This is a genomic window from Pararhizobium sp. LjRoot238 (assembly GCF_964252955.1).
GTDB lineage: Bacteria > Pseudomonadota > Alphaproteobacteria > Rhizobiales > Rhizobiaceae > Pararhizobium.
Genome location: NZ_CAXUPP020000004.1, coordinates 1 through 55839 on the forward strand (window position 1 = coordinate 1; position 55839 = coordinate 55839).

The 55839-nt window shown below is 60.1% G+C and carries 54 protein-coding genes and 7 pseudogenes (1 of these 61 only partly in view); 23 read left to right on the forward strand and 38 right to left on the reverse strand.

All coding sequences use genetic code 11. From position 1 onward, the window contains the following. The first annotated feature begins 143 nt into the window (after positions 1-143). A complete protein-coding gene (locus ACSQ3F_RS26245) occupies positions 144-506 on the forward strand; it encodes a hypothetical protein (RefSeq protein ID WP_436103130.1) in 363 nt (120 codons plus the stop codon). Between the two features lie 74 nt (positions 507-580). Continuing rightward, positions 581-1076 (forward strand): annotated as a pseudogene (locus tag ACSQ3F_RS26250) (winged helix-turn-helix transcriptional regulator). A 352-nt stretch (positions 1077-1428) separates the two neighbouring features. On the opposite strand, the gene ACSQ3F_RS26255 reads toward ACSQ3F_RS26250, so the two are convergent. Beyond that, positions 1429-2319, reverse strand: a complete 891-nt coding sequence (locus ACSQ3F_RS26255; RefSeq protein ID WP_436103131.1) for a type 1 glutamine amidotransferase domain-containing protein — start codon at positions 2317-2319, stop codon at positions 1429-1431. 230 nt (positions 2320-2549) lie between these two features. Between ACSQ3F_RS26255 and ACSQ3F_RS26260 the strand changes: the two genes are divergently transcribed. Beyond that, positions 2550-3029 carry a MarR family winged helix-turn-helix transcriptional regulator gene (locus tag ACSQ3F_RS26260; protein ID WP_436103132.1) on the forward strand — a complete coding sequence of 160 codons (480 nt, stop codon included), beginning with the start codon at positions 2550-2552 and terminating at the stop codon, positions 3027-3029. Positions 3030-3224: 195 nt separating this feature from the next. Here the strand turns inward: ACSQ3F_RS26260 and ACSQ3F_RS26265 are convergent, their stop codons facing one another. After that, positions 3225-3764: a MarR family winged helix-turn-helix transcriptional regulator gene (locus ACSQ3F_RS26265; RefSeq protein WP_436103133.1), complete on the reverse strand. Its 540-nt coding sequence runs from the start codon at positions 3762-3764 to the stop codon at positions 3225-3227. Between the two features lie 89 nt (positions 3765-3853). On the opposite strand from ACSQ3F_RS26265, the gene ACSQ3F_RS26270 reads away from it, so the two are divergent. From ACSQ3F_RS26270 to ACSQ3F_RS26285, 4 genes and pseudogenes are all read left to right on the forward strand, one after another. After that, entirely contained in the window at positions 3854-4654 is an 801-nt protein-coding gene (locus tag ACSQ3F_RS26270) for an SDR family NAD(P)-dependent oxidoreductase (RefSeq protein WP_436103134.1), read from the forward strand. A gap of 108 nt (positions 4655-4762) precedes the next feature. Beyond that, entirely contained in the window at positions 4763-5860 is a 1098-nt protein-coding gene (locus tag ACSQ3F_RS26275; protein WP_436103135.1) for an NADH:flavin oxidoreductase/NADH oxidase, read from the forward strand. A gap of 248 nt (positions 5861-6108) precedes the next feature. Continuing rightward, positions 6109-6963 (forward strand): annotated as a pseudogene (locus tag ACSQ3F_RS26280) (AMP-binding enzyme); the annotation flags it as partial. Positions 6964-7027: 64 nt separating this feature from the next. Then, positions 7028-7417: a c-type cytochrome gene (locus ACSQ3F_RS26285; protein ID WP_436103363.1), complete on the forward strand. Its 390-nt coding sequence runs from the start codon at positions 7028-7030 to the stop codon at positions 7415-7417. A gap of 90 nt (positions 7418-7507) precedes the next feature. Here ACSQ3F_RS26285 and ACSQ3F_RS26290 read toward each other — a convergent pair whose 3' ends face one another. From ACSQ3F_RS26290 to ACSQ3F_RS26330, 9 genes are all read right to left on the reverse strand, one after another. Continuing rightward, positions 7508-8410, reverse strand: a complete 903-nt coding sequence (locus ACSQ3F_RS26290) for an alpha/beta fold hydrolase (protein ID WP_436103136.1) — start codon at positions 8408-8410, stop codon at positions 7508-7510. Between the two features lie 24 nt (positions 8411-8434). Continuing rightward, positions 8435-9619: a thiolase family protein gene (locus tag ACSQ3F_RS26295; RefSeq protein WP_436103137.1), complete on the reverse strand. Its 1185-nt coding sequence runs from the start codon at positions 9617-9619 to the stop codon at positions 8435-8437. Between the two features lie 43 nt (positions 9620-9662). Beyond that, positions 9663-10718 carry an aldo/keto reductase gene (locus ACSQ3F_RS26300; RefSeq protein ID WP_436103138.1) on the reverse strand — a complete coding sequence of 352 codons (1056 nt, stop codon included), beginning with the start codon at positions 10716-10718 and terminating at the stop codon, positions 9663-9665. Beyond that, entirely contained in the window at positions 10715-12028 is a 1314-nt protein-coding gene (locus ACSQ3F_RS26305) for an MFS transporter (protein WP_436103139.1), read from the reverse strand. Before ACSQ3F_RS26305 ends, ACSQ3F_RS26300 begins: the two co-directional genes overlap by 4 nt. Positions 12029-12072: 44 nt before the next feature. Then, a complete protein-coding gene (locus ACSQ3F_RS26310; protein ID WP_436103140.1) occupies positions 12073-12471 on the reverse strand; it encodes a MarR family winged helix-turn-helix transcriptional regulator in 399 nt (132 codons plus the stop codon). Positions 12472-12647: 176 nt separating this feature from the next. After that, positions 12648-12842, reverse strand: coding sequence for a hypothetical protein (locus tag ACSQ3F_RS26315; RefSeq protein ID WP_436103141.1), 195 nt, complete (start codon positions 12840-12842; stop codon positions 12648-12650). An 81-nt stretch (positions 12843-12923) separates the two neighbouring features. Beyond that, positions 12924-13040, reverse strand: coding sequence for an alpha/beta fold hydrolase (locus ACSQ3F_RS26320; RefSeq protein ID WP_436103142.1), 117 nt, complete (start codon positions 13038-13040; stop codon positions 12924-12926). Between the two features lie 3 nt (positions 13041-13043). After that, positions 13044-13187, reverse strand: coding sequence for a hypothetical protein (locus tag ACSQ3F_RS26325; protein WP_436103143.1), 144 nt, complete (start codon positions 13185-13187; stop codon positions 13044-13046). Next, positions 13187-13768: an alpha/beta fold hydrolase gene (locus ACSQ3F_RS26330; RefSeq protein WP_436103144.1), complete on the reverse strand. Its 582-nt coding sequence runs from the start codon at positions 13766-13768 to the stop codon at positions 13187-13189. Before ACSQ3F_RS26330 ends, ACSQ3F_RS26325 begins: the two co-directional genes overlap by 1 nt. Before the next feature lie 111 nt (positions 13769-13879). Here ACSQ3F_RS26330 and ACSQ3F_RS26335 point away from each other — a divergent pair, with 111 nt between their 5' ends. Further along, on the forward strand, positions 13880-14461 hold the full coding sequence (locus ACSQ3F_RS26335) for a TetR/AcrR family transcriptional regulator (protein ID WP_436103145.1): 582 nt from the start codon (positions 13880-13882) through the stop codon (positions 14459-14461). Positions 14462-14494: 33 nt separating this feature from the next. Here ACSQ3F_RS26335 and ACSQ3F_RS26340 read toward each other — a convergent pair whose 3' ends face one another. From ACSQ3F_RS26340 to ACSQ3F_RS26370, 7 genes are all read right to left on the reverse strand, one after another. Next, positions 14495-15583, reverse strand: coding sequence for an alkene reductase (locus tag ACSQ3F_RS26340; RefSeq protein WP_436103146.1), 1089 nt, complete (start codon positions 15581-15583; stop codon positions 14495-14497). A 26-nt stretch (positions 15584-15609) separates the two neighbouring features. Continuing rightward, positions 15610-16110: a DUF2147 domain-containing protein gene (locus tag ACSQ3F_RS26345; protein ID WP_436103147.1), complete on the reverse strand. Its 501-nt coding sequence runs from the start codon at positions 16108-16110 to the stop codon at positions 15610-15612. Between the two features lie 34 nt (positions 16111-16144). After that, a complete protein-coding gene (gene acuI, locus ACSQ3F_RS26350; RefSeq protein ID WP_436103148.1) occupies positions 16145-17131 on the reverse strand; it encodes an acrylyl-CoA reductase (NADPH) in 987 nt (328 codons plus the stop codon). 44 nt (positions 17132-17175) lie between these two features. Next, the gene (locus tag ACSQ3F_RS26355) at positions 17176-17964 is read right to left on the reverse strand and encodes an SDR family NAD(P)-dependent oxidoreductase (protein ID WP_436103149.1); all 789 of its coding nucleotides are present in this window, start codon (positions 17962-17964) and stop codon (positions 17176-17178) included. A gap of 210 nt (positions 17965-18174) precedes the next feature. Then, entirely contained in the window at positions 18175-19188 is a 1014-nt protein-coding gene (locus tag ACSQ3F_RS26360) for an NADP-dependent oxidoreductase (protein ID WP_436103150.1), read from the reverse strand. A 33-nt stretch (positions 19189-19221) separates the two neighbouring features. Beyond that, positions 19222-20085: an alpha/beta fold hydrolase gene (locus ACSQ3F_RS26365; RefSeq protein ID WP_436103151.1), complete on the reverse strand. Its 864-nt coding sequence runs from the start codon at positions 20083-20085 to the stop codon at positions 19222-19224. Between the two features lie 103 nt (positions 20086-20188). Then, complete coding sequence (locus ACSQ3F_RS26370) at positions 20189-21016, reverse strand: oxidoreductase (RefSeq protein WP_436103364.1); 828 nt, start codon at positions 21014-21016, stop codon at positions 20189-20191. A 205-nt stretch (positions 21017-21221) separates the two neighbouring features. On the opposite strand from ACSQ3F_RS26370, the gene ACSQ3F_RS26375 reads away from it, so the two are divergent. Then, the gene (locus ACSQ3F_RS26375) at positions 21222-21584 is read left to right on the forward strand and encodes a TetR/AcrR family transcriptional regulator (protein ID WP_436103152.1); all 363 of its coding nucleotides are present in this window, start codon (positions 21222-21224) and stop codon (positions 21582-21584) included. A gap of 143 nt (positions 21585-21727) precedes the next feature. On the opposite strand, the pseudogene ACSQ3F_RS26380 reads toward ACSQ3F_RS26375, so the two are convergent. Both ACSQ3F_RS26380 and ACSQ3F_RS26385 read right to left on the reverse strand, forming a co-directional pair. Beyond that, a pseudogene (locus ACSQ3F_RS26380) lies at positions 21728-22915 on the reverse strand (ISNCY family transposase); the annotation flags it as partial. A 138-nt stretch (positions 22916-23053) separates the two neighbouring features. After that, positions 23054-23419 carry a winged helix-turn-helix transcriptional regulator gene (locus ACSQ3F_RS26385; RefSeq protein ID WP_436103153.1) on the reverse strand — a complete coding sequence of 122 codons (366 nt, stop codon included), beginning with the start codon at positions 23417-23419 and terminating at the stop codon, positions 23054-23056. Positions 23420-23598: 179 nt separating this feature from the next. Here ACSQ3F_RS26385 and ACSQ3F_RS26390 point away from each other — a divergent pair. Next, positions 23599-24103, forward strand: a pseudogene (locus ACSQ3F_RS26390) (quinone oxidoreductase family protein). 192 nt (positions 24104-24295) lie between these two features. Here the strand turns inward: ACSQ3F_RS26390 and ACSQ3F_RS26395 are convergent. From ACSQ3F_RS26395 to ACSQ3F_RS26445, 11 genes are all read right to left on the reverse strand, one after another. Then, positions 24296-26647 carry a glycoside hydrolase family 3 C-terminal domain-containing protein gene (locus ACSQ3F_RS26395; protein WP_436103154.1) on the reverse strand — a complete coding sequence of 784 codons (2352 nt, stop codon included), beginning with the start codon at positions 26645-26647 and terminating at the stop codon, positions 24296-24298. 62 nt (positions 26648-26709) lie between these two features. Then, a complete protein-coding gene (locus ACSQ3F_RS26400) occupies positions 26710-27168 on the reverse strand; it encodes a MarR family winged helix-turn-helix transcriptional regulator (RefSeq protein ID WP_436103155.1) in 459 nt (152 codons plus the stop codon). A 148-nt stretch (positions 27169-27316) separates the two neighbouring features. Continuing rightward, positions 27317-27913 carry a cysteine hydrolase family protein gene (locus ACSQ3F_RS26405; protein WP_436103156.1) on the reverse strand — a complete coding sequence of 199 codons (597 nt, stop codon included), beginning with the start codon at positions 27911-27913 and terminating at the stop codon, positions 27317-27319. A 4-nt stretch (positions 27914-27917) separates the two neighbouring features. Then, complete coding sequence (locus tag ACSQ3F_RS26410) at positions 27918-28967, reverse strand: ABC transporter ATP-binding protein (RefSeq protein ID WP_436103157.1); 1050 nt, start codon at positions 28965-28967, stop codon at positions 27918-27920. Beyond that, entirely contained in the window at positions 28954-29733 is a 780-nt protein-coding gene (locus ACSQ3F_RS26415; protein ID WP_436103158.1) for an ABC transporter permease, read from the reverse strand. Before ACSQ3F_RS26415 ends, ACSQ3F_RS26410 begins: the two co-directional genes overlap by 14 nt. A gap of 11 nt (positions 29734-29744) precedes the next feature. Then, a complete protein-coding gene (locus ACSQ3F_RS26420) occupies positions 29745-30659 on the reverse strand; it encodes an ABC transporter permease (protein WP_436103159.1) in 915 nt (304 codons plus the stop codon). Further along, positions 30649-31725, reverse strand: a complete 1077-nt coding sequence (locus ACSQ3F_RS26425) for an ABC transporter substrate-binding protein (RefSeq protein WP_436103160.1) — start codon at positions 31723-31725, stop codon at positions 30649-30651. Before ACSQ3F_RS26425 ends, ACSQ3F_RS26420 begins: the two co-directional genes overlap by 11 nt. A gap of 384 nt (positions 31726-32109) precedes the next feature. Continuing rightward, complete coding sequence (locus tag ACSQ3F_RS26430; RefSeq protein ID WP_436103161.1) at positions 32110-34380, reverse strand: MGH1-like glycoside hydrolase domain-containing protein; 2271 nt, start codon at positions 34378-34380, stop codon at positions 32110-32112. 14 nt (positions 34381-34394) lie between these two features. Next, a complete protein-coding gene (locus ACSQ3F_RS26435; RefSeq protein ID WP_436103162.1) occupies positions 34395-37067 on the reverse strand; it encodes a carbohydrate-binding protein in 2673 nt (890 codons plus the stop codon). Between the two features lie 29 nt (positions 37068-37096). Beyond that, entirely contained in the window at positions 37097-40636 is a 3540-nt protein-coding gene (locus ACSQ3F_RS26440; protein ID WP_436103163.1) for a molybdopterin cofactor-binding domain-containing protein, read from the reverse strand. Further along, positions 40633-41163 carry a (2Fe-2S)-binding protein gene (locus tag ACSQ3F_RS26445; RefSeq protein WP_436103164.1) on the reverse strand — a complete coding sequence of 177 codons (531 nt, stop codon included), beginning with the start codon at positions 41161-41163 and terminating at the stop codon, positions 40633-40635. Before ACSQ3F_RS26445 ends, ACSQ3F_RS26440 begins: the two co-directional genes overlap by 4 nt. Before the next feature lie 354 nt (positions 41164-41517). On the opposite strand from ACSQ3F_RS26445, the gene ACSQ3F_RS26450 reads away from it, so the two are divergent. The 10 genes and pseudogenes from ACSQ3F_RS26450 to ACSQ3F_RS26495 form a co-directional block, all read left to right on the forward strand. Further along, on the forward strand, positions 41518-42654 hold the full coding sequence (locus ACSQ3F_RS26450; RefSeq protein ID WP_436103165.1) for an FAD-dependent monooxygenase: 1137 nt from the start codon (positions 41518-41520) through the stop codon (positions 42652-42654). Continuing rightward, positions 42651-43448: an alpha/beta fold hydrolase gene (locus tag ACSQ3F_RS26455; RefSeq protein ID WP_436103166.1), complete on the forward strand. Its 798-nt coding sequence runs from the start codon at positions 42651-42653 to the stop codon at positions 43446-43448. The genes ACSQ3F_RS26450 and ACSQ3F_RS26455 overlap by 4 nt, the downstream gene beginning before the upstream one ends. Positions 43449-43538: 90 nt before the next feature. After that, the gene (locus tag ACSQ3F_RS26460; RefSeq protein ID WP_436103167.1) at positions 43539-44291 is read left to right on the forward strand and encodes a maleate cis-trans isomerase family protein; all 753 of its coding nucleotides are present in this window, start codon (positions 43539-43541) and stop codon (positions 44289-44291) included. A 10-nt stretch (positions 44292-44301) separates the two neighbouring features. Further along, on the forward strand, positions 44302-44943 hold the full coding sequence (locus tag ACSQ3F_RS26465) for an N-carbamoylsarcosine amidohydrolase (RefSeq protein ID WP_436103168.1): 642 nt from the start codon (positions 44302-44304) through the stop codon (positions 44941-44943). A 44-nt stretch (positions 44944-44987) separates the two neighbouring features. Then, on the forward strand, positions 44988-46019 hold the full coding sequence (locus ACSQ3F_RS26470) for a leucyl aminopeptidase (protein WP_436103169.1): 1032 nt from the start codon (positions 44988-44990) through the stop codon (positions 46017-46019). A gap of 201 nt (positions 46020-46220) precedes the next feature. After that, positions 46221-46682, forward strand: coding sequence for a MarR family winged helix-turn-helix transcriptional regulator (locus tag ACSQ3F_RS26475; protein WP_436103170.1), 462 nt, complete (start codon positions 46221-46223; stop codon positions 46680-46682). 234 nt (positions 46683-46916) lie between these two features. Then, positions 46917-47246, forward strand: coding sequence for an XdhC family protein (locus ACSQ3F_RS26480; protein WP_436103171.1), 330 nt, complete (start codon positions 46917-46919; stop codon positions 47244-47246). Then, positions 47246-47941: an XdhC family protein gene (locus ACSQ3F_RS26485; RefSeq protein WP_436103172.1), complete on the forward strand. Its 696-nt coding sequence runs from the start codon at positions 47246-47248 to the stop codon at positions 47939-47941. Before ACSQ3F_RS26480 ends, ACSQ3F_RS26485 begins: the two co-directional genes overlap by 1 nt. Positions 47942-48085: 144 nt before the next feature. Next, on the forward strand, positions 48086-48745 hold the full coding sequence (locus ACSQ3F_RS26490) for a nucleotidyltransferase family protein (protein ID WP_436103173.1): 660 nt from the start codon (positions 48086-48088) through the stop codon (positions 48743-48745). 387 nt (positions 48746-49132) lie between these two features. Then, a pseudogene (locus ACSQ3F_RS26495) lies at positions 49133-49312 on the forward strand (transposase); the annotation flags it as partial. Between the two features lie 427 nt (positions 49313-49739). Here the strand turns inward: ACSQ3F_RS26495 and ACSQ3F_RS26500 are convergent. Further along, a pseudogene (locus ACSQ3F_RS26500) lies at positions 49740-49973 on the reverse strand (catalase HPII); the annotation flags it as partial. A gap of 77 nt (positions 49974-50050) precedes the next feature. On the opposite strand from ACSQ3F_RS26500, the gene ACSQ3F_RS26505 reads away from it, so the two are divergent. Together ACSQ3F_RS26505 and ACSQ3F_RS26510 are read left to right on the forward strand one after the other, a co-directional pair. Then, positions 50051-51189 (forward strand): IS3 family transposase gene (locus ACSQ3F_RS26505; protein ID WP_436101749.1). Its coding sequence is split into 2 segments (ribosomal slippage): positions 50051-50309 and positions 50309-51189, totalling 1140 coding nucleotides; the frame shifts between segments, so codons are not numbered across the junction. Positions 51190-51272: 83 nt separating this feature from the next. Next, positions 51273-51625, forward strand: a pseudogene (locus tag ACSQ3F_RS26510) (DUF6766 family protein); the annotation flags it as partial. A 74-nt stretch (positions 51626-51699) separates the two neighbouring features. Here the strand turns inward: ACSQ3F_RS26510 and ACSQ3F_RS26515 are convergent. The 6 genes from ACSQ3F_RS26515 to ACSQ3F_RS26540 form a co-directional block, all read right to left on the reverse strand. Continuing rightward, positions 51700-52200: a ferritin-like domain-containing protein gene (locus tag ACSQ3F_RS26515; RefSeq protein ID WP_436103174.1), complete on the reverse strand. Its 501-nt coding sequence runs from the start codon at positions 52198-52200 to the stop codon at positions 51700-51702. A gap of 542 nt (positions 52201-52742) precedes the next feature. Next, positions 52743-53189 (reverse strand): hypothetical protein, encoded by a 447-nt coding sequence (locus tag ACSQ3F_RS26520; RefSeq protein ID WP_436103175.1) that lies wholly within the window; start codon positions 53187-53189, stop codon positions 52743-52745. A 37-nt stretch (positions 53190-53226) separates the two neighbouring features. Beyond that, positions 53227-53445 carry a hypothetical protein gene (locus tag ACSQ3F_RS26525; protein ID WP_436103176.1) on the reverse strand — a complete coding sequence of 73 codons (219 nt, stop codon included), beginning with the start codon at positions 53443-53445 and terminating at the stop codon, positions 53227-53229. Next, positions 53442-53717, reverse strand: coding sequence for a hypothetical protein (locus ACSQ3F_RS26530; protein WP_436103177.1), 276 nt, complete (start codon positions 53715-53717; stop codon positions 53442-53444). Before ACSQ3F_RS26530 ends, ACSQ3F_RS26525 begins: the two co-directional genes overlap by 4 nt. Before the next feature lie 24 nt (positions 53718-53741). Then, a complete protein-coding gene (locus ACSQ3F_RS26535; RefSeq protein ID WP_436103178.1) occupies positions 53742-54137 on the reverse strand; it encodes a hypothetical protein in 396 nt (131 codons plus the stop codon). A gap of 214 nt (positions 54138-54351) precedes the next feature. Then, complete coding sequence (locus ACSQ3F_RS26540) at positions 54352-55443, reverse strand: extracellular catalytic domain type 1 short-chain-length polyhydroxyalkanoate depolymerase (RefSeq protein WP_436103179.1); 1092 nt, start codon at positions 55441-55443, stop codon at positions 54352-54354. Between the two features lie 229 nt (positions 55444-55672). Between ACSQ3F_RS26540 and ACSQ3F_RS26545 the strand changes: the two genes are divergently transcribed. Next, positions 55673-55839: the 5' portion of a PepSY domain-containing protein gene (locus ACSQ3F_RS26545; RefSeq protein WP_436103180.1), read on the forward strand. The gene runs 154 nt beyond the window's last position; 167 of the gene's 321 nt are visible here — the first part of the coding sequence; its start codon is at positions 55673-55675; its stop codon lies off the right edge, out of view.

The following is a 55839-nucleotide window of genomic DNA, read 5'->3' on the forward strand; positions in this document are numbered from 1 at the left end:
CGCTACAGACATTCTTGAAAAGGTCGCTCGGGGGCGACAGGCGTTAGAGTCACAACACTAGATGTCGATGGCTCACGACACCTCCCTGGGGGAAGTAAACTTGGAATCTCGTTCAATTCGACAGGCCCGGATTCGGCGGCATCGTGCACGAACGTCTTGGTTTCAGTCCCGATCTCGAAGGGCGCAACGGGCACCCAGCCATTCACCTGCCCGACCAAGGTTCCCCTTACGCTCGCTCCGGCATCGTTCACAAGCACCCCAACCCGACGGTCGTCACGCAGCCGGGTTCCGACCGCGGCACCCGGATTGGCGAGATCAGCCAACAGGATGCCGACAGCCACACCCGTCTGGTCGCGCGCCTTGTCACGAGCGACCGGCACGAGATTATGTCCGCAGCGGGCGAGCCACTCTGCATGGGCCGCGCCGATGCCCGAGGCGGCCCTCGGGATGAGGCCAGCTGGATTTTCAGCCATGATCTTGTTCTCTCTCGTGGATTCGTTTATTGATGATAGACGTCATTATTGACACTTAACATGACGTTCGTCATTAAAAAGTCAACAGTCCCAACGGAGAATTTGAAATGAAAATCAGACGGGGACAGAGGGCCGAGACCGCCAGCTTCGCCGCTCCAGGAAATAACGTAGACAACAGCGATAGCCCTGCCTCTCAATGTTCAATTGCACGCAGCCTCGACCTCGTCGGTGACGCGTGGAGCATCTTGATCCTGCGGGACGCACACGTGGGTCTTACACGTTTTGAAGAGTTTCGGAAGAATCTGCGCATCGCACCTACTATGCTGACACGGCGGTTGGCTGCTCTGCACGAAGATGGGTTGCTCGAAAAACGCCTCTACTCGGAACGGCCTCCGCGCGAAGAGTATGTACTCACGGCCGCGGGGCGCGATTTCCTGCCGGTACTAGTGATGCTGGGCACATAGGAATTTCGGCACCAATCTGGCGCGCTACGTCGATGCTGACACGGGTTTGGAAATCCAACCTATTGCCGTGGACGCGGTTACGGGCGCAACCGCCCGGGAGCGGCCATTTCGTATGACTACTGGCCATGGCGATGCCTAAATCGTCTCGTGTCATGCCGCATCAGCACGGGGCTGTAAGATTTGGCGTAAATCCGCGTTTTTTTAAAGATCGCGAACGTCCGAACCAGGTCGAACCAACTTACCTCATGTTCAAATAATTTAGCCTTAGCCCAGCGCGCCGAACAACCTTTGAGCGCGTGTTGCAACCTTGGCGGAAATCGCTCCGTTTGCTGGATTCACAACTGATGCTATTGGACAAGCTAAGCAAAGTGCATCATCGCCGTTGTGGAGGGTAGAGGATCATGGCCCGTCCTGCAAAAATGGGCGGCAAGGACCTCGCTGGGCGGGCGACCGGACGCGTTGGCCACCGGATCGGGTCGTCCGCCGCGCTGTTACTTCTTGGTGGGCTGTGTGTTCAGAGCCTGAACAAACGCTGTGCCGAACGCCGCGTCGGACATCGGTTGTTGACCCGTGATCAGTTCACGATCGACCACAACATTACTGGTCCAGGGTGCCGACGCATTCTGCAAAATGGCTCCCGCCGAGGCTAGCGCCTCGTCAGCGTAGAACACGACATTGCCGCCCAGTTGCACATCGCCTTCGACCTGCTTTTCCTCGGCGGCAGAGAACGCTGTCAGGCGATAGCCAGCATAAGGCCAGCCCTGGCTGAGCGATTGCAGCTGGGTGCCGTCGTTCGCGCTGAGTGCGAGACGATAAGCCTGCGGGTCAGGTAGCGTGGAAAGCAGCGCCACCGGACCATGGCAGATAATGCCCGTCGGCCGGCCGCCGTCATGGAACGCCCGCAGTATCTGTCCCAGCGATCGATCCTGGACCAGGTCCTGCATCGGCGCATGCCCACCGGGAATAAAGACACCGACGAATTCGCCAACGCCTGCAGATTGAACCGCCGAGAGGCGAAGCGGTTGCTTCAGGCTGTCGAGTCCATTGATGTAAGCTTCCGCTTCGGCACGCTTGGCGTCGTCGCCCCCGAAATAGTTCTTGTGATTTGAATTCGAGTCCATTTGCGGCGTATCGCCGTTCGGATTAGCAAACACAGGTGTGTAACCAGCATCAACAATCTGCTTCAGTGGAACGGCGAGTTCGTTCAGGAAGTAGCCGGTCTTGTAGGTCTTGCCGTCTCGAAGTTCGAGCTGGTGGGCGCTCGACATCACCACCAGCACCTTGCCCTTGCTCTGCGCGGAGGCAGCCGTCGGCGCCACCATCGCCAGTCCCATCGCCAGTCCTATCGCGAGGACAGCGCTACCCATACTTCCAATACTCATCTGCTTTTCCTTTGTGTTGATCGGCTTATTCGAGCTCTCTCGCAGCCGATCCGTGCGCTTTAGCGTCCGAGGCAATCCCTTCAACGTTTTGGGAAGCTCCTTGCCATTTACCGGCATATGCCGATAATTTATCTATGGCATATGCCGCTATCTTGTCAAGACGACGGAATAGGGCTAGTGAAAATGAGGAAATAATCGCCTGTGTCCGAGGCTCAAAGGAGGTCTGTCGATTGAAGAAGAAGGCCAGTGTCGACCCGAATTATTGCAACAACACCGTTTTACGGCAGGCGACACGGAGGATGGGACAGCTCTATGACAGCATTATCGCGCCGAGCGGTCTGAGGGCTAGTCAGTTGGGACTGCTAACCCATGTGGTCTCACTGGGCGAGCCTACGATGCGGGAACTCGCCGAGGACATGGTCATGGACCAGTCTGCGCTTGGCCATACGTTGAAGCCGCTTGAGCGCAGCGGCTACCTTGAGCTGATCGTCGATCCTCAAGATCGCCGCGCCCGTCGGATTCGTCTTACCCTAGCGGGGACACGCAAGTTCGAAGACACATTGGTCCTGTGGAAAGCGGCCCAGGATAGCTTTGAGGCCGCCTTTGGGGCAGAGAAGGCGGCCGAATTGAGAGCGGTCCTGGCGTTCCTGGCATCGGACGATTTTGAGCAGGCGTTTAAAGCGCCCACACCCAGCGAGTCCGGCGATTAAGCCGAAACATCGCTTGTCGGTTATTCGGAACCAGGGTCGAGGCGTGGCTGCGACGACCATAGTTGCGCATTCGATAAAAGGTCTATCGTAAACACAGAAGACAAACAGCCGGCATTTCGCTTCAGTCGGATTGAGAACAAGCCACTACACTACTTGTCCCGAGCGAAAGGCCTTCACCAGCTTAGGACAAGGCGGTCAGTCTTTCAGACTGCGACGCGCCTCATAAGCTTCTAGGAATTCCGGAGAGGCGACGTCATCCGCCAGCGTGCGGAGCGCAGCCGCGGAAGGACCTAGTACGACCTCAACGCGTTGGTTGGCGTCAGCCCAATGGACCAACGCCTCGTGCATGCGGTGCTCGCCAGATCTCGTCAGCATCGCGTGCTTCGTTCGGCCGTCATGTTCGTCCGGCACGAGCTCGACGAGCCCGTCCCGGACTAGCGGGCGAAGTGCGTGGGTCAAAGCGGAAATGCTGACGGCAAGGCGCTCGGCGAGTGATTGCAAGGTGGGCCATAGATGGCCGCCCTCCCGCAACGCGGCAATCTGGGTCAGAAGCCCGACTTGAGTGGCCTTTAGCCCGGTTGGCGCTACCGCATCATCGTAAAGCTGGCTTAGCCGCCGTGACGCGCGCCGAAGAGCAGTGTTGGTGCACACGAGTTCGGACAGGAGCTTCGGCGGGCTCAGCCTACCCGTGCGCAGTTCCTCTGCTGCATCGTCAATCGAAAGTTTCTTACCCATCACGCCAAAATAGTTGAGCACTCAGCCATTGACAAGGGCGAGGTGCGGTCATACTTAAACTTGAGCACTCAACAAAATAGGAACTTCACATGTCTGCATCATCGCTCAAGCCCGTTGCTGTCGTTACGGGCGCCTCTGCCGGCATCGGCGCCGTCTATGCCGAACGCCTCGCTGAAAGGGGGTATGACCTTATCCTTGTAGCTCGGCGCGCTGAACGCCTGAAGGCGCTCTCGGACAAGCTGGGTGCTGCCCACGGCACGAAAGTTGAGGTGGTGGAAGCCGACCTCACGAAAGATGCCGACGTCACGCGCGTCGAAAAGGTGCTGAAGGCCAATTCGGCGATCACGCTCCTCGTGAACAATGCCGGTAACGCGACACTCGCTCCCATCGCCAAGACCTCTGAGGAAGACGCGGCCTCAATGATCGCACTCAACGTCATCGCGCTCACACGCCTCACGCACGCCGTTCTGCCGGAATTCCTCGGCCGCGACGAGGGTGCAATTATCAACGTTGCTTCGGTCCTGTCCTTTCACGCACTGCCGATCAGTGCGATCTACAGCGGCACCAAGGGCTATGTGATGAACTTCAGCCGCGGCCTGCAGCAGGAATTGGCTGGGACCAATGTCCGCCTGCAACTCGTCATGCCGGCATCTACGGCAACCGAACTCTGGGATTTGTCGGGAATCCCGTTGGCATCCCTCAACCAGGCCGCGGTGATGACGTCCGAAAACCTGGTGGATGCTGCTCTGGCCGGGTTCGACAGCGGCGAAGACATCACGCTGCCATCCGTTGCCGACGCCAGTCTCTGGGACACGTTCGACGAAGCTCGGTCCAAGCTGTTCGCCGCGACGCAGACCGGTGAACCTGCACCCCGCTACCGCGCTGCCTAAGCCAGCGGCGTAAAACCCAATCGATCGACTGCAAGGGGTAATGCGTGCGCCAGCCGGCGTGAGCAGGTCCATGCAGAAAATCTGCTTTCCTTACTGAGGAGAAACCAAATGCCCAATTTATTCGACCAATTCACGCTGAAAGGCGTGACACTCCGAAACCGGATTGCGGTTTCCCCCATGTGCCAGTATTCCGCGATCGATGGTGTCCCCAACGACTGGCACAACGTCCATCTCGCCAGCCTGGCGCGTGGTGGCGCTGGCCTCGTCAACGTCGAAGCAACAGCGGTCTCTCCCGAGGGCCGGATCACACAGGGCTGCACCGGTCTTTGGAACGATGACCAGGCCGAGGCCTTTGCGCCGATCGTCGCCAGCATCGAAAAGGCCGGTGCGGTCGCAGGGATCCAGATCGGCCATGCCGGCCGCAAGGCCAGCGCTAACCGCCCTTGGGAAGGCGACGATCATATCGCCGAGGGCGACCCGCGCGGCTGGGAGACCATCGCACCCTCCGCCATTGCATTCGGCGGCGGCCTGCGGAAGGTACCACGTGCGATGACGAAAGCGGACATCGATCGCGTTCGTGGCGATTTTGTCTCTGCGGCGATCCGCGCGCGCGATGTTGGATTCCGCTGGCTCGTGCTGCATTTTGCCCATGGGTATCTCGGCCAGAGCTTCTTTTCGTCGCATTCGAACCAACGCGACGACGAATATGGCGGCAGTGCCGAAAACCGCGGACGCTTCCTCCTCGAAACACTGGCGGCCGTTCGTGAAGTCTGGCCCGAGGACCGTCCGCTTACGGCTCGCTTCGGCGTCATCGAGTTTGATGGCCGTGACGAAGAAACCTTGCAGGACGCGATCGATCTTGTGGGGAAATTCAAGGCAGCCGGCCTCGATTTCCTTGATGCCAGCCTCGGTTTTTCGACCCCGACGGCCAATATTCCGTGGGGTCCTGGGTTTGTTGCGCCTTACGCCGACCGAGTCCGGAAGGCCACTGGCCTCCCCGGCTCGGCGAGTTGGAATATCACTCAGCCGGAGCAAGCGGACGAACTCATCCGCAGTGGACAGCTCGACCTGGTCATGATCGGCAAGGCGATGCTCGCCGATCCGCATTGGCCGTACTCAGCCGCGCGCAAGCTCGGTGTCGAGCGTCCGTCCTGGACATTGCCCGCCCCCTACGCACATTGGCTCGCATCCTACCGCGCGGCCTGAATGATCGGGCGCCTTCAACATTCTTCGAAGGCGCCCGTTTTCTGGATGTCGATACACGCAAACAGGACGACGCGCCTCATCTCAACCCTGTTCGCATTCTACTCTGGGGAGTTTCTCATGTTCAATAATTCGGAGTTGGTTCCCAGATGGGCCGGAACAAACTTCGAAAGTATGTTGGAAACTTTGGTCGAAGTCGCTCCTTTTGAGGGGTACACGACTGATGCCATGGAAGGCTCCTCAGCGAAGCATACGATCTTTCGAAGCTCCGGACGCTATTCCTGGCGGGCGAACGTGCCGACCCCGACACGATGAAATGGGCAGAGGACCAGATCGAGGTGCCCGTGATCGACCATTGGTGGCAAACCGAGACCGGCAGTCCGATCAGCCACAACCCGGTCGGGCTGGGATTGCTGCCGGTGAGACACGGTTCCTCGGGCGTACCGATGCCAGGCTATGACGTGCGCATCCTCGACGACGCCGGCCACGAGGTGGAAGCGGGAACCCTGGGCAATGTGGTTGTCAAATTGCCGTTGCCGCCTGGCTGCCTGCCGACGCTCTGGAATGCAGATGAGCGCTTCAGCGAAGCCTACCTCGCCGAGTATCCCGGTTACTACAAGACAGCCGACGCCGGCTATGTCGACGCAAGCGGCTTGCTGTTCATCATGGCGCGCGCCGACGACATCATCAATGTCGCGGGCCACCGGCTTTCCACGGGTGGTATGGAGGAGGTGATCGCCGAACATCGCGATGTCGCGGAATGCGCCGTGATCGGCATAGCCGACGAGATGAAAGGACAGGTGCCCTGTGGTTTTGTCGTGCTGAATGCCGGAGTGGCGCGCACTCCAGCCGAAATCGAGGCTGAGATCGTCGCGCTTGTACGGAAGAAGATCGGTCCCGTTGCTTCCTTCAAGATCGTCGTCACGGTGAAGCGGTTGCCCAAGACCCGTTCGGGCAAGATCCTGCGCAGCACCATGCAGTCTATCGCCGACAAAAAGGCATGGAAATTGCCGCCTACGATCGACGATCCGGCTATTCTCGACGAAATTGCGGCCGCTCTGAGCCAGCATGGGATCGGAGCATGGGGGCCGTCGGATGGAGTCTGAAGATCACTCGGGAACGGGCGGCGGATGGCGCAAGCGCTGGGCAACCTCGAAAATGACGATTGTCATGGGCGAGGGTACCGTTCTGCTAACCGGCATGTGCCCTGTCGCTCTTTGTGCGTTCAATGCCCGAGCCCAGGAGGGCGATGCGACGGCGGGCGCCGCTGTTTTCAAGAGATTCGCCATCTGCCATGTCGTTGATTCCGATAGGAACAAGGTCGGTCCGTCGCTGCGCGGGCTGTTCGGCAAGAACGCTGGAGCGCATCCGGGTTTCGCCTATTCGGCTGCAATGAAAGCAGCCGGCGGAGACGGTCTCGTCTGGGGCGAGACGACGTTGCGCGGTTATCTGCACAACCCGAAAACGAACCTGGTCGGCACGAAAATGGCCTTCCCCGGTCTCAAGGACGATCAGGCGATAACCGATCTCATCTCTTATTTGAAGCAACACTCGGAGTAAAAGGTTGCGTACCAACCGGGCGGCACATCCGTTAACGGCCTCAACCGACCGCGTTTTCTACGTGTGAGATATGAAGGACGCTATCGGACTTTACCCTGACACGTCGGAAAGAGGATGACCTCTCAGAAATGCCGCCGCGTGTTTCGCAACATCCCCCGGCGCGGAGTCCGGGAAAAAATGGCCGCCCTTGATTGCGTGGGCCTCCATGGTAGTGCAGCGATCCACCCAGGTCGCGGGCAAGTCGTAGAGTTTGGCCACGGCGCCCGACGCTCCGTAGAGGATCAGCGCGGGAGCGGATATACGTTTTCCATGATCCGCAAGATCGTGGGCGAGATCGACCGCCAGTGCGGCGCGATAATCGTTGCAGCCGCCGGCAATCGCCTCGGGATCGCGCCATGAAGCGCGGTAGGCGGCAAGCTGTTCGGCATCGAAATCCCCTGGACCCGCCGCGCCCCAACCGAAGAGGCAGGTTTCATAAAAGAGGTCCGGATTGGCCTCGATCATGCGCTCCGGGAAAGGTCCGGGCTGAGCAAGGAAGAACCAGTGCCAGTAGCTTTGAGCAACCTCCTTGCGAAGGTCGATCAGCAGGACGGCAGTGGGAACAATGTCCATCAGAGTAGCACTGGCCACCGCGGCCGGGTGGTCCAGGGCCAGCCGATGCGCGACCCGGGCACCGCGGTCGTGTCCCACAAGGTGAAACCGCACATGCCCGAGCGCACGCATCAATCCGGCTTGGTCGGCCGCCATGGCGCGGAAGCTGTAGTTGGCGAGATCGGGTTGGGCCGGCGGCTTGCCGGAGGCGCCGTAGCCGCGCAGGTCGGCGCAGATCGCGCGATAACCCCGTGCGACCAGTTCCGGTGCGATCCGTGCCCAGAGCGCCTTGGTCTGCGGAAAGCCGTGCAGCAGCAGCACCGGCTCTCCCGCACCCGCCGCGACGTAGGCGATCTCCACGCCATCGACCGCAATCCGGCCGCTTTCGAAATCCTCGAACATCCTCGCCTCCCCCTTGCAATGCGACTACAGCGCTTCAAGCGCCAGAGCGATACCCTGCCCGCCGCCGATGCACAGCGTGACGATGCCTCTCGACAGCCCATCGCGTTTCATGGAATGGAGAAGCCGCGTGGTGAGGATCGCCCCCGTCGCGCCGATCGCGTGACCATGCGCGACGGCGCCGCCTTCGACATTGACGATATCCTCCGGCAGGCCAAGCTCACGCATGACTGCGATCGGCACGGCGGCGAAGGCCTCGTTGATCTCGATGCGTTCGATGTCGCCGAGCGTCCAGCCGGCCTTTTCCAGTGCCCGACGAATGGCCGGAACAGGCCCAAGACCGAACAGGCCGGGCTCGACGGCGGCAACGCCATAGCCCGCAAGGCGAGCCATGGGCTTGAGGCCTTTGGCATCGGCAAAGCCGCGGTCGGCAACGATCATTGCTGCGCCAGCGCTGTTCAGCCCCGGCGCATTGCCGGCGGTAATCGTGCCGCCCGGACGGAAGGCCGGCTTCAACCGGGAGAGCGACTCGATGGTCGTATCCGGGCGCGGCGCCTCATCGACTGCGAAACACTCAGGCCCCTTGCGGCCTTTGATCTCCACCGCGACGATTTCATCCGCGAACCGGCCGGCATCCCGCGCAGCGACGAAACGCTGCTGGGACCGCGCGGAAAACGCGTCCTGCTCCTCACGGGCGATCTGGAACTTGGTGACGAGGTCTTCCGTGTGCCAGCCGGAATGCTCGCCGGAGAAGGCGTCGTTCAGCCCGTCCGTCAGCATGCTGTCGAGGATCTGGGCCGGTCCCATGCGGTAGCCCCAGCGCCCGCCGTCCATCAGATAGGGCGCGCGATCCATGTTCTCCATGCCGCCGGCGATAGCGGCACTACAGTCGCCGGCGGCAATTTCCAGCGCCGCGCTCAGGATCGCTTGGGCACCCGACCCGCAGACGCGATTGACGGTCAGGGCCGGTACGGAAACCGGAAGCCCGCCGCCGATGGCCGCCTGCCTTGCCGGATTCATCCGGTTTCCGGCCTGGATGACGTTGCCCAGCACGACCGTGCCGATGTCGTCGCCCGAAAGCCCGGAGCGTCGCAAAGACTCTTGCACAACGATTGAGCCAAGCTCGGTGGCGGGCACGCCCTTCAGCGTGCCGTTATAGGCGCCGATCGCGGTGCGAACCGGATGGGCGAGGATGATGTCACGCGTGCTCATGGTTTTTCTCCCTGGCTGGGTGGTGGCGTTGCTGTAGCGGCGTTCAGGCGACTTTCTTCGCTCTTGCATCGGACGCCCATGGCACCGGCGTTCTGGCCGGTGCGGACGGATCGCTGCTGCTGGCGCTATCGAGTCTGTCGAGCTGTTCGGGCGAGAGCTCGACAGCAAGCGCGCCGAGGTTGCTCGCCAGCTGCGTCAGCGAGCGTGGACCGATCATCGGGACGGCGCCATGGCTGCCCGCCCAGGCAATGGCCACCTGATCGGCGCTGACACCTCGTTCACCGGCGATCGTGAGCACTGTGTCGAGGATCTTCGTGCGCTGCGCCGAATTCTCCGCCTGGAACACATTGCCGCCCAGGCCTTCGGCGCGGCCTTTCTCCCCTTGCCGGTACTTGCCCGTCAGCATGCCGCCGCCGAGGGGCGACCATGTCACGACACCAAGCCCAAATGCCTCGGACGCCGGAAACAGATCCGCTTCCGGTTCGCGGTGCACCAGACTGTGCTCGAACTGTGCGGCGGCGATCGGAACGGCATGGGTCAGTTCCGCCAGCGTGACCGCGCGCGAAAGCCGCCAGGCCGGAAAGTTTGACAGACCTGCATAGAGAATCTTGCCAGCGCGAGCGAGATCTTCAAACCCCCGGACAATCTCTTCGGAAGGCGTCACCCCATCGGGATGATGCGCCCAGTAGATGTCGATGCGGTCCGTCTTAAGCCGTCTGAGGCTACCCTCCACGGAGGCGACCAGTGCCTTGCGGCTATTTCCGGTGACGAGTCGATTGGCATTGGGCACGGCCCCGTTGGTGAACTTGGTGGCGAGCACGAAATTCTCGCGGCGGCCCTGCAACAGCGAGCCCAGAAGCTCTTCCGACTGCCCGAACTGATAGATGTCGGCTGTGTCGATAAAATTGCCGCCGGCGTCGGCATAGGCATCGAAGACCGCCTTGCTCGTGTCGGGGTCGGCGCCATGCCCCCAGCCTGTGCCGAAGTTTCCGGTGCCAAGCGCAATTTGCGAGACCCGGAGACCGGTTTTCCCGAATGGCATGTATTTCACGACCTGTTCCTTCTTTTGAATTGCGACAAAGGCGTAGCCAGCGCTCATGCGTTGCTTGTTGATAGGGGAGCACGATGCTCGCGGACCAGGACGATCGAGAGCGCTGCGACGACGCAGAGAAGGCCAGCGACAAAGAACGCCGGCAGATATGTTTCATAAAAGGTGCGGGTGAAGCCGGCGCCATAAGCTGCAGATGCCGCGCCAAGCTGGTGGCCGGCGAACACCCATCCGAAAACGAGGTTGGCCCGGTCGCCGAACCGGTCGGCCACCAGCTTCACCGTGGGAGGCACAGTGGCAACCCAATCGAGACCATAGAAGATCGCGAAGATCGTCAGCTCGTAGAAGCTGAAGCTGCTGAAAGGCAGATAGAGCAGCGACAGCCCACGAAGGCTGTAGTACCAGAACAGCAGCCAGCGACTGTCATAGCGGTCAGAAAGCCAGCCCGACCCCACCGTGCCGACAAAATCGAATATGCCGATCATCGCCAGCATGCCCGCCGCCATCACGGGCACGATGCCAAAGTCGCCGCACAAGGCGACGAAATGGGTTTGCACCAGACCGTTCGTGCTCGCTCCGCAGACGAAGAATGTGCCGAACAGTACCCAGAAGGTAGCCGAGCGCGATGCTTCCCGCAGCGCAAGGATGGGAGACGCCATCATAGCCTTGAAGGTCGCGGGCTGGACCGGTGCAGGCGTCGGCTGTGTCGCGCCATAGGGCAACTGGCCAACGTCGGCCGGCCGATCGCGCATCAATGTCAGAACCGCGACTGCTGCGACCAGCAAAATGGCGAGAACGAAGGACAGCGCGTAGCGCCAGCCGAACTGTTCGGTCAGGATCGCGAGAAGAGGCAGGAATACGAGTTGGCCGGTGGCCGTGCTTGCAGTGAGAAGACCCAGCACAAGTCCGCGGCGCGTGGAGAACCAGCGCATCGCGACAGTCGCGCCAAGGACCATCGCCGTCAGGCCGGTTCCCAGTCCGACGACCACTCCCCAAAGCAACAAAAGATGCCAGAGCTTCGTCATCGCAAAAGAGCCGAGGATGCCGGCTCCGACCAGCGTCAGCGCGACGGCCGCAACCCGCCGCACACCGAAGTGATTCATGAAAGCCGCCGCGAAGGGTCCCATCAGGCCGAACAGAAGGAGCCGTACCGCAAAGCCGGCGGAGATGTCGGCGGTATCCCAACCGAACTCGGCCTTCAGTGGACCGATCAGCACCCCCGGCGCACCGACGGCGCCCGCGGTCACGAGCATGGTGAGAAACGTGACCGCCGCTACCACCCACCCATAGTGGATACCGCGACGGGCCAGTTGTGCCGCAAGAGGAGAACGGCTGGACGAATGCGAAGATGGAGCGGTCATGAAACTCCCATTTTGCGGGTATATGCCCGCGTTGAATTCGAAAATCAGATTGCACCTAGGATCGCTCGCAGGGCTTTCACGTTCTCAGAACCGAGTCGGGTCTCGACCTCACGTTGGCATTCATCCCAGAGCGGTGCGGCTTCTTCGAGCACTTGGTGGCCATGATCAGCCAATCTGACAACTGCTTCCCTCTGATCGTCTTCACCACGCCCCGTTTCGACCAGGCCCATGCGCTCAAGCACACGGACATTGCGTCCGACGGTCGAGCGATCGAGTTCGGCGACGCGGCCGAGTTCGGTGAAGCTCACCGGCTGTCGGCGCTCGATCAGCCTGAGCAGCGAATACTGCGCGATGTTTATCCCTAAAGGTGCCAGCGCATCGTCGTAGACGGAGCCAACCTTCCGGGTCGCAGTGCGCAGCAGTGAACAGTAACAACGAGACATATTGCGTGTATATACCCCTTTCTTACCCGAGTCGATCTGTGCAGTCGTCCGTCTTGCCTCACGTAGGGGCAGACGATGCTCAGCCGCTGACAAGCTTGGTCGACCGAAGAGGTCGAGTTCCCTGCCTCCTCCCGCTCCGGACGTCCCTCTTGCAAAAGAAGTGCCCACAGCATCCGTCATTGCCCTCCACCGACCCCTACTCCGGATTTGTCCAGCAGTGACCGAAGCGTCTTCACCTCGGCCTCGAGATGATGAACGCGCGCCTCAAGCCTGAACAGGTCGTCACCTTGAGGATCGTCAAGCACAACATCGAGGAATATCCACGAATTCTCAAAAAATTTGGAAGTTGATCTTCGTATCGTCGTGAACATGGGTCTTTCCTCCTGACCAACTTCAGGGCACCTGCCGCGCCCGCAAGTGACGGCGCCCTCCGACAGGCGGGCGCGGTGCGTTCACTCGTCGAGGAACTGGATGGCGTACTTCAGGAACCTCTCGGGATACTGGAACTGCGCGCCGTGCCCGGCATCTGGATAAACGATCAACTGGGCGTTCGGGAGGTTCTGAACCATGTGCTAGGAATTGATTGTGGCGATCATGACATCGTTGACACCGTTGACGACCAGGGTCGGCTGGGTGATTTCACTCAGATGAGCGAATGGCTTTTCCAGGTCGAGCGGCGCGACAAAGGCCATGTTCGCCGCGATCTGCGCCTGCATCAACTCAGGCGAGATCGGCGGACATGATCCTGTCGCTGGTGGCGGCGCTCCCAGAAGTCTCGGCCTGCCTGCTTGGCCGCCTCGGACGGGCCGAAGAACAGGAACAGGAAGTCATCGACGGTCGGCACCGGTCGGGGCGCGGCCTCAAAAATCTTCGGATCCGGATCGGGATTGCCGCCGCGCGGCTGGGTGCCGAGCAGCATGAGCTTACGGACGAGATCGGGATGACGCAGGGTCAGATCCTGCGCTACCATTCCCCCGAGCGAGAACCCCACGACATCGACCCTGGAAAGACCGAGCGCGCGGATCACCGTCGCCGCGTCATCCGCCATGTCCTCGATGAGGGTGCGCGGCACACCCGTGGACGATGCGCAGCCCCGGTAATCGTACAGGATCACCTCACGGCCCGCTGCCAGTCCATCGGTCATGATCGGGTCCCAATGATCCGTGCCGCCGCGAAAATGCTGAAGGAAGAAGAGCGGAGGCTGTCCGGAACCGGCGTTTCCCCAACGGCGATAGGCGAAGCGGTTGGCCTCCACCTCGACAAAACGGGTCGGTGCTGTGAGGTGCGTGTCTGCCATGATGTGCTCCTTGCGTTGGTGGCTATTATTAATTATGTTTGTCATCAAAATAGTCAAATTATAATGATGGGTAACATCATAAGTCGGGTAATCCGTCGAAAGGGCTGCGAAGTGCGCGTCACGAAGGAAAAAAAGCAGGAAAACCACGAGCGGATTGTCGCTATCGCGTCAGAGTTGTTTCGCGAGCACGGGTTCGATGGCGTGGCGGTGGCGGAATTGATGGAGCGGGCGGGGCTCACCCATGGCGGCTTCTACAACCACTTCCGCTCAAAGGAGGACCTGATCGCTAAGTCGACCGAGAAGGGTTTGGGCGAGACCCTGGAGCGCTATGCGGGCTACGATGCCGTCGCTGTCATGGAACTCTATATCTCGCGCGAGCACCGGGATGCCCGCGGCCATGGGTGCACGGCAGCCGCGCTGAGTTGCGAGGCTGCCCGACAGCCGGATACGACGAGGGAGGTTTTTGCGACCGGAATCGACAACCTCGTGCGCGCGCTTGAGGATGGCATTGCACGAAATCACGCTGCCGGCGTCGGCGCACGCGCGCAGGCCATCAGCGTTCTCGCTCAAGCCGTCGGAGCCATCATACTTTCGAGGGCCTGTCCCGACAATTCCTCTCTGGCGGACGAAATACTTGACGCCTGCCGGGCCGATTGCCGGGATGCCATCGAAAATCGCGCGCACGGGCAATAGGGCCGCGCATGGGCGACCCTATTGCTGTTACGGTTAGGCCGACGCGGCGGTAGCCGGGTAGTCGGTATAACCCGCCGCACCGCCGCCAAAGAGCGTCGACGGATCGAAGCTGGCCAGCGGCGCACCGGTCTTCAGGCGCTCGATAAGGTCCGGGTTGGCGATGAACGGCTTGCCGAAGGCAAACAGATCCGCCAGCCCTTGCTCGTGCCTCGTCGCTGCGAGATCGAGGTCGTAGCCGTTGTTGGCGATGTATGTGTTCTTGAACTTGCGTCGAAGTCCCTCGAAGTCGAAGGGTGCAACATCGCGGGGGCCGCCGGTCGCACCTTCGACGACATGGAGGTAGGCAATGCCCATCTCGTCGAGCTTCTTGACGATGTAGTCGAACTGACCTTGAGGATCGCTGCTCGAAACGCCGTTGGCAGGTGAGACTGGCGAAATCCGGATGCCCGTGCGTTCCGCGCCGACTTCCTCCACAACCGCAGCCGTCACCTCAAGCATCAGGCGGGCGCGGTTTTCGATTGAACCGCCATAGGGGTCCGTTCGCGTATTGGCTCCGTCCTTGGCGAACTGGTCAAGCAGGTAGCCGTTGGCACCGTGAACTTCGACGCCGTCGAAACCGGCGTCGATCGCATTGGCAGCGGCGCGGCGGAAATCCTCGATGATGCCGGGGATTTCGTCAAGCTCGAGCGCCCGGGGTTCCGACACATCGACGAAGCCGTTGTTCACGAATGTTTTGGTTTCGGCCCGGATAGCGGACGGTGCCACCGGCGCTTTTCCGTCCGGCTGCAGGTCGATATGCGACACGCGGCCGACGTGCCAGAGCTGCAGGAAGATATGTCCGCCCTTGGCGTGCACAGCGTCGGTCACCTTGCGCCAACCGTCGATCTGTTGCTGGGAGTAGATGCCCGGTGTGTCCTGATAGCCCTGCCCCTGCTGCGAAATCTGGGTCGCTTCCGAGATGATCAGGCCCGCCGAGGCGCGCTGCGCATAGTATTCCGCGGTGAGTTCACCCGGTACAAAGCCGGCTCCGGCTCTGTTTCGCGTCAGGGGAGCCATGACGATGCGGTTGGAGAGTGTGAGCGGGCCGAGGGCATAGGGCTCGAAGAGTGTTTTACTGGTCATTTTACTTTCACCAAGGGTTAGAGAATTTAGTCCTGACGTTCCCAAATCTGCGAACGACCCAGCAATGACACGCCAATATAGCCGCGCACGTTGAGCTTCTTGCCGCCGTTGGTCAGGTGGATTTTGCTGCTGTAGACCTTGCCATTGTCCGGATCGAGGATTTCGCCGCCTGTATATTCGGCGCCGTCCTTCTTGAGGCCACGCAGGATGACCAGGCCGACGACTGGAGCATCCTTCAAAGCGCCTTCGCATTCTTTACAGGTCGGACTTTCGTTCGGAGCGAGGAAGACTTTCTCGACCTTGCCCTGCAGAGTTCCATTCGATTCCGTAATCCTGATGATCGCTCTCGGCTTGCCTGTGGTGTCATCGACATTTCTCCACACGCCGACTGGAGAAGCATTGTCGGCCCACGCTGTCGACGACATGAGCGCCGCGGCCATGGTAAGCGCGACAACGGCAGATTGTTTCAAAGCACGCATTCCAATGATCTCCAACAAAGGGGCTGCGTTAAGCAGCGTGATTTTCATCCACGTGCCATCTGACAACGCGGCCTCAAGAGTGTTATGCATTGACATCGACGACCGTGCGGCCCTGAACCTGTCCCTCAAGGAGGCGTCGCGCGATGTCGGGCACCTCGGCCAGCCCGACAACTTTCGTCGTGCGAGCAAGCTTCTGGAGATCGAGATCGCGCGCCAGACGCGACCATGCTTCGATCCGAACCGCTTGCGGCGCATTGACGGAATCGATCCCGGCAAGCGTGATGTTGCGCAGGATGAAGGGCAGGACTGTTGCGGGAAGATCGAGGCCCTGGGCGAGGCCGCAGGCCGTCACCACGCCGCGATACTGGGTCTGGGCCAGCACGTTCACCAGCGTATGGCTGCCGACGGAGTCCACCGCACCGGCCCAGCGTTCGCTGGCGATAGGCTTGCCCGGCTCCGAAAGGGTTCGGCGATCGATGACATCGGCTGCGCCAAGTTCACGCAGAAAGTCGGCCTCTTCGAGACGGCCGGTTGATGCGACCACGCGATAACCGAGGTCGGAGAGAAGCGCGATCGCGATCGACCCGACGCCGCCATTGGCGCCCGTGACAAGGATGTCGCCCCGGTCGGGCGTGATGCCGCCATGTTCGAGAGCCAGTACGCACAGCATCGCTGTGTAGCCCGCCGTACCAAGAGCCATGGCGTCCTTCGTCTTGAAGGGTTCGGGGATCTTGACGAGCCAGTCGCCGCTCAACCGCGCTTTTTGCGCGTAGCCGCCGTGATGGGTCTGGCTCAGTTCCCAGCCGTTGGCGACGACGCGGTCACCGACTTCGATGCCTGGATAAGAGGACGCCTCGACCGTTCCTGCAAGATCGATACCTGCGACGAGCGGGAATGTCTGGATGACCGGAGCACGGCCCGTAAGCGCCATGCCGTCCTTGTAGTTTACGGTCGAGTAATCGACGGCGATTGTGACATCGCCCGGCATGAGGTCTTTTTCTTCCAGTTCGACCAGATCCGTCGATATCGCATCGCCGTTTTTGCTGGCCAGAAGTGCCTTGAACGTCATTTATCTAATCCTCTGATTGGCGTCGCCGGTTGCTTCCACGAATATCAACCCGCCGTCCGATAGCGCTCGGCGGGATGCTCCTGCCTGGTGTTCGGAAGTATCGCGAGACGCGCCGCCTGATAGGTATCCCACTGTCCGGCATCGGGAAGCGGCGGGATGGTGACGGCTTCGCGGCGATCGAAGCCGACGAGCGCTGCATCCACCAGGTCGCCGGCTTCCATCACACCGCTAAGCGTGTTGACGTCAACGCCGGAATGCTCCCAGATTTCGGTGCGCGTGGCCGCGGGAAGCACGGCTTGCACATAGACGCCCTTGGGGCCGAGGTCCAGGCTGAGCCCCTGTGAGAGGAACGTCACGAACGCCTTCGTCGCGCCGTAGACCGTCATGGCGAATTCCGGTGCCAGTCCGACGACCGATGAAATGTTGATGATCGCACCCTCGCCAGCTTCGGCAAAACGCGGTGCGACAGCGCTGGCGAGGCGGACGACGGCGGTCGTGTTCAAGGCGACAAGTTTGGCAACGGCATCGGTTTCCTGCGTAAGAAAGCCGCCAGCAAGGTTGCCGCCCGCATTGTTGACAAGGATGCCAATCCGATCGTCATCGCGCAGGCGCTCTTCCACTTTGGCGAGTTCATCGAGATTGGTGAGATCGGCCTGCAGGATGTCGATCGTCACACCCGTCTCATCTCGCAGACGCGCTGCGACATCCTCCAGCCGGGTTATGTTGCGGGCGACCAGCACGAGATCATGTCCGCGACGAGCGAAACGATCCGCATAGATTGCTCCGATGCCGGTTGACGCTCCGGTGATAAGAACCGTGGGATTTTTTGGCATGATCTTGTTCTCTCTTTGGGCACTGTTTATTAATGATGATTATCATTATTTATACTTTAAAATGATGATAATCATTAAAGAGTCAACGGCATTGATCAAGTATTTTTGAGACGTGCAACGCGTGAGTTTCACCAGGCGCCTGACTCGCTTGCTGCAAAGCCTTTGCAAGCTGAGGTGCCGCAATGCGGCATCGCAGATCCGGTCAAACCGCTACGGATTTTTGTCTGCGACCGTGATGACGACCTTGCCCTTCGCGCGCCCGGTCTCAACGTATTCCAGCGCATCTCCGGTCTTTTCGAACGGGAACACCTTGTCGACGACCGGGCGGATCACGCCCGATTCGATCAGCGCGGTGATTTGGCCCAATTGCTGCCCTTCGGCACGCATGAACAGGAACGAGTAGCGGATGCCAAGGCTCTTGGCTTTTTTCCTGACCCCTCGGCTCAGCAGGCGAATTACTAGTTTCAGGACCAGGTTCAGACCGAGTTCCTTGGCGAAAGCAGGATCGGGTGGACCAGAAATAGAAATGAGCTGGCCGCCCGGCTTGAGCACGCCGAACGATTTGTCGAGGGTCTTCGCATCCTGACTGTTCAGCACGAGGTCGTAGCCCGACAGGACCTTCTCGAAATCCTGCGTCTTGTAGTCGATGACCACATCCGCCCCGAGACTTTTGACCAGCTCAACATTCTTTGTGCTCGTCGTCGTCGCGACGGTCGCACCGAGATGCTTGGCGAGCTGGATGGCAAAAGTCCCAACGCCGCCGGAACCGGCCTGGATGAAGACCTTCTGGCCGGGCTTCACCTTGCCAACCTCGACAAGCGCCTGCCACGCCGTCAGCCCCACCAGCGGTATGGAGGCGGCTTCCTCCATGCTTAGGTTCTTTGGCTTTAGTGCCACATCGGCGTAATTGACGGCAATGAACTCGGCGAATGTACCGACCCGATGATCGCGTGGCCGCGCATAGACCTCGTCGCCCACCTTGAACCTCCTGACCTTCGCTCCAGTCCGAACAACCGTTCCGGCGACGTCGTGCCCCAGGACAAAGGGGGGACGATAGGGAAGAAAGAGCTTGAACTCGCCATCCCGGACCTTGGCATCCAGGAGGTTCACAGCGGTGGCTTGGATCCGTACCAGGACATCATTGTCCTGCAATTCCGGTTGTGGCACGTTGTCCAGGCGCAGAGCGCCCTTCTTTTTGTACCTGTCAACGGTGAATGCCTTCATGGTTTTTCTCCAATTTGAATTCTTGTGGGTGCGTCAGGCGTCCAGGAAAGACAGAGCCTTAGGTACGAAATCAGCATGGTTCTGGAAAATCCCGCCATGTCCGGCGTCTTCGTAGATCACCAGTTGCGCCCCTGGGATCCGTCGGGCCATGTCGGTGCTGTTCACGGTCGGGACCATGATGTCGTTGTCACCATTCGCGATCAGGACCGGGATCCGAATGCTTCCGAGATCTTGAGGCGCCTGCCGGCCCCAAGCGGCGATCGCCTTCAGTTGCCGCAAAAAAGCACGGGGCGTGGGACCGGTGTCTCTATTCGCCTTACGTTCCTTCAGCCGGCTCAGAAAGGCTTTCGCGGCCCGGCGACCATTGGCCGTGGATGTGAAGAATAGATAGGTTTTCGGGTCTCGGAGCGTCAACAAGCCTTTGATGATAAGCGGCCAGGACACCGGCCCCACTTTGTCGATGCCTTTACCACCAGCAGGACCCGTGCCCGTGAGAATGAGTTTTCGCACAAGATCCGGCGCTTTAAGTGTAACATCCTGAGCCACGAATCCGCCGAGGGAAAAGCCGAGCAGATCGACCTTCTCGAAGCCAAGCGCACGGATCATGGCAATCGCGTCGTCCGCCATTTCGCCAACGGTCACAGGCGCTGTTCCGCCCGATGCACCAATGCCCCGGTAATTGGTCGCAATCACGCGGTGCTTGCTGGCAAGGCCATCGACAATCCGCGGATCGAAATTATCCAGAACCGCGCCCCAATGGTTGAGAAGAATGAGCGGTACGCCACCCAAGGGGCCGAGGTCGCGATAGGCAAAAGTAGTCCCCCCAATGTCGATCGGGAGATTCGGCGCATCTGCGTAGCGCGCACGCGATCCGTGGTACCTCACAGAACTGGTCATTGTTTACTCCATTTTCCGGCTCGGGCGGGAAATCTAAGATGGGTGGGGCATTGGGTCGGATGGCACGGCTCCCTCCTTGCGCGCCTCGATAAACTTCGGCCGACTACGCCAGACCGAATTGGGAACGCAGTATCTTGTCAAAGAGAGACCGAGGGAGAAAACGCCGGGCGAATGCTACTTGCCGCGCGGCCTTGCCGGACGGGTAGCGCAGGCGCGGTGTTTTTTCTTGCGCCGCCCTTACGATGGTTTCGGCCGCACTTTCAGCCGTGTCCGCCGCGGCCATCGCACGCTCATACGCCACGAGATACTTCGCGCGGCTCGCTTCATAGGCAGCGAGCGGCGTATCGGAGGGCACCGTGCTGGTTTCAGACGACGTCCGTGTGGCGGCCGGTTCGATGACGGCAACGCGCACACCGAATTCACGCACCTCATGATCGAGGGATTCGGAATACCCCTCAAGCGCATGCTTGGTCGCCGAGTAATAGGCACTGAAGGGCGCCGGAATGAACCCCAGCCCGGAACCAACATTGAGGATGCGCCCCCTACTCTGCGCTCGCATGATCGGCAGGACAGCGTTGGTCACCCGGACGACGCCGTGAAAATTGGTCTCGAACAGCGAACGGACTTGCGAGATAGAGCTTTCTTCGGCCGCGCCGGTGACCCTGAAGCCGGCGTTATTGACGAGCAAATCGATATGGCCGAGCTCACTAAGCGCCAGGGCGACCGCCGTCGCGACCGACTCATCGGACGTGACATCGCACGCAATCATCCGAACGCCGGCGCGCACCTCGCCAGGTCCCGCGTTACGGCTCGTGCCGATCACGCGGTAGCCGGCGCTCGCCAGCGCGGATGCTGCCGCCTTGCCGATGCCGCTCGACGCGCCGGTGAGAAACGCCGTTTTCTGGTACACCTTCGCGCCAATCGTCGTCATGGTGCCTACCTCTTCCGTATGACCGTCGACCGTCGCGGCGAAAGCGCCTGCGTCGGTCACTCACATTTTTTTGATGACGTTCATCATTATAGATGATAAATGATACTCGTCATCAAAATTGTCAAGCGGATTTTTTGAGAGCCAGGCGATGTCTTCCCACCGCAAGACGCAGAACCCGGATCGTTTCTGGTGCGAGTAAGCGACCATGAGAGTGTCGAGAGAAAAGGCGCAGGAGAACCGCGAGTTGGTCATCGAAACAGCCGCGCGTCTTCTGCGTGAACGCGGATTTGAAGGGATCGGTATTGCCGACATAATGGAAGCAGCCGGGCTTACCCACGGCGGCTTCTATCGCAACTTCGCGTCGAAGGATGATCTAGCGACGCTGGCTAGCGCACGGGCTGCGGAAACGATGAAGGCGACAATGATTGCCCGTCTTGGGCAATCACCTGGCGAGCCGTTTCGCGCGCTGGTCGAGCATTATATATCCCGGGCACACCACGATGATCGAGGCTCAGGGTGCATCTTGCCGGCCCATTTGCAGATGCCGCGCGGCAGCCGGAAATTGTAGCGATCGCGCAGTGAGATCATTACCGAGTAATAGAGGATCGGAGAGGCTGGATCTCGGGAACAACCAGTGAGGCAATCGAGAACATCCGAGTGAGGCAACGGCATTGTTCTTTGGGAACACTCTTGGGTGAGGCAATACGCGCAGGCGCGGAAGTTGCGCAGCTTGCGATAGACCCAGCGGCTTGTGACCATGTCTTCGATGCGGAGGCCGCACTTCTTGTGGAAGGCCATGTCACGGACGCCGCAGGCTTTGGCTCCGCGCAGATTGGCGCGGCTGGCATAGCCGCCGTCGGCCGCGGCCTGACGCGGCGGCTGGCCATAGAAGGCGATGTGGCGTTCCAGCATCGGCAAGAATCGCTCGCTGTCGGCCGGGTTGCCGGCTTCGACGACGAGGTCGAGGATCAGTCCACTTCTGCCGGTGGTCAGATTGAGTTTGTGGCCGTAGTCGACGTCGCGGCTGCCCTTGACGATGATGTCGGCATGCGGCTCGAACAGGCTCACCAGCTTCTCGCCGGCCGGGACCGGCTGCCCGGCCAGGACCCGCCGTTCGGTCTGGGCGATGATCCGCGCGATCAGCGGCCGGTAGTGGCGGAGCTGGGCCTGCCACAGGTCGCCGGCCGGGCCCGCCGTCAGGGGCAACTGTTCACTCGCCTGCTGCAGATAACTCAAGGTCGTGCGCGTGATCTTGAGCAGTGCGCTGTAGTGCCTCACCCGTTTGGGGCGACCGCGGGTATATTGGATCGCCCGAGCCCGCTTCTTTGCCGCGCGGCGGTGGTCGTGCCATGGGGTGGCGCTACCCAGTGCATCGGCCTGCTGCAACAGCCGCACCATCACCCGGACAGCGTCCCATAACAGGCTGCTGTTGCTCGGCTCATGGATCAGTGCGGCGGTGACGGTGCTGTCCACACGCACGACCTTGCCACTTTCCAGCTTCTCCTGTCGGGCGCTCGCCAGCAGCACCCGGTTGATCTCTTCAAAGGTTTGCGCCCGGATCGCGCTGATCGTCTTGTGCAAGACCGACTTCTTCGGGCTCCAGCCCCTCGGCAGCCGGGCAAAAGCCCGGAACGAGGCGGAGTCTTCGAGATGGAAGGCCAGCTCCTGATAGCTCAACTGGCGATATTGCTTGAGTAGCGCGCAGCGCAGCACCGCCTCCGTCGGCAGGCCCTCGCGCCCGGTTTCCTTGATGCCGTGTCGGCGCAGATCCTGCGTCACCTGGCTCAGCAACTCGCGATGCTCATCCAGCAACTGCGACATCGCCTTCAGTTCACGGCCAATCTCGTGTTCGGCGAAAAGATCGAATATGCTGGCCTGGACGGTGCGTTCTTGGCGCATTGTCGGCTCCGGCGGTTACGGGTTTCCCTTTAGAATCAGTCGCTTGATCTAAAGTGTACCTGAAACCGCCGGGCTTTGCCCGCGGAAACATCGCGATTCATCCAATAATTTCAGCAGTTTACCGTTTGTGGACAGGCACTAGTCTAGAGTTTCGCCGAGCGGCGTGACGCTATACTCGACAGCAACCGGAGACACCGGAATCACACGTCGGGCGATATTACCTGAACGCTCGAGCCGCCGCAGAACCTGCGTTAGCGATTTCTGCGTGATGCCGACCACCTCACGTCGAAGCGTGTTGAAGCGCATGGGACCGCGGCAGAGCGCCGCCATAATCAAAATCGACCATTTGTCCGCGATTTGATCAAGGATCAGGTGGACGAGTTGTTCAGCGCTACCTAGGCGCAGAAGTGGCCGGGCACAGTCGCCGCACTGGGTGAAGGCGTCACGTCGCTCGCAATTGGAACTCCGGTTCTGGCGACGCCAGGCGCCGGTGGATACGCACAATACATTTGCGTTCCCGCAGCGATGGCCCTCCCCTTAGCCCAAGGATTTGACGCCGTGCATGCCGCTGCATTGGTGGCACACGGGATGACCGCATCGATCGCACTTCGCAAGTCCGGCCGACTGGTCGAAGGCGAAACCGTTCTTATCGAGGGCGCAGCCGGCGGCTGGGATCGTTTTTCGTGCAGCTCGCCAAGCTCTACGGCGCGGGCAAGGTTATTGCTGCCGCAAGCACACCCGAAAAGCGGGCAATGGCCGAAAAAATCGGTGCCGATGCAACCGTGGACTACACGGCACCCGACTGGGCCGAAAGAACTGACCGGCGGCCGGGGGGCGGACCTGATCATGGAAACGGCGGGTGGCGACAACGTCAACCGCGCGCTGAACGCCTTGGCTCCCTTCGGTCGTATGGTTTTCCTCGGTCAATCCAGCGGCAAATCTGCCCAGATCGACCCTTGGCGGCTTACCACCTTCAACCACACCGTGACCGGTATCTACATTTCTGCCTATGCGGCGTTCCCGGACCTGATGGCTGAAACGATGAACGAGCTGATCGGGTTTCTCATGGCTGGAAAGCTCTCGATCAACATAGGCAAGGTCATGCGGCTGTCGCAGGCGGCAGAGGCGCATCGTCTTTTTGGAGAACCGGTTAACAACCGGAAAGGTCGTACTGAAGCCTTGGGATGATGTCTAAATCAATTCCTCGGCGATGCTATGGCACGCCGATGGTATTCCAGCCTGCAAGCGCATGCCCATGCAACCGCAGCGAAGACGACGGGATTATCAACACACACCCCTTACGGCTTCTGCTCACTGGAGATCGCAATCCTCTCGGAAAGCTTGCTTCCCGGAACCACTTCGCCGAAGCGGGCCAAGCCGCTAACTTGCTGAATTTATGTCGTTAAAAAGCGATTCGATCTCGTTCTGGCCAATGCTGTCTCCGATGAACCAACTGAGCGTATTGTAAAAGCCAAGGAAGGATGGACGGGTGCCGTCCAGAATTGCCTGAGCTTCATCGGAACTGACGTTCAACCTTTTCCGGAGGAAATCTCTCAGTGCGTCCTCGGCGTGCGGATGGCTGAAGACCACCGCGGGAGTCAAGGTGGTGGCGAGCTCGGGGACAGGAAGCTCCTCGGAACGGCATGGCACGGTCCGCGACAGCCTTACATCGCGCGAAGAGGCCGCGACCTCGATTGCGAACGCCGCCGCGCGCAGGGTCCATCGCCCGGTGGCAGTGTCGTAATACTGGAAGTCACGCGGCGAAAGCGCGATATCCAGCACCTTTGCCTCGCCGGGAGAAAGCTCCACCTTCACGAACGCCTTCAATTCCCTGACAGGCCGCCTCAGTCCAGGTTCGATGGCGCGCACGTAAATCTGGACGATCTCCTTGCCGCTGACCTCACCGGTGTTGCGAACGGTACACCGGACCGTCACAGCCCTGCCGGTGGCAATCTCCTCGGCGTCGAGCGACAGGTCCTCATAGTCAAACGATGTGTAGCTCAGCCCGTGACCGAAGGCGAAGAGCGGCGTGACATCTCGGACATCGTAATAACGGTAGCCGGCAAAGATGCCTTCGCTGTAACGGTGATGGCCGTTTTCGCCGGGGTAGGTGTGAAAGCCTGGAATATCCTCGATCCGCATTGGCAGGGTCGACGAGAGCTTTCCACAGGGGTTTTGATGTCCGAACAGGATGCGCGCCATCGCCTCTCCGCCGCCCTGCCCGGGATAGAAGCAGGCGAGCACGGCATCGACTTCATCGATCCACGGCATGGTGACTGCATCGGGCATCGTCAGGACGACGACCGTACGGCGCCCAAGGCGAGAAACGGCGTCGATCAGAGCATCCTGGCCGGGTGCCAGGCAAAGATCGTCGCGATCGGAACCCTCGCCTTCCGTTCCTGACCTGTGGTTGGCGAAGACGATGATCGTGTCAGCATTGCCTGCGGCTTCGACCGCGCCGGCAATCTGCGCGTCCGTCTCGGCTCCGCCGTCCTTGCCGAACGGCAGGAAACTGATGGTTGTCTTCTCCCCCGCAAGCGCGCGGACTTCATCCAACGGAACATCGACACGAAAGGGATTGGTCGTCGCGGAGCCGGAGCCCTGGATCGTCGGCTTGATTGCGCCATTGCCGATAACGAGGATACGGGTTGCTGCCCCGGGTTTCAGCGGCAGCGCCGCATTCTCGTTCTTAAGCAGGACGATCGATTCCGCGGCCATGCGGCGGGCAAGGCTGTGATGAGCGTCAAGATCGACCGTCCGAGCAGCTCCGGCATTGACGGCCGCCCGGCGAATGAGCGCGAGAACCCGCCTGCAGGAACGGTCCAGGGCCTCCCTGTCGATGTTGCCGGCATCAAGTGCCGCAAGCAGACTTTTCTTGCGGGGCTCGCTTTCCGGCATGTCCAGGTCCGAGCCGGCATGCAGCGAGGCTGGCCGATCCTTGATGGCGTGCCAGTCGGATATCACCAGACCGTCAAAACCCCATTCCTCACGCAGCACTTTGGTGAGCAGCCAGTGGTGCTCAGCCGATTGGATCCCATTCAACGGGTTGTAGGCGCTCATCACGGTCCACGGATCGCTCTTTGCGATCGCCCGTTCGAAACCGGCGAGATAGATTTCGCGCAGGGCACGCTCGTCCACGTCGGAACTCATATTGGTGCGGTCGATTTCCGAGTTGTTGCAGGCGAAATGCTTGAGGGACGCCCCGACACCTGAATCCTGCAGGCCGCGAATGAGGCCGGCTGCAAGCTCACCGCTAATCACCGGATCTTCGGAATAATATTCGTAGGCGCGTCCGGCGAGCGGCGTTCGGCGGATGTTGATGCCGGGACCGAGCAGCAGTTTGACATCAAGGGCCCGGCATTCGGCTGCGAGCGCTTGCCCGAGGTCGTAAGCGAGATCGACATCCCAGGAGCAGCCGAGCAGATTTCCATTCGGAAAGCAGGTGGCCGGATGGGTGGTCCCGAACATTCCCTCAGGACTGTCATCGTCGGCGCGGCGGTTCACCACGGCCAGGAAATCGCGCAGCGCGACGGCAGCGTCCTCGCCGGAATCGATCTGCGTGGTGGAATAGCGCACACCATAGGTTCCATCCGTCATAATGATGGCGGGGATCGCCAGCCTGTCGATGGACCTGGTCTTCCAGAGCCCGTGACCGTTGAGTAGGTCGACCTTCTCAAGGTCGCTCATCGAAGCAACGATGTCCGCGACTGCGCTATCGTGATCATCGACCATGTCTCGCCTCGTATCTGTGATGTTGGTGATTGTTCCGCCGGAAGCCGATTGTCGCTTTGCCCTCAGCAGATCTTCTGAAGCAGTTCCATCAGCATCATGCGTTCGCCTGGGGTGAGCGGCTTGAGCGTCTGCGTCGAGACGTCCAGCGCCGCGGAACGGTTCCTGTCAATCGTTTCCTCACCGGCTTTCGTCAGCGTCAGGACAAGGCGGCGCGCATCCTCGGTATCGGGTTTGGTGTTGATCAGCCCGCGCTTCACCAGGCGGTCCACGACCCCTTTGATAGTCGCCATGTCCATGGCCGTCTCGCGGCCGAGATTCCCTTGCGAGCAGGGCTGCAGTTCCCGAAGCTTGGCAAGTGCAGCCCATTGCGTCGTCGTCAGTTTTTCATTCATCAGTTCGGCAAAGATCGCAACGTGGCGCTGGTTGGCTTGACGCAGATAAAAACCCACCTGCTCGCCGAGGGTATATTGCGCGCCGTCACGCTGTGCGGGCAGATTCTCTTCAAAATCTGTTCCGTTCAACGTTGATGGCTCTCCAAAAGCGCCGCTCATCATCTCTCTCACATTCCGCCTGGAACTAATGGGTTGAACCTACCGCATGTTGCGCTCAAGTGAAAACGCCGTGCGTCCGGATTTGAAAAGTGGAACGGTTGGGCAAATCAGTACAGCGTCAATGATCCCAGGCGTCCAGGATCGCCTGTGTCGTTGCCAGTTCCAGTTGCTCGGAAAGCCGGGGGGCCAGAATGTTCATCGTGGCCTCATGTGCGACCACGTCGCCGCTGCCAACCGCATCGGACGCGATGACAACGCGAAATCCATGATCGATCGCATCCAGCACGCTGGCATAGACGCAGACGTCGGTTTCAACGCCGCTGAAAACAAGCGTATCAATGCCCTCCGCGCGAAGTCGCTCCGTAAAACCCGGGGCCCCAAAGACCGAATAGGTGTATTTTTCGACCGTCGACCCCTCGTCTGCGAGTGCCGCCAGGGGCGCAACAAGATCCAGCAACCCGGAACCCGGAGCCCGGTTCATGATCGCCGACCAGCGTCGATAGTAGGTCTTCCACCGCCCCGGCGCTTCATCCATCATGCGCGGCACCATAAACTTTGCGAAAACCGTTCGGTTCCTGCTTCCTTCGCAGAGGCGAAGCACGTTGGGCAGGATGTCCGCGATCACTAGCGTGTGCCAGTCGGTTTCTTCGGCAAACAGGCGTTGCATATCGATGACGAGATGCAACGTGTTGGGGGAAAGTTGCTCAAGCGCCATCGTTTCAGCTCGCAACGGCGATGGTGTGTTCGGGCGACCAATCGAGCGAGATCGTGTCGCCCTGCTTCAACACGACGCCGTCCTTGTTCTGTGCGAATAGCTTGACGGCCATCCCATCCGGCGTTTCGAGGAGATAGGACAGGACAGGGCCGGCATAGATGACGGTGGTGATGCGGGCTTCGAGCCGGTTCGCGTCGCTTCCACCGGCGGAAATCGTCATTTTTTCGGGCCGCACCGCCAGGGTGACATCGGTGCCATTGGCCGGCAGCGTGCTGATGGTCCGCACGGCTGTGCCATTGGGAAGACGCACCGCGCCATTGTCGACCTTGCCCTCGAGGAAGTTCGAGTCGCCCAGGAATTCGGCGGCAAACCGCGTCGTCGGCTTTTCGTAGACGGTGGCCGGCTTGCCGGTCTGGACGATCCTGCCCTTGTCGAGGATCGCCACCGTGTCGGACAGCGTCAGGGCCTCTTCCTGGTCATGGGTCACGAAGATCGTCGTCAGGCCGCTCTCGCGCTGGATGCGCAACAGTTCGACCTGCATTTCCTGGCGCAGGCGGCGATCAAGCGCCGAAAGTGGTTCGTCCAGCAAAAGAACGCTCGGCTTGATGACCATGGCGCGCGCCAGTGCGACGCGCTGCTGCTGGCCGCCGGAAAGCTGTTTCGGCATCCGGTCGGCAAACCCGGGAAGGCGCACCATCTCCAGAGCGCGATCAACTTCCTTGCGTGCCGCAGCACCTTTTATCCCACGCCGCTCCAAGCCGAAAGCAACGTTCTGCGCGATCGTCATGTGCGGAAACAAGGCATAGGACTGGAACATCATGCCGATGTTGCGGCCCCAAACGGGAATATTGGTCACGTCGTTGTTGCCGATCATGACGACACCCTCGTCGGGCTTTATGAAGCCGGCTACGATGCGCAGGAGGGTGGTCTTGCCGGAACCGGAGGGGCCAAGGAGGCTGGTGAAGGAGCCTTCCACGAATTCCGTGGAAATGTCCGTCAGAACCTTGGTCGAACCATAGGTCTTTGCGACCCCGCTAACTTTAACGTTTGTCACTGGTGTCTCCGGGTTTGGCGAAGCGCGCGAAAATGAGGATGACGGTCATCGAGCCGAGCAGGAGCAGGGTCGATATCGCGTTGATTTCAGGCGTGAAGCCCTTGCGGATCGCGGAGTAGATCTGGACCGGCAATGTCGAATAGCCGGGCGTTGCGAGGAAATAGGAAATCACGAACTGATCGAGCGAAACGGCGAAGGCAAACAGTGCAGCACCGAGAATGCTTGGAAACAGCAGCGGCAATGTAATCGAGAAAAATGCATGGATCGGCGTGGAGCCGAGGCTCATGGCAGCCTCCTCCAGATCGGCGCGGATCGTCTTGAACCCGGTGCCGACAACCAGCACGACATAGGGAATGGCAAGAGCGACGTGGCCGATGAGGAGCGCATGCATGCCACGTCCGATGCCGGACCAGTAGAAGAAGACGAGCATCGCCGTACCGGTGATCAGCCACGGAATGGCGATCGGCGGCAGCAGCAGAAGCTGCAGCAGGCTCTTACCGCGAAACGTCTGGCGGGCAAGCGCCGTTGCTGCCAGCGTGCCGAGGCTAGTGGCAAGAACCGATGTGATCACGGCGATGATGATGCTGTTCATGCCGGCGGTCAGCAGTTGCTTGTTACCGAGCAGCGCCTCGTACCACCGGAAGGAGAAGGTGAAGGGCAGTTCGTAAAGCTGGGATTCATTGAACCCCATCGCCATCATCACGATGATCGGCGTGTACAGGAAGAACAGAACCACCAGAAGATAGATGCGACCGATTTGCTTCATTATTTCGGTTCCTATGCAGCAGCGCCGCGACGCAGTACGCCGGAAAATGTCGCAAAGATCGCCAGGACGACGGCAAGCAGCGTGAACGAAAGTGCTGCACCCAATGGCCAGTTGAATGCTTGGGTGAACTGGTCCTCGATCACGGTGCCCATGGTCACGCCGACTTTTCCGCCGAGAATACGCGGCTCCATGAAGGAACCGATGACCGGCACGAAGGTCAGAACCGCCCCGGAAATAAGGCCCGGCGCCGCCATCGGAATGAGAATGCGGAACAGGATCGTCCACCACCGCGCGCCAAGACTGGCCGCCGCCTCGATAATCGCATCATCGATGGTCACGAGCGCGATGTAGCAGGTGAGGATCATATAGGGCAGATAGCCGTGAACGAGCCCCAGAACGATAGCATAGCGCGTATAGAGGAACGAGATCGAGCCGGCATCGGCAAAAACCATATGCAGCACGTTGTCCAGAAAGCCGTTTTCCCGCAGCACCATCGTCCAGGAGAAGACGCGGACGAGCCCGTTCGTCCAGAAGGGAAGAAGAATGAGGATCAACAGCGTTTCGCGCATACGACCGACCGTCGCCCGGGCAAGCGCAACGGCCGCGAGGAAGCCGAAGATTGCACAGAGCAGCGTCGTCCAGAAGCCGATCACAAGCGATGTCCAGCCGATATTGACCAGGTAGGGCTGATCGACGAAGGCCCGGTAGTGCTTGAGGGTGAACGTGATCGGCGCCTTGCCCATGGGCGTTGCCGACATGAAGCTGAACACCAACATGGTGAGAAGCGGCAGTAGGACCGCGAGCGTCAGCCACGCATAGGTCGGCAGCAGCAGTGCCGTGGTCGCGACCCAAGAGGGAAGCATGCGGTGTTTGCGCGGACCCGAAGGTCCGCGCACCGCTTCGTTGAGAAGAGCGTCACTCCGCATAGAACGCCTTGACCTCCTGCCAGAGGTTGTTGAAAGCCTCGCGCCGGTCGTCCGGCAGCGCCGACATGATGCTCATGGTTTCCACATATTCGGGCTTGTGAATAACGCGGCTCAGGTCGTCGGCCGGCAGCGCGTCCATGGCAGCGGTGTTGGAGGAGGCCGGCGCACCGGCCTTTGTGGCCCATTCGACGTAGAAAGCCGGATCGATCAACCAGTTGGCAAAAGCAAGCGCGCCTTCCATGTTTGGCGCGGTGGCCGGGATGCCGAGGCCATCGACCCAGCCGATGCCGCCTTCCTTCGGGACGACGAAATCGACCGGAAGCTTGCTCACGCGCTTCGAGCGGACGGAGCCACCCGACCAGAACAGTGAAACGTCGAATTCCTTTGCCGCGAAGGACTTGTTCCATTGATCCTCGGTAGACCAGAGCAGCTTGACGTTCGATTTCCAGGACTTGAGCTTTTCGCCGATGACGGCGAGATCCGTCGGATTGTTCATGTCCTGCCCGGTGAGGAGTGCACCTGTCGCGATAGAGATCACAGCGTCATCCATGAGAGCCACGCGGTTCTTGTAGGCAGGATCGCCGAGAACGGCATAGCTATCAGCGGCAGGAAGACCTTCGCGCAGAGCAAGCGACGTCAGACCCCACACCCACGGGACCGCGTAGCCTTTTCCCTCCTTGTTGAAGTTCTCGTTCGACTTGAGGTTGGCGGCAACGGAAGAGATATTCGGAACCTTGGCAAAATCGATCGGGGCCAGAAGGTCCTCGGCCATCGCCTGCGCGCAGCGCGCGGCATTGAGCACAACAAGGTCATAGGACCCGGGATTGGTGCGCAGCTTGGTCAGCATTTCCGCTTCCGAACTGTAGTAATCATGAACGACCTCGATACCGGTCTTCTCCTGGAAGGCCTTGATCGACCAAGCCTCGTCTGTGCCGTAGCCCTGCCAATTGAGCACCGTAATGCTGCCCGCAGCGGCCGCTTTTCGCGGAAGCATCGAATAGCTGGCGCCGGCGATCAAACCTGCGGATATCAATTGAAGTGTGTTGCGCCTGGTAATGTTGTTCATTGTTAGCCCCTCTGGCTTTGGTTGACACATACAGTCACGATCCCGGTAGAACCCAGGCATTCGATTGTTCCCAAACCCATGGGAAAAAGTGCCCATGATCGTTTGTAAGCAAACTAATTTTGACGTATTAGTCCAGAAGGCAGCGCGGCATTTTCCTTTGCGGCAAATGAACGATTGAAGCTTATGCGCGGGCATATTTTCATATCATCTGCCGATGACGGGAGTTCATATGGGCCAAATCTTTACCAAAAGGTCAAAAATGCGCTAAAATGGCATTCTTTATATCCTTTTGCGCACTTTGGCTGGCATCTCCATTTGCTCGTTACCCTCTGGACTACATTCTTCTTATTTTTAGTTTGTATACGAATTAATATGTCGAACTCGTCATGGAGTCAACACTTGCCTTCCGTCAGAGCCTGCTGATATGGGCGAAAAAACCACGGTAAAGCGCGGTGCGAGCGGCCCGGAAGAAGCCGGCACCGTAATTTCCCGATTGACCAGTTGATTGCAGACGACCGCGCCGTCTTCGCCTTCGGTCACAACTAGCGCATTGGAGCCGACCGTCGGAAGCTCGATCGTTCCCTCGACGGGCTCCGCCGCTGACATGCGGAAGCTGACATGGCCTTTTTCCACGACCATATCGGACAGTTGCCCGCGCATGCGCGTGCGCAAAAAATCGGCACCGTTGAGTGCGAGTGTCAGACGACCGTCGCGTATGGTGACGGTCGCAGACCCGGCCGGCGTCAGCATCGGCCCCATGGAAACATCGTCTCCGGAATTGGTGATGGTCCACCCCCGCCAGGGATCGAAATCGCAGATCTCGCCGACCGCCATCATCGGCAACAACGCGGCCCAGATATAGAAGGGATCGGTATCCCCCTGGTCCATCGCCTCGCCCGTCACAGCATTGTAGTTTTCCGCCGCGATGCGGCCGGTTCGCCAGGACTTCATGAACAGATCATAGCTCTGCCGTGCCAGAGCGCGTGCCTCCGCAAAATGCCCATACCGGCGCAGGCCGAGCCAGACCATGAAATTGACATTCGGCCAGATACGCCCCCGCCAATAGACATTGTCGGCGAAGGCCGGATCGTCGCGGGTGGCATTCGGCAGACCGAACGCTCCGGCAAAGGTGTTCTCGTCCTTGAGATGGCGAAGCAGGTGTTCCGCCTGATCGGCGGTCGCAGCGCCGCAAAGCAACGGGTAGAAGCTTGTTGGTGACAAGGAGCGAACAAAGCCGCCCTTGCGCTGCCGGTTTGCGAAGATTTTGCGCGTGCCGTCCCAAAGCTCCTCAGAAATCAGCTTGCGGCTCTGTGCTGCTGCGCCCGCAAACTCGTCCGCGTCCGCCTGATATCCGAGCACCGCCGCCATCTTGGACAGCATTTCGGCATCCAGCGCCAAAGCGCAGTTCAATCCGAGATCGAAGGTGGACAGCGATCGCGTCGCAGGCTCGTAGGCAGCCTCGTCATGCGTGGCCGAATTGTCCATGCCGGTTTCGTTGCGCGCGGCAAAGGCCGTACCCTTGTAGAGCCCCTCGCCCACATCGGAGGTTCCGCAGGAGACGAGACCCGCACCGTCCGGATCGCGATGCGTCCGCCACCAGCGCTGGTTTCGCGCAAGCGCATCGTAAGAGGCCTTGAGGATCGAGCTTTCGCCCGTCCGCTGATAGAGTTGCCACGCGATCAGGGCTCCATGCGGCGCCTGGCTGCGGTCCACCCAAGCATCATTTGACGTGACGATGCAGGCGATATTGCCTTGCGGCGTCGCGCCGGCCAGAGCGACGGCCATATTTTCGCGGGCAAGGTCGGCGTCGAAAACACCGGCGAGAAGGGCTGCGAACGTCTGGTCGTTGTACCAGACCGCGAACTTGCCAAGGTTCCAGATGCGCGTGACCGCGGTGTAGGGGCGAGCATTGGTTTCGTCCCAGACGGTGTTCCAGGCCACGACGTCGCGCATGGCATCCAGCGCGCCCTCATAAACTGCCGTATGCGCCGGCGGCATGTGTTCCGGCCGGTTCGCCGCGAGACCGGCGATGGCCTTCTCGATTGCAAGCGAAGCACTGTCCGCGACGGCGGCGCAATAGGCACCGCGACGCATCATTTCCAGATTGAACCGAAGGGCGAGAACAGGTGCGGCATTGCTGCGGCTTGCGAGGTGGAAATAGCCGTTCGCCTCGAAATCGGCGCGCAAAGCGGCAATCGTCTCATGGCCGGTCACCTGAACCGGCGCATCCGCCGTTGCAATCGCAACAAACCGTGTTCCGACCTTGACCAGGGCAACGCCTTTTTCCGCATCGAACGTCACCGTCTCGCCGCCCTCGGCGGATATCGCGATCGTGACCCAGAAGCGCAGTCCCCATTCGCCGGTTTTCAAGCCCTGCCACTGGCCGCGAACCGTAAATGGATCGGATTTCGTTGCCGAAAAGCCCAGCGTGGTCCCGGAGTGATCAGTCTCAAGGTCGATGTGCGAAGCGTCGATGCTGTGGCGTCCAAGCCGCACGGTATTGCTGCGCGGGGCGATTTCAGAGGTCGTGCGGCTTCGGCTCGAATAAAGGATCGGTGTAATCCGGACGCCGAGCGGCAGAAACACCATCTCCGCCGGGCGGTCAGACCAGCTGTTCCAGGCGCGGCTTAGGGGTACGGTCGTGTGCAGCAGCATGTCTCGGGTTCCCGTCAGTGTGTGTTCGCAAGCGGAATGAGGCGCGGCGGTGTGGTCAGGCCGCTCTTGTCCAGCATCTCACCCTGATAAGATGTGCCAGCGTAATAGCGATTCGCGGCGGTGTTGGACACGGCAAGCTCCAGTTCGTAGCGACCGGGCGGCAACCGGCCGAGCAGGAAACGATATGGCCGCCAAGCGCGCTGGCCGACCTCGCGACCATTCAGCCGCACGGTCACCGCCGTGTGAACCTCGCCGAGCTCCAGCATCCATTCGTCGTTGGACGCGATCTCGAGGCTATGCCGGTAGATGCCTGTTCCGGAAAAGTCCGGACGGCCTTGTGCCTCCCATCCTGCGCGGACGGAAATCGGAGCAAAATCGCTGTCGCTTCCGGCAAAGTTCCAGCCATCTTCAAGGGGCATGGCACGCGACGGATCCCACACAGGAAGCGACGAGAACTCATTATCGCCCAGCGCCTGCCCATCCGCTTCCCTCAGGCGGAGACATTTCGCCTGTTGAGGTTCCAAACCAACCGCCAAACGTCCGAATGCGCCGATGGGGCCGTCCGCCCCGTCGGTTGCCGACCAGACCTCGCAGTCGAAGCCATCGCCTTGGGTGATGCTGCATTCGAGGCTCTGCATTCCATCATTAAAGAGAACGACCCTCCACCAGCCGTCCGCATCCCGGCCTACCCATCGCCATAAAAACTGACCCGCCGGCGCGACAATCTGCGGTCCGACAAGCGGCAAGCGCGCGACCAACTCGGCAATGTCCGATCGCGCCGGCAGATCGCGCAGATGCACTGTCCCAAGTTCATCGGAGCCGTCGAAAGTGCCGTTGCAAACGCTTTTGACACCGTTGCCAGACATCCAAATCATACCGCCGGCGGCGCGGAAATCCGCCAGCTTGTGCAGCGTATCGGTGGAATTAAGAACCGTGGCCGAAGGCATGACGACGGCATCGAAGGCAAGTCCAACCAGCCCGATCGTTCGGCCGTCGATGGACGCAGTCGACAGGTCACCTTCATCAACCAGCATGAAATCGCAGCCGAGCGCCAGGAGATGCTCGCACCACGCGCCGATATGCGTCGCATGGCTATTGCGCGGCCCTTCGGCCCAGGCCGTGTGCAGCGGATAGAGGATAGCAACACGCGCATGCGGCGTGGCAGGCTCGATGAATGCCGAGATCCGCGCCGATTCCTCTGCGAAAAGATGATGATAGGCCCACCATGGTTCGAAATTGATGCCCGGTCCATAGTCGAAGCGCGGATTGGCAAACGGGGTCGGATCGCTGTCGTGACCGTCCGTCTGGTACACGCCATGCCACAGGAACTGCCGGGTTCCCAGGCAATGCAGCCGGATCGCCTGCGCCCGCATGGTCTCCAACGTCAATTCCCATTGACCGGCCGCACGAACGGGCGTGCGGGTCGCACTTGCATAGGTCTCGACGACACAACGGCTGCGGCCATTGGACCGGGCAACGGAATCGCCCAATTTCGGGGCGAGCTGGGCGACGAAATTGTTGGAATCCACCGCTGTTTCATGGCGGAAACGGTCGATGCCGAAAAAGTCCGTGGCAGGCGCCACCCTTGGGTCGATGCTGGTGAAGCCCCCGCTGAGAGACCAGGAGCTGATATGTGGCAGGATCTCGTGCCCCGTCAGGACGATTCCGCAATCAACTGCCCACGCGCGCAAGGTGCCGAAGAAGCTGGTGTTCATCAGGCTCGAATAAACCTCGTAGAACTGCACCCGCAGCCTGGGCGTCTCTTGGCCGACATCGCGCAGCAGCGACAGAAGAACATACGGAAAAGCGGCCCCGGCCTTCTCCACGGCGATCGGCGCAAGCGTCGCGGCAAAGAGAAGGCTGTTGCCCAGATTGCCCGCCAGTTGATCCCAACGATAGAAGCCTGCGGCCGGCTGGTCGTAGAAGACGAAGCCCAGCGGATCGGGCATCAGATCGCCCAAGATACGGCGATAGGGTTCAAGGCCCACCTCGATGAACCGGGCTGCCGCCTCCGGCAGAAGATAGTTGATGTGCCTCGACGTCGCGGAGCGGGCGCTGACGAAGACCGTGATCACTTGACCGGCCGGAACCTCGCCGTCGAAAACGAAACTGCACGACAGCGCGTTGGCATCCGCAACCCGCACTCGCGCACTGATGTCGATCGCCTGATGAACATCGCTCATTGCGCCGGACGGATGGAGAAGTGCCGCCTCGATCGTCCATTCGCACCAACGGGCCAGCCCGCCCTCATAGTGCCAGCGCAGGATTTCACGCCCCATGCTGTTGACGAAGGGCGGATGGATACCGCTGATCTTCCCCGTAGTCTCCGGCGCAGTGGACCAGAACAGGTGCCGTTCCCGCAGGTCGTCGCGGCCATCCACCGTTCGCCCGCCGGCGTGGCCACTGATCCAATTGTAGTCGTCGTAGATACCGGCCTTCAGGCCGAGCTCGCCGGCAATCTCGATTGCCTGCCGATAGGCGGCAAGATAGGCGTCCGACAGATAGAGTTCGCGGGGAAAGGCTATGCGCGCCTGAATGAGGATGGTACCGAAGCCCTGATCGCGGAAATCGGTCAATTGCGCGCGGCTGGTTTGCGCATCCGGTATCGAATGCCAGAACCAGTAGGCAGACGGGCGGAACGCATGGGTCGGATCGCGAAACAGCGCCCGGCTTTTCGCCTCCGTCATCGCCTCGTTTTCCACCCGCGTTTCCATCCTCAATGCACCATGGATTTGATGCGGTCCATTGCCTGACCGGTGCCAGCCCAGGCGTCTTTTCCGGGCGCGAAGCGCGCGCGCAGATAGGCCGTCAGGTCCTCCAACTGCGCACGATCCAGCACGTCGCGAAATGCCGGCATCGACATGACTTCCGGTGCTTCGCGGCCTGTCGTTTCGGCAAGGATCGCAGGGGCTTGCACGCCGTTCATCAGCACCTGGAGAACATTGTCGGGCACATCGCTGTGCAGGTTACTGTTCAGCGTCAGCGGTGAAAGGATCGAGTTTCCTTCATGGCAGGAGGCGCAGGCGCCTTCGAAAATGCGCGCGCCCTTCGGCGAAATTCTGGCGGCTTGCTCTGATGCCGTAACGCTTGCCGCGATCGCCGCTTGCCTCTGAACATCCGGCGCTTCGGACGCAAGCGAAGTGTTCAACCGCGAAAGATATACGGCCATGGCATGGATATCGCTGTCCGGCAGCGGCGTAAGCGCCGAGATCACATCGGCCATCGGACCGGCGGCGCTGCCGTGATCGCGCGCATGGCCGCTGCGAAGATAATCGTAGTACGCACTCTCGGTCCATGTCACCGGCCCCTTGCCCAAGGCGTTCAGCGCCGGCGCTTCCCAGCCATCGGCAAAGCCGCCGGAAAGATGCGCCTTACCGGTCTTTTCCGCACCCAGCACGTTGCGCTCCGTGTGGCAGGCGGAACAGTGGCCGAGGGTTTCCACAAGATAGGCACCGCGATTCCAGACAGCATCCTTCGCCTGATCATATCGGAAGGGAGCTGCCTTCAGGAACATGGCATTCCAGCCCGCCATCATCGAACGAATGCTGTAGGGAAAAACCAGTTTCGTTTCGGGCGCTTTCCGCGCGACGGGCGCCTGCGTCATCATGAAGGCATAGAGGGCCTGAAGGTCGGCTTCCTCGGTGCCGGCAAATGACATGTAGGGATGCGCCGGATAAAGATGATGGCCGTCCCGGCTGATGCCCTGGCGCATGGCGCGCTCGAAGGCCGGATAGGACCAATTGCCGATGCCGTTTTCCGGGTCTGGCGTGATGTTGGTGGCATAGACCGCGCCGAACGGCGTGTCGAACCGGCGCCCGCCGGCAAAGGCCCGGCCGTCGGTGCCGACATGGCAGACATTGCAGGCACCGGCCGCAGCCGCAAGCCGGCCGCGCTCGATGGTTATAGCGCTGTAGACATTCGGGTCCGGCCGCTCGACCGGACTGATGGCCGGACGCCAAGGAGAGGCCATCGTCGCAAGGCCGGCGACGGCGCTCAAGATACCAACGACCGGCACGCCTATGGTCCACCAGCGGCGCTTGCGAACGGGTGGAATAGTCTCCGCGACATTCTTGCCATTGAGGCCGGCCAGGACGCGCTCCGGCGTCAACGGCAGTTCGCGAAAACGGATGCCGGTCGCATCGAACACGGCATTGGCGATGGCTGCGGCACTCGGAACGGAGGCCGACTCCCCAACACCGAGCGGCGGCTCGTCCGGCCGCGGGATCATCAAGACGTCAATATCCGGTACTTCGGGGAAGGTGATCAGCGGATAGCCGCCCCACTCCTTGCTGGTGACGGCCGTTGATGAAAAGCCGACCTGCTCCTTCAGCACGCGGCTGGTGGATTGGATGATGTTGCCGTGTATCTGATGGCGCACGCCGTCCGGATTGATCATCAACCCGGAATCCTGACCGCAGATGACACGCGTCACCGCGATCTCGCCCGTCTTCTTGTTGACGGCCACGTCGGTGACCCAGGCAGCCCAGGCAGCGGCCGTGCCGGGGAATTTCCCGTGCACGTAGACGGCATAGGCAAAACCACGGCCGTAGAGCAGATCGCCTTCGCCGCCCAGGGTTCCGGGGCCGGTATGTGGTACCCATTTGGCGCGCTCGGCAACAGCCCGGACAAGATCGACGGCCCGGGCGTCCTGCAGATAGCGCAGCCGGTACTCGATCGGATCGACACCGGCGGCGGAAGCGAGTTCGTCGACATAGGATTCATGCGCGAAGGTATTCGGCATGGCCGAGACGCCGCGAAACCACGACGCACGCGCGATCGGCGGCATGTCGTGCACGGTGACGCGAAGATTGCCATAGGCGTAGGGCGGGATGGCGGTCCGGTCGCCCATCTGCAGCGTATCGGCAACCGGGGCGATCTTGCCCGTTAGGAGCAGCGGCAGCGTCGGTGCGAGATTGGACGGATAGCGCGTTTCAAAATCATAGGCAGCGGGGCCGCCTTCGAGATCGAGGCCGCCGCGCACGTCGATCACCTGTGCCGCGCCCTTGGGCTCCCAGGCGTGCTCCTGCTCACGGGTGAGCTGTACCCGCACCGGCCGGCCAACGGCCCGCGACAACAGGGCCGCATCGGCGGTGACGTCGTCGGCACAATTGCGGCCGTAGCACCCGGCCGCCTCCAGGCGCTCCACGGTGATTTTCTCTTCCGGTATATCGAGAAGAACAGAGAGGTCCTTGCGCATCGGAAAGGGGTTCTGCGTGCCGGACCACACCGTCAGATGATCGTCGCGATAATCGGCCACCGCGCAGGACGGTCCGATCGAGCCGTGCATCTGGTAGGGCCACACATAGGTGCGGTCCATCGCATTTGCCGCTCCCGCAAGCGCCAGATCGACATTGCCGCGATCCGCCAGTTTCCGTGGGGTCGACGGATGGGCACGCAGCGCCTCTTCCGGAGCGTTGAGATCTGGCTGCTCCGGCGGAAGACGCCAGACGGCTTTCAGACTTTTTGCAGCTTCCGCCGCATTTTCCTCGCGGGCGACAACGACGCCGACAAAATCACCGATGGCGACAACCGCGACGAGACCCGGAACATGCGCGACCGAGCTTTCGTCGACCGAAATGAGGCTCGTTCCGATATGCGCGCCGTGATCGAACCCCGCATAGGGCGGGCGCACCACTCGCCCGTGCAGCATGCCCGGCAGGCGAACATCGTGCACATAGGTCCAGCGGCCGGTTGCTTTGGCAGGAATATCGACACGCGGCCGGGAGGACCCGACGATCCTGTAGGCCGAAACCGGTTTCAAGGGCGCTTCGGGATCAATGACCATCTGAACATTGGTGCCAGCGACAAGATCGCCGAAGGACAGGCTGACATTCTCGCCGGTGACCGCGCGGATGATCCCATCCTCGACAACGAGATTTTCAGGTGGCAGTCGAAGCCGTTCGCCCGCGCGACGCAATAAATATTGCCGCGCCGTCGCAGCCGCGCGCTGCAGCGGTTTCGCAGTGATCTGGATAGTCTCGCTGGCGATAGTCGCGCCCTGATTGGGCGCGGCGGAAGTGCTGCCCAGCACCATTACCACGTGTTCAAAGGGCACATCGAGTTCTTCGGCGACGATCTGGGCAAGCGATGTTCTAATGCCGGTCCCGAGATCCACGTGCCCGTTGAACGCGGTGACCCGACCGTCTGCATCGATGGCGATGTAAAGCTCGGCATCCGGAGACGACGTGGAGACGACAGCCAGCATGTCCGGCGCGGCGAGATAGCTCGACTTTGGGAAATCGCGACCGACGGTCATGCCTGTGTCTCCGGAATGGCGCAAAGGGCGCTGGCTGACGAAGCGGCCTTGGACAGGAGGACGGCCTTGCGCACGGCAGCGAGAATTTCGATATGCGTGCCGCAGCGGCAGAGATTGTGGCGCAAGGCTTCGCGGATGTCGGCCTCTTCAGGATCAGGATTGCGACCCAGCAATGCGACCGAACTGATGATCATTCCATTGAGGCAATATCCGCACTGCGCCCCGGATTCCTCGATAAAGGCCTGCTGGACCGGATGGAGATGCTCCTCATCACCAAGCCCTTCGAGCGTGGTGATGGCTCGCCTCGCAACTGCCGCGATCGGGACCGTACAGGATCGCACCGCGCGCCCATCTATCAGAATGCAGCAGGCGCCGCATTCGCCCAGACCGCATCCGTATTTCGGCCCGTTGAGCTCGAGATCATTGCGAAGAATATAAAGCAGTGGAGTCTTGGGATCGGCCTCGACGACCACATTCCTGCCGTTGACCTTCAGAGAAAATAGCGAGTGCGCGGACGTCTTCGTCATCGTGTTGACCCGAGCCCGAGATAAACAGAGGGATCACCGGCGTTGTTCACCTGACGTCTGCAGCAGCGCTTGGCAATGAACGACATGAAGCTCCTCGCTCGTGTCGCGCCATCGGCCACGGCCAATGGCAGCGTCTTTTCGATATAACAAGTGTATACGCTTTATATTTTTTCTTGCAACGAGAATTTCTGATCAAATATCCATCGCAAATGTGCGGTATCGCAGCAAATTTAGGCAGTTTTTTCGTTACTCTGCGTCCACTTTACTCTTGCAGTTTAAAGTGTGTACGCTTAATATGCCGAGCTGAAGATTGAACCATCGAAGTCTTTCACAGACCGCCAAGGGGAAGCGTCCATGCCGAACGACAACCAGACGATCGCAATCATCGGCGCCGGACTTGGCGGCGCGGCCGCAGGTGCGCTGCTGCAGCATGCGGGCTTCAATGTTGAGATTTTTGAGCAGGCGCCGAGCTTTTCTCGTCTGGGCGCCGGCATTCATATGGGGCCGAACGTCCTGAAGATCTTTCAGCGCATCGGCATGGATCAGAAGCTCGTCGATATCAGCAGCACGCCGGCCTATTGGTTCAGCCGGAACGGCCTTACGGGGGAGTACCTCTCCCGCATTCCGCTCGAAGGCTATGGGGCGACCTATTGTACCGTCCATCGCGGGGACCTTTCGGCCTTGCAGATGGACACCATGACTCCGGGGACCGTTCAGTTCAACAAGCGATTGACCCGCCTCGAAGACAGCGGCTCGGATGTCTATCTCGAATTCCAGGACGGCACGTCTGCACGTGCGGCAATCGTCATCGGCGCTGACGGCATCAATTCCCGTGTTCGCGAGACGCTGCTTGGCGCGGAACGGCCGAATTACAGCGGATGGGTCGGTCATCGCGCGATGATTTCCGCCGATAAGCTGAAGAAGTTCGACCTCACTTTCGAGGACTGCGTCAAGTGGTGGGGGCCGGATCGCCACATGATGGTCTACTACACCACCAGCAGGCGCGATGAATATTACTACGTCACCGGCGTTCCGCACGCCGCCTGGGCATTCGATGGCGCCTTCGTGCAGAGCAGCCGCGAAGAGATGTCCGAGGCCTTTGCCGGCTACCACCCGGTGATCCAGGCGCTGATCGAAGCCACCGACGACGTCACCAAGTGGCCTCTGTTCAACCGCAATCCGCTGCCGCTCTGGAGCGAGGGCCGCATGGTCCTGCTCGGCGATGCCTGCCACCCGATGAAGCCGCATATGGCGCAGGGTGCGGCCATGGCGATCGAGGATGCGGCGATGCTGGCGCGGTGCCTGAAGGAAACGGGATCGCAGGACTACACGACCGCCTTCCGCCTCTATGAAGCCAGCCGCCGCGATCGGGCAACGCAGGTCCAGACCGTCTCGAACGCCAATACGTTCCTTCTGAAGCAGGAGGACCCATCCTGGGTCTACGGCTACGACGTCTACGCTGAGCCGATCCTCGACAAGAGCGTCGCATGAGCGCGGCCCTTCTCTACGGCGGACATGCCTTTGCCAATGGCATTCGCCAGCATTACCTCCGCTATGGCGGCAAGGGGCGGCCGATGATCCTGATCCCCGGTATCACCAGCCCGGCGATCACTTGGGGCTTCGTCGCCGAACGCCTTGCCGAACGCCATGATGTCTACGTTCTCGACGTTCGGGGGCGCGGCCTGTCCTCGACCGGCCCCGACCTCGACTACGGTCTTGATGCCATGGCCGCCGACGTTATCAGCTTTGCGCAGGCGCTCGGCCTTGCCGCCCCTGCCCTTCTCGGCCACTCCATGGGTGCGCGCATCGCGATGCGGGCGGCAAACGCCGGCGGCGACTTCTCTCGCCTCGCCCTCATCGACCCTCCCGTCTCCGGACCGGGCCGCAGGCCCTATCCAAGCAAGCTGCCCTGGTATGTCGACAGCATTCGTCTCGCGCTGGCGGGCATCGATGCAGAAGGCATGAAGGCGTTCTGCCCGACCTGGACCGAAAGCCAGCTGCAGCTGCGCGCCGAATGGCTGCACACCTGCTTTGAACCCGCCATCGTCACCGCCTTCGAGGACTTCCACAAGGACGACATCTTCCCGGATTTCGCCACGCTGAAGCAACCGTCGTTGCTGATGGTCGCGGGGCGCGGCGGTGTGATCGCGCCGGAGGACGAAGCCGAGATCCGGGGTCTCAATCCCGCCATCGAGGTGACTCGCGTACCGAATGCTGGCCACATGATTCCGTGGGACGATTTCGACGGCTTTTTCGAAGCCCTTGGAGATTTCCTCTCCCGATAAACGCCGATGGCGGGCCTGTGGTCCGCCATTTTTATTGCCGCAGCGAGAGCGCTGAATTGCGCGTCCGTATATTCATCAAAGGAGCCGTCCGTGCAGAAACTCTACCGTATCGGCCAGATCGTGCCGAGTTCCAACACCACGATGGAGACGGAAATTCCGGCGATGCTCACGGCCCGCCAGATGATCCGCCCGGAGCGCTTCACCTTCCATTCCAGCCGCATGCGCATGAAGAAGGTGGTGAAGGAAGAACTGGCCGCCATGGACGCCGAATCCGACCGCTGCGCCATCGAGCTGTCCGATGCCCGCGTCGATGTGCTGGGATATGCCTGCCTCGTCGCCATCATGGCGATGGGGCTTGGTTATCACCGCCAGTCGGAAAAGCGCCTGACCGGCCGCACCCAGGAAAACGGTGCGAACATCCCAGTCGTCACCAGCGCCGGCGCGCTGATCGAAGGGCTTAAGGTGATGAAGGCGAAGAAGATCGCCGTCGTCGCGCCCTACATGAAGCCGCTGACCGAACTCGTCGTGAACTATATTCGCGAGGAAGGCTTCGAGGTGATGGATTGGCGGGCGCTTGAAATTCCCGACAACCTGGATGTTGCCCGCCACGATCCAGAAAACCTGCCGGCCATCGTCCAGACGCTCAATCTCTTGGATGTCGATGTCATCGTGCTTTCGGCCTGTGTGCAGATGCCATCCTTGCCTGTCATCGCCAAGGTCGAGGCCATGACGGGCAAGCCGGTCCTCACTGCCGCCGTCGCCACCACTTATTGCATGCTGAAATCACTGGGACTGGAAGCCGTCGTACCGGGTGCCGGCGCGCTGCTGTCCGGCGCGTATTGAGGAGAGCCCGATGGTCAGTGCCGAAACCAACTATCAGGGCGTCTGGGGCAACCGCATCGGTTTCGGCCAGCGGCCGGCCCTTCTGGTGATCGACTTCCTGAAGGCCTACACGGTGGAAGGCGCGCCGCTCTTTGCGCCAGGTGTCGTCGATGCTGTGGCGCAAACACCAGTGCTCCTGGCTGCCGCGCGGGCCGCGGGCATTCCCGTCATCCACACCCGCATCCTCTATCTCGCAGAGAACTGCGCCGATGGCGGCATGTGGGTGAAGAAGGCCCCGGTCATGAAGGCCATGGTCGAGGGCAACGTGCTGGCCGAATTCTGCGACGGCGTCGCGCCGGAAAAAGGCGAACTGGTCATCGTCAAGCAATATGCCAGCGCCTTTTTCGGCACCAGCCTCGCCTCGCTGCTGCACACGCAGGGCATCGACACGGTGATCATGGCCGGCTGCTCGACCAGCGGCTGCATCCGTGCCAGCGCCGTCGATGCCGTGCAACACGGCTTCCGGACCATCGTCGTGCGCGACTGTGTCGGCGACCGGCATCCCGATCCGCACAATGCCAATCTCTTCGACATCGACAGCAAGTATGGCGACGTCGTCTCGCGCGACGAGGCGATCGCCGAAATCGCCAAGGTCAAGTCCGACTGTCCGTAACTTTACAAAACAGCCAAACCTTAAAACAAGATAGGGGAACGAGCATGGATCAATTCAGCTTCACGGAAATCTGCCTGCATCAGTTGAAGATGTCAGGCGTCCACGAGGGCGAAAAACTCATCGTCCTCACCCAGGGCAACGAGCGCCTCGATTACGCCGACGCCTTCATGGCCGCGGGCATGCGTCTCGGGGCCAAGATGTATCACATGCGTTTGCCGCCGGTGCCGCCGGCAGGTGCATGGGCGGTCGGCCAGACAGGCCTCGCGGCCATGCCGGAAGCGGTCGAGGCCCTGAAGGCCGCCGACATGCTGATCGATTGCATCTTTCTGCTCTTCAGCCCGGAACAGATGGCGATCCAGGCGGCCGGTACGCGTATTCTGACCGCCGTCGAACCGCCGGAGCTTCTCGCCCGCATGTTGCCGACGAAGGAACTGCGCGAGCGCGTCGAATTTGCCGGCGACCTGTTGTCCAAGGCGAAGGTGATGCGGATCACCTCTGCGCATGGCACAGATGTGACCTACAAGCTCAACACTTATCCCGCAATCACGGAATATGCGTGCACCGACGAGCCGGGCCGCTGGGATCACTGGCCCTCTGGCTTCGTATTCACCGGTGGTGACGACGACGGCGTTGACGGTACGATCGTCGTTGCTCCGGGCGATATCCTGCTGCCGCAGAATATCTACGTGCGCGACCCGATTATCTATACCATCGAAAAAGGTTGGATCACCGACATTCGCGGCGGCCTCGACGCAGAGCTGGTCAAATCCTACATGGCAGGTTTCAACGATCCGCGTGGCATGGGTATGAGCCATGTCGGCTGGGGCCTCAATCAGAACGCCAAGTGGCATCGCATGGTGCCCGGCGAATTCCCGGGCGGCATGGGCATGGAGGCCCGCTCATTCTACGGCAACGTCATGTTCTCGACCGGCCCGAACAATGAACTCGGCGGCCCGAACGACACGGCCTGCCATCTCGATATCCCGATGCGCAATTGCTCGCTCTTCCTCGACGACGAGCCGATGGTTCTGGATGGCAACATCGCGGTCAAGGAAATGCAGCACAACTTCAAATAAAGCACCGGATTTTCGAAAATTTGGAGAACATTGTTCGTCGCCAGATTTCGTTTTAAGAGCCTATGCCAACAGACGAGATGGTCCGCTCCCTTTCGGGGGGCGGAACACTTTTCGACAAACTTGCTTTCACCCCCGATCCTGTCGCACCACGTGGCTGCGGGTTCGCGGCACACAGGGTTCGTTTTGAGGATATGCCTGGCAATGACAGACGACGACAAAAGGGATGCGCCGCCGGCCAGCTACACCTTCACCCAGCAGGTCGGCCATCTCATGCGCAAGGCCTACCAGAAGCATCTTGCGATCTTCCAAGAAAACGCCAGCGATCCCCATCTGACGTCGGTCCAGTTCGTGACACTGTGCGCGCTGCGCGACAATGGACCGAGTTCGCAGGCCGAGTTGGTCAAGTCGACCGCGGTGGACCAGGCAACGATCAGGGGCATCATCGATCGCCTGAAAGCGCGGGGCCTGATCGATATTTCCAAGGACAAGGAGGACGGCCGAAAGGTGATCATGTCATTGCTACCGGCAGGGCAAGCCGTGCTGGATGATATGTATCCCAAGGCGCACCTGATCACGGAGCTGACCATGAAAAAGCTCAATCCGGCGGAACGTGTCGCATTGCTCTACCTGTTGCGCAAGGTCTCCGAGGATGACGACGCTTGACGAGGTTAAACTCAAAACAGGAATTTGGCGAAGTCGGAGCCAAGGAGCCGATGTCGCTCGTCAATAGTTCATCGTCCCTGCCATTGAGACGCGCGCAACCCCCGAAATCCCGGTTCCAGGAGGTCTGAAAATGGGAGCAGCTCAGTTTTTGGGAACTGCGTCGGAAAACAAACTCGTTGGATCTTTGGTGAACTCGTGAAGCAGGGATCTTGGAATCTCGATGGAGACGCTGGCATGGCAGATACATCTTTCCGGTATGATCCGTTGACGACGGCGCAGGAATGGAAAGTCGCTGGCCGCCAAGTTGCGATCGCGACCGTCATCGAGACGTGGGGATCGGCCCCTTGCGTGCCTGGCAGCCATCTCGTGATCGACCGTGACGCAAATTTCGAAGGTTCGGTCTCGGGAGGATGCGTCGAAAGCGAGGTAATCAGCGAGGCGGCGAATGTCATTGACAGTGGTACAGCAAAGATCCTTGAATTTGGAGTTTCCGACGAACGGGCATGGAGTGTCGGACTTTCCTGCGGTGGACGTATCCGTATCTATATTGAAAGCCTGGTTTAATGAAACTGGATGATCTAAAGCGGCTGAACACGGCGCGTCACCAGCGCCAGACAGTGTTGCGGATTACCGATCTGCATGGAGGTCATGACAGTATCGTGGTGGAGGGCGAAGCGTGCGACCCTCTACTTGCTGTGCCGGTGTCGGCCGCATTCCGTTCGGGTAAGTCGGGATCCTCAGAAATTGCAGGCCGAACATATTTTATCGATGTTCAGATCCCGCCGCCGCAAATCGTCGTGATCGGCGCGGTGCACGTCGGTCAGGTGTTGGCGCAAATGGCACAACTTGCCGGTTTCGCCATTCGCGTAATTGATCCGCGGATGGCCTTTGCCACTCAGGAGCGTTTTCCAAAGATAGAGCTCTACTCGGACTGGCCAGACGAGGTGTTCGCAACACGCCCGCTAGATGCCTATACGGCGCTCGTCGCTCTGTCTCATGACCCGAAGATCGACGACTTTCCCCTTGCTGAGGCTCTACGAGCCGGCTGTTTCTATGTCGGCGCACTCGGGGGCCGCAAGTCGCATTCGTTGCGTTTGCAACGCCTTGCAGCGAACGGGTTCAGCGCCGCCGATCTCGAGAGGATTCGTGGCCCAATCGGCCTTGATATCGGGGCGATCGGTCCGGCAGAAATCGGGATAGCAATCTTGGCGGAAATCGTTCAGTCTTTGAGACGCCGTAGCACTGCCAACACACAATGAGGCTGGGCGACTTTTGACCGGTTTAACTTGAGCATGAGGTAGGCGTACACCCTGTCAGGACGGCACCGCTCAAGCTTACCGAGGTAGCGCTTTTGAGGACCAGCAGAGCGTCTTGACGGTATCCGGGATAGAGCAGGAGTTCCCTTGAAGGCAAGCGGGCCACCTTTACATGGCGCTATACGTAAAGCTGAGAGCGATGCTGTAATCGCCCTGATCCTCCTTGCTGCAGGCGAGGCAAGCCGAATGGGCGCTGGCGGTCCGCACAAGTTGCTTGCTGAGTTCGACGGCATCCCGCTCGTCCGGAGGTCGGCCATGGTAGCACTTGGTACACGGGCATCGTCAGTTACTATCGTCACCGGCCACCGCCATCAAGAAATCCTCGCCGCATTGGAAGGGCTCGACCTCCAATATGTCTACAACCCAGATTATGCTTCTGGGATGGCGGGATCGCTCGTCACCGGCTTTAAAACGGATCAAGCACAACGCGCCGACGGTGTACTCGTTATGAACGCCGATATGCCGAGGATAACCTCTGGCGATCTCGATGCACTGATCAAAGCTTTCTGGGATGCAAAGTGTGATGCTGTAGTTCGTGCCGCAGCGTACGGTCGAGGGGGGAATCCTGCGGTGCTTCCCCGCTCTCTCTTCCGCAGTGTGTTGCGGCTCCAAGGTGATGTTGGTGCACGACATCTGATCGAGACATCAGGAACTCCCGTCATCGATGTTCCTACAGACGAACGTTCACTTTTGGACGTCGATACACCGGAGGCAATTCTGGCGGCGGGCGGGGTTCTTAGGGTATAACGAAGTGCAAAGTTCCTGAAGAAATATAGCGAAAGTCCGTAGCTTCCTGAACCTTGCTGATGCAGGAAGACATCCGAACCGCCATCGTCAGGCAAGATGGAATCGTAGCCTTTGGTGAACCATTCACTTTGCCAGTGGGGCATGCATGGCCGTTACCGCTACAAAGGTCGAATAGATTGGTCCACCTCCAACGATAAAGCGGCCTGCCACCCAGCGCCGCACCGATGATGCACACTGGTTTGAGTGAGCGCCTTGAAACGATTCGAACTGCTGACCCGTAGTCGCCGTCACCGATTGTATACTGAATCGTAACCGCGAATTTCCCCGCACCTTCTTTGATTGAGTGAGTTTTGGCATGAGGTGTCCACTAGAATAGGTGAACACCAAGTGATGGAAGAAGGTCAAAAACTTGCCGTGCGGCTGGTAGGTCGGAATGGACGACGCCGGTTCGATCCGGGATCAAAAGACCGCCTTATTGCTGCCTGCCTCGAACCTGGCGCATCGGTATCGAAACTTGCGCGCGAACACGGGGTCAACGCGAACCTCGTTTGGAAATGGATAAGGAAACACACCCAGACGCCTCCGTTACTTTTGCGGAACGCCTCTGCGCCGGCTTCGCATATCATGAGAATTTTTGTCGTCGGCGCTGAAGGTGATCTTGGGAAAGCGGTTCGATGCCCGGCCTCATAGCAACCAGGGGTACGTGATATAATTATGTTCAACCCTGCGATGGCGAGATGGATGATTATTCGAATGTTATCCACGGGACGCCCGACGGTGACGCGGCAAACCATAGAGAGCCCCGGGATACGCCGGTGACGCGTCCATCCCGATCATGAACGCCCTTGGTCAGCGCCATGGCGTTGTTGGCCGTGCTCATAGCTGCTTCGGATAGCCATTATCGTTCCCCCGAAGAGGTCGTCGCAGTCCATGCTTGTTCCGGAGGGACGCTGGGCGCCGTCCTTATTGCCCCCCGCCCCAGCTATGTGTCAGTTCAGCTTAAGGCCGGCTCACGTGCCCAGACGCGCAATTTGCCGACTTCTTCGAAGAACGTTGCGACCGTCTTCTTGTCCGTGAGCTCGATTGTGCCTTCGTCTAGGTCGCCGGCGATGCCAGCCTTTTCCAGAAGCGGGAGCGCATCCGCCACGTACCCGATGAACTTGCAGTGCGTGAAAGCGTCGGCCACGAAATCCCGCGCCGTTGCTTCCTTGAGAAGGTCTGTGAGCTGGCTCGGAAAAACTGAACAGTTAGGATAAGTGGAATTTCTGCCTGACTTTGGCTTAAATGCCGGAAACAGGAGAGAGCATGTCGAGACGACCGCGCCGGAATCATAGCCCGGCTTTCAAGGCGAAGGTGGCGCTTGCCGCCATCCGGGGCGAACAGACGCTGGTGGAATTATCCCAGCAGTTCGACGTGCACGCCAATCAGATCAAGCAATGGAAAGACCAGCTCCTTGAGGGGGCGACGGGCGTTTTCGGCGATGAAGCCAAGGCGGAACCGGCTGCTCCGACCGTCGATGTCAAAACACTGCATGCCAAGATCGGAGAACTGACGCTGGAGAATGATTTTTTATCCGGTGCGCTCGGCAAAGCCGGATTGCTGAGCGGAAAGAAATGATCAACCGCGCGCACAAACTGTCGGTCATTCGCCAGGCGAAGCTTCTCGGCTTCAGTCGTGGCAGCGTCTATTATTTACCGCGTCCTGTGTCAGACGGCGAACTGGCCCTGATGCGGCGGATCGACGAACTGCACCTCGACTTTCCCTTTGCCGGAAGCCGGATGTTGCAAGGGCTTTTGAAGGCGGAAGGGCTTGTCACAGGGCGGCTTCACATCGCGACGCTGATGAAGAAGATGGGCATTGAGGCGATTTACCGTCGCCCCAATACGTCGAAACCGGCACCTGGGCACAAGGTCTATCCGTATCTCCTGCGCAAGCTGGCGGTGACCAGACCCAACCAGGTCTGGGCTATGGACATCACCTACATCCCCATGGCGCGGGGCTTTGTCTATCTCTGCGCTGTGGTTGACTGGTTCAGCCGGAGGGTTCTGTCGTGGCGGTTGTCGATCACGATGGAGACGGCTTTCTGTATCGAGGCGGTCGAGGAAGCGCTTGTCCGGTATGGCAAGCCCGACATCTTCAATACGGACCAGGGATCGCAGTTCACCTCCATCGACTTCACGGCGGTGCTGAAGAAGGCCGAGATCGACATCTCGATGGATGGCAGGGGCGCATGGCGGGACAACGTCTTTGTCGAGCGGCTCTGGCGCTCGATCAAATACGAGGAGGTCTATCTCCACGCCTACAAAACCGTGCCCGAGGCCCGCATTGGGATCGGCCGGTATCTGACCTTTTACAATACCCGACGCCCACATTCATCCCTTGACCGGCAAACACCGGATCAGGCTTACTTCAACGCGCTGACGCCAATAAAGGCGGCAGCATAATCGAGGCGGAAATCCACTTAACGAAACGCCACGAACTGTTCAGACAAACCGAGCCAGCTCTCTGCGAGGCTAAAGCCGCGGACCAGGACGAGGATCCTGCATTGAAGCAGGACGACAACCCGTCCGCCTCGGCGGTTTTTCACAGGGCGTGTATTCCTACTCGTTGGGGATCGCTCTCGGCTTCCTTTTTGTGCTGACATTCATCCTCCACCTGCGATACAGCGCAGAGGCGGAAAATGCCGAAGCCATGATGCACGGCCAGCCAACAGTCTCCATTGCCGAGCACCTCGTTAGCGGCCAGTTCTGGTTCGAATCCCTGCAAAACTGGCAAAGCGAGTTCCTCTCGACAGCCGTTATCGTCGTGCTCTCGATCTTCCTGCGTTTCAGAGGTTCACCGGAATCGAAGCCCGTCGCTGCACCGCATGCCGAGACTGGCACATATTATAATTGCGAGCCTAAACAGGAAGGGCCGGCTCGCAGGAGACGGCCCTTCTTTTAATTGCGACGCGATCAGGCGACTTTTTTGGCGCCCTTCGGATTCGCCGAAGCTTCGCCGAGTTGGGTCAGCTTCTGATCAGTGGCGAGCTCTTCCTGCAAAGTCGCATCGAACAGTGCGACGGCATCGGTGTAGCCGAGCTGCGCAGCCCAGGACTTCAATGTGCCGTAGCGGGCGATTTCGTAGTGCTCGACTGCCTGAGCCGACGAGATGAGGCCAGCATCGAGAGCGATGGAACCCTTGTACTCTTCGATGATCTCCTCACCTTCGGCGATAATGCCCTGAATGGCCTCGCACGTCTTTCCGCGAGCGGGCTTCCCGATGATCTCGAACACCTGCTGCAGGCGTTCGATCTGGCCTTCGGTCTCGTCCTTGTGCTTCAGGAAAGCCGCCTTGCCTTCAGGGGACTGTGCCGCGCGTGCCATTTTCGGCAGCGCTTTCAGGATCTGCTTTTCTGCGAAATAGATGTCCTTGAGCGTATCAAGGAACAGGTCGTCCAGTGTTTTCTCAGCCATTTCGGTCTCCTCGGTGGGGTTGATAGCGCCACTCAACTCGGACCGGGTGCTTTGGTTCCGAAGATTCCAACCCGCATTCTTTCAGCAGACATGTCAAACTTAATTGTGGCGTCTGCCTATTGGAATAGGTTTGCGTGCTCGGAGGTCCAACCATGCAGAACGACAAACGCAGACCGCGCGGGCCGTCTCCGAAGGGAGATTTCGAGCAGTCGAAGACTGTTGCCACCGCTATGATTGAAGAAAAGCGGGAGGCTGATCGCATCAAGACGCAGGCGTTGAAGGCGGCTCGTCTGTCGGCTGTCGGGCCAAACTGGCAACCGCCAGCCACACCAGGGCCATCCTGATCCCTGAACCGAAATTTGAAACTAGACATGGCTGCGCTCCTCGGACTCGCCGCACAACCGCATGAAGCAGATAAGGTTCCAGCATAGTGCGAAAAATCTCGGGGCGAGTGCATCTTTTTGAATTTAAATGCGTTTGCCGTGCCGATCGGGTCCACTGATGTCGACCTAAGTAGATCGGGAATCGAAAGGGTGGGACCGTCAGAACTGAACGGGCTTGATGGTGTCGACGCTGATTTCGCCCTTAAGCACCCCACGTCTGAGATCGCGTCGGGAATGCTCCACCTCAATGACGGTGTAGAGCTTTTCCGACCTGAACGCACTCGCGTTGCTTGTCGTCACACCCTCGGCGGGAGCTGAATCAATTTCCATGAAGTCGAGCTCACGTTCGGCGGCGACGATGCGCGCATCGCCTGTTGTCCGCGCGGCAACCACCACTTCACCCTGATACGGCGAGTTGTCCCACCGGGGATCGTGGGCTTCCGCTATGGGAACGAGGCGATAGATATTCAGAAGTTCAGGCTCATTGCCCGCGGTGGTTGACGAGTCGAGGATTTGGGCGCGGCTCTCGACAGACTGACCGAATTCCGTCGGGCTGGTTCCAGTGGAAGGGCCAAGGTGGCTCTGGTCGTTTGTTGCGTTCGACATCGGAGGGCTCCTCATGAGTTAACATTGTCGGAAGGGATCAGACGGCGTTGATGCCCGGCAGCAACTTTTGGACGTCCTTGCGCTCGGCATCGGGCAAGCTTTCGATCTCGTCGCGCCAGAAGGCCTCCGCCTCTGCAGTGCCTTCTGCCCATTCTCGGGTCGAGACGAGATTGTCGTCGAGCACCGCGCGGCGCCTGCCACCGAGCCTGATGTATTTCGCGGCCAGATCTTTCGAACGATTGCCTGTGGTGCTCATCGTGTGAACCCATATAAAAAGCCCAGGAAGCCGACGGCTACCGCAGCCGTGATTGGCTGCGCCCGCACCTTGCCGCGCAATTCTTTGATCGCCAGACGCCCGGCTCCAGAGGCGGCTTCGCGGAGCGGATCCTGCAACCGGGCGACTTCCGACCGCAACGCGCTGAGCTCTTCCTCATTGTCGGCTTTCCGGTTCGCCGCCGCCAGCGCTTCGTCAACGAGCGGTGCTGCCTCTTCGATCCGATTGTCCGGTGCGGCCTGGTCCTCCGTCATGTCGTGACTCCTGTCTGAGGTTGTTCACTGCGTCTTCTCGGTTCCCGCCGGGGCCACCGATTGCGAATCGCCGCCCGTGCCGGATTCAGCCGTGGGATCACGGTCTGTTGGCGCGGTCTGCATGGTTTCTCCAACGGGAGGGGTATTGTCGATGACCTTCTGATCGGTCGGTGTGACCACGGCCTTCGTATCGGTCGTCGTGGTTTGCTTCGTTTCCGTGGCGGCGTCGTTGTCGACAGCCTCTCCATACATGCCCGCGATAGCCCAGGCGATGGCGGCGAAAACGAGACCGCCTATCAGCACCATCAGTACTGGTCGCCCAAGCAATCCCCCCCGTGCCTGCACGGGCGTAGCCTCCACCACCTTCTGCGTTTCCACACTCGAAACCGTATCGCCGCGTTCGTCCTTGTAGGTGCTCATGGAATATTCCTCGTGGTCACCTCCCGTAACCACTGGGCGCGCTTGAATGTTCCGCCACCTTCAATAACGAATGCGACATTCGCCCGATCTCGTCGAGACGATCGTCGGCCGCGGCCTCAACTAGCCGATAGCCTGAGAATTCAACTCGTCGTAGTGCGATATCGCTTCGCGCTCGATGGCAGCCCGACTAAAGACCGGCCGCTTTTGCCAGCGCTCACTTCATAAGGCCTGCCGCCCGAAGGGCTTTCTCGATCGTCCGCTGGATTCCCATCCCTTGTTCTGAAGAATACGGGGAATGTAAGGTGTTCGTTGGCGGCTCGTGCGACGTTCCGGGATCAAGGTTCACCCGTTTTTCGAATGATGCGATCAAACCCCAGGAGCGGGCGATGTGTTGGGTCGAGGAGATGCCGACATCCAGCATATACGGGCCAGCTTTGCCATAGCCCGATGTAGCATCGATCGGCGTTCCATGCCCTATCCCTTCGAGTTGGTAGAGCTCGAGGGCTTCGCGGCCGTCCGCACCTCTCCAGACGATCCTTTGATGGCGGTCGATCCGTTCGGTTACGGGCGGGTACTCCGCCTCATGCACGCCGCGCCACTGCTCGATGACCGCAAAAGCGTTCGCGGGAACGACCGTATGGTCTTTGGTGCCTTGCCAGACCGAAATCGCCGGCCAAGGTCCGTCATGCTTAGAAGCAGACCGAAGAAGCGTCTGGAGACCATCCGTTCCGGGTAGCCCCTGGCCCCGCATGCGGTCAAACGCTTCTGGAACCGTCGTCGCAATACCATATGGAAGGCCTGCAATGATTGCGCCACCTGCGAAAAGCTCCGGATGCGTTGCGAGCATGACGTTCGCCATCGCTCCGCCTGCGGACAGCCCGGTGATGAAGATGCGGCTCCGATCGATGTCGTATCGCGAGATCACAGTTTCGATCATCTGACGGATGGAAAACGCCTCTCCCTGGTCACGCCGGATGTCGCCGGGCACGAACCAGTTGAAACACGTGTTGGCGTTGTTGCTCGGCGTCTGCTGGGGGAACAACACTGCGAATCCATAGTCGTCCGCAAGACGAGACCATCCGGAACCATGGTCATACACACTGGACGTCTGAGTACATCCATGAAGGACGACCACCAGTGGCGCGCGAGGCATAAGGTCCTTGGGGATGTGGATTTTCGCCTCGAGGGCACCACGGTTGGAACCGAACGGGCCGAGATCGGTCAGCCTGTCTTGGAGCATCGGGGCGGAGCTGTGGGCGGAGCGCAATTTGCGCAGTCTTTCAATAGTGTCGGAAATAGATTGCATCTGGTGCTCCTAGCGGCCTTAGGCGAGAACCGCCCGGTCCCCAACGCACCAAGCGGCAGAAGGTTGCTGCACCGCACAAATAATTAATAGCAGAGCTTATGGTCTTGCCCGTGACCTAGCGGCGAAACGATGCTCGTCCGTTTGCTTTCGATAACTCGGCGTGTGGAACAATTTCAGATGTCGCTGGTTCTGGTGCCGGGATCGCTCACGTCCCGCAAAGGAGAAGTCCATGAAGAATTTGCTCGTTGCAACGGCGATCATCGCCATCTCCGTATCGTCAACGTTCGCGCAGACAACGAAGCCAGCCGCTAACCCGGATGGCGATACTCCGGCGGTCGCAACGCCTTCGGACCAGAATGCCACGGCTCCGGTAGAAGGCGCGAACAGTTTCACCGA

Coding starts and splice junctions, on each gene's coding strand:
- ACSQ3F_RS26255 (WP_436103131.1), bottom strand. CDS start 2,319: ATGAGTATTGGAAGTATGGGTAGCGCTGTCCTCGCGATAGGACTGGCG.
- ACSQ3F_RS26265 (WP_436103133.1), bottom strand. CDS start 3,764: ATGGGTAAGAAACTTTCGATTGACGATGCAGCAGAGGAACTGCGCACG.
- ACSQ3F_RS26270 (WP_436103134.1), top strand. CDS start 3,854: ATGTCTGCATCATCGCTCAAGCCCGTTGCTGTCGTTACGGGCGCCTCT.
- ACSQ3F_RS26275 (WP_436103135.1), top strand. CDS start 4,763: ATGCCCAATTTATTCGACCAATTCACGCTGAAAGGCGTGACACTCCGA.
- ACSQ3F_RS26285 (WP_436103363.1), top strand. CDS start 7,028: ATGGGCGAGGGTACCGTTCTGCTAACCGGCATGTGCCCTGTCGCTCTT.
- ACSQ3F_RS26290 (WP_436103136.1), bottom strand. CDS start 8,410: ATGTTCGAGGATTTCGAAAGCGGCCGGATTGCGGTCGATGGCGTGGAG.
- ACSQ3F_RS26295 (WP_436103137.1), bottom strand. CDS start 9,619: ATGAGCACGCGTGACATCATCCTCGCCCATCCGGTTCGCACCGCGATC.
- ACSQ3F_RS26300 (WP_436103138.1), bottom strand. CDS start 10,718: ATGAGCGCTGGCTACGCCTTTGTCGCAATTCAAAAGAAGGAACAGGTC.
- ACSQ3F_RS26305 (WP_436103139.1), bottom strand. CDS start 12,028: ATGACCGCTCCATCTTCGCATTCGTCCAGCCGTTCTCCTCTTGCGGCA.
- ACSQ3F_RS26310 (WP_436103140.1), bottom strand. CDS start 12,471: ATGTCTCGTTGTTACTGTTCACTGCTGCGCACTGCGACCCGGAAGGTT.
- ACSQ3F_RS26315 (WP_436103141.1), bottom strand. CDS start 12,842: ATGTTCACGACGATACGAAGATCAACTTCCAAATTTTTTGAGAATTCG.
- ACSQ3F_RS26320 (WP_436103142.1), bottom strand. CDS start 13,040: ATGGTTCAGAACCTCCCGAACGCCCAGTTGATCGTTTATCCAGATGCC.
- ACSQ3F_RS26325 (WP_436103143.1), bottom strand. CDS start 13,187: ATGCAGGCGCAGATCGCGGCGAACATGGCCTTTGTCGCGCCGCTCGAC.
- ACSQ3F_RS26330 (WP_436103144.1), bottom strand. CDS start 13,768: ATGGCAGACACGCACCTCACAGCACCGACCCGTTTTGTCGAGGTGGAG.
- ACSQ3F_RS26340 (WP_436103146.1), bottom strand. CDS start 15,583: ATGACCAGTAAAACACTCTTCGAGCCCTATGCCCTCGGCCCGCTCACA.
- ACSQ3F_RS26345 (WP_436103147.1), bottom strand. CDS start 16,110: ATGAAAATCACGCTGCTTAACGCAGCCCCTTTGTTGGAGATCATTGGA.
- acuI (WP_436103148.1), bottom strand. CDS start 17,131: ATGACGTTCAAGGCACTTCTGGCCAGCAAAAACGGCGATGCGATATCG.
- ACSQ3F_RS26355 (WP_436103149.1), bottom strand. CDS start 17,964: ATGCCAAAAAATCCCACGGTTCTTATCACCGGAGCGTCAACCGGCATC.
- ACSQ3F_RS26360 (WP_436103150.1), bottom strand. CDS start 19,188: ATGAAGGCATTCACCGTTGACAGGTACAAAAAGAAGGGCGCTCTGCGC.
- ACSQ3F_RS26365 (WP_436103151.1), bottom strand. CDS start 20,085: ATGACCAGTTCTGTGAGGTACCACGGATCGCGTGCGCGCTACGCAGAT.
- ACSQ3F_RS26370 (WP_436103364.1), bottom strand. CDS start 21,016: ATGACGACGATTGGCGCGAAGGTGTACCAGAAAACGGCGTTTCTCACC.
- ACSQ3F_RS26375 (WP_436103152.1), top strand. CDS start 21,222: ATGAGAGTGTCGAGAGAAAAGGCGCAGGAGAACCGCGAGTTGGTCATC.
- ACSQ3F_RS26395 (WP_436103154.1), bottom strand. CDS start 26,647: ATGGTCGATGATCACGATAGCGCAGTCGCGGACATCGTTGCTTCGATG.
- ACSQ3F_RS26405 (WP_436103156.1), bottom strand. CDS start 27,913: ATGGCGCTTGAGCAACTTTCCCCCAACACGTTGCATCTCGTCATCGAT.
- ACSQ3F_RS26415 (WP_436103158.1), bottom strand. CDS start 29,733: ATGAAGCAAATCGGTCGCATCTATCTTCTGGTGGTTCTGTTCTTCCTG.
- ACSQ3F_RS26420 (WP_436103159.1), bottom strand. CDS start 30,659: ATGCGGAGTGACGCTCTTCTCAACGAAGCGGTGCGCGGACCTTCGGGT.
- ACSQ3F_RS26425 (WP_436103160.1), bottom strand. CDS start 31,725: ATGAACAACATTACCAGGCGCAACACACTTCAATTGATATCCGCAGGT.
- ACSQ3F_RS26430 (WP_436103161.1), bottom strand. CDS start 34,380: ATGCTGCTGCACACGACCGTACCCCTAAGCCGCGCCTGGAACAGCTGG.
- ACSQ3F_RS26435 (WP_436103162.1), bottom strand. CDS start 37,067: ATGACGGAGGCGAAAAGCCGGGCGCTGTTTCGCGATCCGACCCATGCG.
- ACSQ3F_RS26440 (WP_436103163.1), bottom strand. CDS start 40,636: ATGACCGTCGGTCGCGATTTCCCAAAGTCGAGCTATCTCGCCGCGCCG.
- ACSQ3F_RS26445 (WP_436103164.1), bottom strand. CDS start 41,163: ATGACGAAGACGTCCGCGCACTCGCTATTTTCTCTGAAGGTCAACGGC.
- ACSQ3F_RS26450 (WP_436103165.1), top strand. CDS start 41,518: ATGCCGAACGACAACCAGACGATCGCAATCATCGGCGCCGGACTTGGC.
- ACSQ3F_RS26455 (WP_436103166.1), top strand. CDS start 42,651: ATGAGCGCGGCCCTTCTCTACGGCGGACATGCCTTTGCCAATGGCATT.
- ACSQ3F_RS26465 (WP_436103168.1), top strand. CDS start 44,302: ATGGTCAGTGCCGAAACCAACTATCAGGGCGTCTGGGGCAACCGCATC.
- ACSQ3F_RS26470 (WP_436103169.1), top strand. CDS start 44,988: ATGGATCAATTCAGCTTCACGGAAATCTGCCTGCATCAGTTGAAGATG.
- ACSQ3F_RS26475 (WP_436103170.1), top strand. CDS start 46,221: ATGACAGACGACGACAAAAGGGATGCGCCGCCGGCCAGCTACACCTTC.
- ACSQ3F_RS26480 (WP_436103171.1), top strand. CDS start 46,917: ATGGCAGATACATCTTTCCGGTATGATCCGTTGACGACGGCGCAGGAA.
- ACSQ3F_RS26485 (WP_436103172.1), top strand. CDS start 47,246: ATGAAACTGGATGATCTAAAGCGGCTGAACACGGCGCGTCACCAGCGC.
- ACSQ3F_RS26515 (WP_436103174.1), bottom strand. CDS start 52,200: ATGGCTGAGAAAACACTGGACGACCTGTTCCTTGATACGCTCAAGGAC.
- ACSQ3F_RS26520 (WP_436103175.1), bottom strand. CDS start 53,189: ATGTCGAACGCAACAAACGACCAGAGCCACCTTGGCCCTTCCACTGGA.
- ACSQ3F_RS26525 (WP_436103176.1), bottom strand. CDS start 53,445: ATGAGCACCACAGGCAATCGTTCGAAAGATCTGGCCGCGAAATACATC.
- ACSQ3F_RS26530 (WP_436103177.1), bottom strand. CDS start 53,717: ATGACGGAGGACCAGGCCGCACCGGACAATCGGATCGAAGAGGCAGCA.
- ACSQ3F_RS26535 (WP_436103178.1), bottom strand. CDS start 54,137: ATGAGCACCTACAAGGACGAACGCGGCGATACGGTTTCGAGTGTGGAA.
- ACSQ3F_RS26540 (WP_436103179.1), bottom strand. CDS start 55,443: ATGCAATCTATTTCCGACACTATTGAAAGACTGCGCAAATTGCGCTCC.